Annotated in this window: 50 protein-coding genes, 1 tRNA gene and 3 pseudogenes; 31 read left to right on the forward strand and 23 right to left on the reverse strand. The window is 42.3% G+C overall.

From position 1 onward, the window contains the following. Positions 1–251 (reverse strand): IS630 transposase-related protein (locus tag BLV54_RS04975; RefSeq protein ID WP_090567858.1); only part of this gene is annotated, 251 nt, incomplete at its 3' end. 173 nt (positions 252–424) lie between these two features. Here BLV54_RS04975 and BLV54_RS16375 point away from each other — a divergent pair. Both BLV54_RS16375 and BLV54_RS16380 read left to right on the forward strand, forming a co-directional pair. Continuing rightward, a complete protein-coding gene (locus BLV54_RS16375; RefSeq protein WP_218132314.1) occupies positions 425–682 on the forward strand; it encodes a hypothetical protein in 258 nt (85 codons plus the stop codon). Beyond that, entirely contained in the window at positions 679–1047 is a 369-nt protein-coding gene (locus BLV54_RS16380) for a DDE-type integrase/transposase/recombinase (protein WP_218132315.1), read from the forward strand. Before BLV54_RS16375 ends, BLV54_RS16380 begins: the two co-directional genes overlap by 4 nt. A 419-nt stretch (positions 1048–1466) precedes the next feature. Here the strand turns inward: BLV54_RS16380 and BLV54_RS17185 are convergent, their stop codons facing one another. From BLV54_RS17185 to BLV54_RS04995, 5 genes and pseudogenes are all read right to left on the reverse strand, one after another. Continuing rightward, positions 1467–1700, reverse strand: coding sequence for a phage integrase central domain-containing protein (locus tag BLV54_RS17185; protein ID WP_371113272.1), 234 nt, complete (start codon positions 1698–1700; stop codon positions 1467–1469). A 28-nt stretch (positions 1701–1728) separates the two neighbouring features. Next, positions 1729–1821: pseudogene (locus BLV54_RS17190) on the reverse strand (hypothetical protein); the annotation flags it as partial. Between the two features lie 34 nt (positions 1822–1855). Next, on the reverse strand, positions 1856–2173 hold the full coding sequence (locus tag BLV54_RS04985) for an Arm DNA-binding domain-containing protein (protein ID WP_090568644.1): 318 nt from the start codon (positions 2171–2173) through the stop codon (positions 1856–1858). 135 nt (positions 2174–2308) lie between these two features. Continuing rightward, positions 2309–2401 (reverse strand) — tRNA-Ser (locus BLV54_RS04990). A 64-nt stretch (positions 2402–2465) separates the two neighbouring features. Then, positions 2466–3695, reverse strand: a complete 1230-nt coding sequence (locus BLV54_RS04995; protein WP_090568647.1) for an aspartate kinase — start codon at positions 3693–3695, stop codon at positions 2466–2468. A 186-nt stretch (positions 3696–3881) separates the two neighbouring features. On the opposite strand from BLV54_RS04995, the gene BLV54_RS05000 reads away from it, so the two are divergent. From BLV54_RS05000 to BLV54_RS05020, 5 genes are all read left to right on the forward strand, one after another. Further along, a complete protein-coding gene (locus BLV54_RS05000; RefSeq protein ID WP_090568650.1) occupies positions 3882–4322 on the forward strand; it encodes a MarR family transcriptional regulator in 441 nt (146 codons plus the stop codon). Positions 4323–4482: 160 nt separating this feature from the next. Then, positions 4483–5094, forward strand: a complete 612-nt coding sequence (locus tag BLV54_RS05005) for a ubiquinone biosynthesis accessory factor UbiJ (protein WP_090568653.1) — start codon at positions 4483–4485, stop codon at positions 5092–5094. Between the two features lie 94 nt (positions 5095–5188). After that, positions 5189–6715 carry a ubiquinone biosynthesis regulatory protein kinase UbiB gene (gene ubiB / locus BLV54_RS05010; protein WP_090568656.1) on the forward strand — a complete coding sequence of 509 codons (1527 nt, stop codon included), beginning with the start codon at positions 5189–5191 and terminating at the stop codon, positions 6713–6715. A 246-nt stretch (positions 6716–6961) separates the two neighbouring features. After that, a complete protein-coding gene (locus BLV54_RS05015; RefSeq protein ID WP_090568660.1) occupies positions 6962–7270 on the forward strand; it encodes a (2Fe-2S) ferredoxin domain-containing protein in 309 nt (102 codons plus the stop codon). 35 nt (positions 7271–7305) lie between these two features. Beyond that, positions 7306–7938 carry an alpha/beta hydrolase gene (locus tag BLV54_RS05020; RefSeq protein WP_339389437.1) on the forward strand — a complete coding sequence of 211 codons (633 nt, stop codon included), beginning with the start codon at positions 7306–7308 and terminating at the stop codon, positions 7936–7938. A gap of 19 nt (positions 7939–7957) precedes the next feature. Here the strand turns inward: BLV54_RS05020 and BLV54_RS05025 are convergent, their stop codons facing one another. Next, on the reverse strand, positions 7958–8860 hold the full coding sequence (locus BLV54_RS05025) for a LysR family transcriptional regulator (protein WP_090568664.1): 903 nt from the start codon (positions 8858–8860) through the stop codon (positions 7958–7960). A 213-nt stretch (positions 8861–9073) separates the two neighbouring features. Here BLV54_RS05025 and BLV54_RS05030 point away from each other — a divergent pair, with 213 nt between their 5' ends. The 5 genes from BLV54_RS05030 (at position 9074) to BLV54_RS05050 (ending at position 14565) form a co-directional block, all read left to right on the forward strand. Then, positions 9074–10495 carry a form I ribulose bisphosphate carboxylase large subunit gene (locus BLV54_RS05030; RefSeq protein WP_090568666.1) on the forward strand — a complete coding sequence of 474 codons (1422 nt, stop codon included), beginning with the start codon at positions 9074–9076 and terminating at the stop codon, positions 10493–10495. A gap of 67 nt (positions 10496–10562) precedes the next feature. Next, positions 10563–10919 (forward strand): ribulose bisphosphate carboxylase small subunit, encoded by a 357-nt coding sequence (locus BLV54_RS05035; protein WP_090568669.1) that lies wholly within the window; start codon positions 10563–10565, stop codon positions 10917–10919. 122 nt (positions 10920–11041) lie between these two features. Then, on the forward strand, positions 11042–11845 hold the full coding sequence (locus tag BLV54_RS05040) for a CbbQ/NirQ/NorQ/GpvN family protein (RefSeq protein WP_090568672.1): 804 nt from the start codon (positions 11042–11044) through the stop codon (positions 11843–11845). Positions 11846–11888: 43 nt separating this feature from the next. Next, positions 11889–14216: a nitric oxide reductase activation protein NorD gene (locus tag BLV54_RS05045; protein ID WP_090568675.1), complete on the forward strand. Its 2328-nt coding sequence runs from the start codon at positions 11889–11891 to the stop codon at positions 14214–14216. A gap of 46 nt (positions 14217–14262) precedes the next feature. After that, positions 14263–14565: a hypothetical protein gene (locus BLV54_RS05050; protein WP_090568678.1), complete on the forward strand. Its 303-nt coding sequence runs from the start codon at positions 14263–14265 to the stop codon at positions 14563–14565. A 62-nt stretch (positions 14566–14627) separates the two neighbouring features. Here BLV54_RS05050 and BLV54_RS05055 read toward each other — a convergent pair whose 3' ends face one another. Continuing rightward, positions 14628–15035 carry a hypothetical protein gene (locus BLV54_RS05055; RefSeq protein ID WP_090568681.1) on the reverse strand — a complete coding sequence of 136 codons (408 nt, stop codon included), beginning with the start codon at positions 15033–15035 and terminating at the stop codon, positions 14628–14630. 51 nt (positions 15036–15086) lie between these two features. Between BLV54_RS05055 and BLV54_RS05060 the strand changes: the two genes are divergently transcribed. From BLV54_RS05060 to BLV54_RS05075, 5 genes are all read left to right on the forward strand, one after another. Beyond that, positions 15087–16892 (forward strand): ABCB family ABC transporter ATP-binding protein/permease, encoded by a 1806-nt coding sequence (locus tag BLV54_RS05060; RefSeq protein ID WP_090568684.1) that lies wholly within the window; start codon positions 15087–15089, stop codon positions 16890–16892. A 481-nt stretch (positions 16893–17373) separates the two neighbouring features. Then, complete coding sequence (locus BLV54_RS05065; RefSeq protein WP_143032421.1) at positions 17374–18339, forward strand: cadmium-containing carbonic anhydrase; 966 nt, start codon at positions 17374–17376, stop codon at positions 18337–18339. Positions 18340–20256: 1917 nt separating this feature from the next. Next, the gene (locus tag BLV54_RS16690) at positions 20257–20379 is read left to right on the forward strand and encodes a hypothetical protein (RefSeq protein ID WP_256329143.1); all 123 of its coding nucleotides are present in this window, start codon (positions 20257–20259) and stop codon (positions 20377–20379) included. Positions 20380–20486: 107 nt separating this feature from the next. Continuing rightward, entirely contained in the window at positions 20487–20705 is a 219-nt protein-coding gene (locus BLV54_RS16385) for a hypothetical protein (protein ID WP_218132316.1), read from the forward strand. Continuing rightward, entirely contained in the window at positions 20702–21025 is a 324-nt protein-coding gene (locus BLV54_RS05075; protein ID WP_218132317.1) for a transposase, read from the forward strand. Before BLV54_RS16385 ends, BLV54_RS05075 begins: the two co-directional genes overlap by 4 nt. Before the next feature lie 407 nt (positions 21026–21432). On the opposite strand, the gene BLV54_RS05080 is transcribed toward BLV54_RS05075, so the two are convergent. Beyond that, positions 21433–21762, reverse strand: coding sequence for a DUF190 domain-containing protein (locus BLV54_RS05080; RefSeq protein ID WP_176969679.1), 330 nt, complete (start codon positions 21760–21762; stop codon positions 21433–21435). 93 nt (positions 21763–21855) lie between these two features. Beyond that, complete coding sequence (locus BLV54_RS05085; protein ID WP_090568696.1) at positions 21856–22881, reverse strand: sodium-dependent bicarbonate transport family permease; 1026 nt, start codon at positions 22879–22881, stop codon at positions 21856–21858. 939 nt (positions 22882–23820) lie between these two features. Between BLV54_RS05085 and tnpA the strand changes: the two are divergent. Continuing rightward, a pseudogene (gene tnpA, locus BLV54_RS05090) lies at positions 23821–24205 on the forward strand (IS200/IS605 family transposase). A 141-nt stretch (positions 24206–24346) separates the two neighbouring features. Here tnpA and BLV54_RS05095 read toward each other — a convergent pair. Genes BLV54_RS05095 through hemE form a run of 3 tightly spaced genes read right to left on the reverse strand, consistent with a single transcriptional unit; the run spans position 24347 to position 27418 of the window. After that, positions 24347–25645, reverse strand: coding sequence for a sensor histidine kinase (locus BLV54_RS05095; RefSeq protein WP_090568699.1), 1299 nt, complete (start codon positions 25643–25645; stop codon positions 24347–24349). Next, positions 25632–26315, reverse strand: a complete 684-nt coding sequence (locus BLV54_RS05100; RefSeq protein ID WP_090568702.1) for a response regulator transcription factor — start codon at positions 26313–26315, stop codon at positions 25632–25634. Before BLV54_RS05100 ends, BLV54_RS05095 begins: the two co-directional genes overlap by 14 nt. Positions 26316–26350: 35 nt before the next feature. Next, on the reverse strand, positions 26351–27418 hold the full coding sequence (gene hemE / locus BLV54_RS05105; protein WP_090568705.1) for a uroporphyrinogen decarboxylase: 1068 nt from the start codon (positions 27416–27418) through the stop codon (positions 26351–26353). A 396-nt stretch (positions 27419–27814) separates the two neighbouring features. Here hemE and rpsF point away from each other — a divergent pair, with 396 nt between their 5' ends. The 5 genes from rpsF to dnaB all read left to right on the forward strand — a co-directional run bounded on the left by rpsF (position 27815) and on the right by dnaB (position 31089). Further along, on the forward strand, positions 27815–28243 hold the full coding sequence (gene rpsF, locus BLV54_RS05110; RefSeq protein WP_090568708.1) for a 30S ribosomal protein S6: 429 nt from the start codon (positions 27815–27817) through the stop codon (positions 28241–28243). Between the two features lie 14 nt (positions 28244–28257). After that, positions 28258–28554, forward strand: a complete 297-nt coding sequence (gene priB / locus BLV54_RS05115; protein ID WP_090568711.1) for a primosomal replication protein N — start codon at positions 28258–28260, stop codon at positions 28552–28554. A gap of 34 nt (positions 28555–28588) precedes the next feature. Then, a complete protein-coding gene (gene rpsR / locus BLV54_RS05120; protein WP_090568714.1) occupies positions 28589–28867 on the forward strand; it encodes a 30S ribosomal protein S18 in 279 nt (92 codons plus the stop codon). An 18-nt stretch (positions 28868–28885) separates the two neighbouring features. Next, positions 28886–29341: a 50S ribosomal protein L9 gene (gene rplI, locus BLV54_RS05125; protein WP_090568717.1), complete on the forward strand. Its 456-nt coding sequence runs from the start codon at positions 28886–28888 to the stop codon at positions 29339–29341. A gap of 356 nt (positions 29342–29697) precedes the next feature. Further along, on the forward strand, positions 29698–31089 hold the full coding sequence (dnaB, locus tag BLV54_RS05135; protein ID WP_090568723.1) for a replicative DNA helicase: 1392 nt from the start codon (positions 29698–29700) through the stop codon (positions 31087–31089). A 51-nt stretch (positions 31090–31140) separates the two neighbouring features. Here dnaB and BLV54_RS05140 read toward each other — a convergent pair whose 3' ends face one another. Together BLV54_RS05140 and BLV54_RS05145 are read right to left on the reverse strand one after the other, a co-directional pair. Further along, complete coding sequence (locus BLV54_RS05140) at positions 31141–32652, reverse strand: YifB family Mg chelatase-like AAA ATPase (RefSeq protein WP_090568726.1); 1512 nt, start codon at positions 32650–32652, stop codon at positions 31141–31143. 113 nt (positions 32653–32765) lie between these two features. Beyond that, positions 32766–33047, reverse strand: a complete 282-nt coding sequence (locus tag BLV54_RS05145; protein WP_090568729.1) for an accessory factor UbiK family protein — start codon at positions 33045–33047, stop codon at positions 32766–32768. Between the two features lie 178 nt (positions 33048–33225). Between BLV54_RS05145 and BLV54_RS05150 the strand changes: the two genes are divergently transcribed. The 3 genes from BLV54_RS05150 (at position 33226) to BLV54_RS15970 (ending at position 35966) form a co-directional block, all read left to right on the forward strand. Further along, positions 33226–34236: an aminoglycoside phosphotransferase family protein gene (locus tag BLV54_RS05150; protein WP_090568732.1), complete on the forward strand. Its 1011-nt coding sequence runs from the start codon at positions 33226–33228 to the stop codon at positions 34234–34236. A 4-nt stretch (positions 34237–34240) separates the two neighbouring features. After that, positions 34241–34951, forward strand: coding sequence for an N-acetylmuramate alpha-1-phosphate uridylyltransferase MurU (gene murU, locus BLV54_RS05155; RefSeq protein ID WP_256329147.1), 711 nt, complete (start codon positions 34241–34243; stop codon positions 34949–34951). A 586-nt stretch (positions 34952–35537) separates the two neighbouring features. Continuing rightward, positions 35538–35966 (forward strand): YajG family lipoprotein, encoded by a 429-nt coding sequence (locus tag BLV54_RS15970; protein WP_176969678.1) that lies wholly within the window; start codon positions 35538–35540, stop codon positions 35964–35966. A gap of 6 nt (positions 35967–35972) precedes the next feature. Here BLV54_RS15970 and BLV54_RS16695 read toward each other — a convergent pair. Both BLV54_RS16695 and BLV54_RS05165 read right to left on the reverse strand, forming a co-directional pair. Beyond that, positions 35973–36846 (reverse strand): annotated as a pseudogene (locus tag BLV54_RS16695) (integrase core domain-containing protein); the annotation flags it as partial. 365 nt (positions 36847–37211) lie between these two features. Next, positions 37212–37412, reverse strand: coding sequence for a hypothetical protein (locus BLV54_RS05165; protein WP_090568735.1), 201 nt, complete (start codon positions 37410–37412; stop codon positions 37212–37214). A gap of 152 nt (positions 37413–37564) precedes the next feature. On the opposite strand from BLV54_RS05165, the gene BLV54_RS05170 reads away from it, so the two are divergent. The 3 genes from BLV54_RS05170 (at position 37565) to BLV54_RS05180 (ending at position 39787) form a co-directional block, all read left to right on the forward strand. Further along, on the forward strand, positions 37565–38359 hold the full coding sequence (locus BLV54_RS05170; RefSeq protein ID WP_090568737.1) for a TrmH family RNA methyltransferase: 795 nt from the start codon (positions 37565–37567) through the stop codon (positions 38357–38359). Between the two features lie 66 nt (positions 38360–38425). Then, positions 38426–39292 carry a DNA-3-methyladenine glycosylase family protein gene (locus tag BLV54_RS05175; RefSeq protein WP_176969680.1) on the forward strand — a complete coding sequence of 289 codons (867 nt, stop codon included), beginning with the start codon at positions 38426–38428 and terminating at the stop codon, positions 39290–39292. A gap of 3 nt (positions 39293–39295) precedes the next feature. Continuing rightward, positions 39296–39787 (forward strand): methylated-DNA--[protein]-cysteine S-methyltransferase, encoded by a 492-nt coding sequence (locus BLV54_RS05180; protein WP_090568742.1) that lies wholly within the window; start codon positions 39296–39298, stop codon positions 39785–39787. 119 nt (positions 39788–39906) lie between these two features. Here the strand turns inward: BLV54_RS05180 and aroC are convergent, their stop codons facing one another. Continuing rightward, positions 39907–41079, reverse strand: a complete 1173-nt coding sequence (gene aroC / locus BLV54_RS05185) for a chorismate synthase (RefSeq protein WP_090568745.1) — start codon at positions 41077–41079, stop codon at positions 39907–39909. A gap of 197 nt (positions 41080–41276) precedes the next feature. Here aroC and hemF point away from each other — a divergent pair, with 197 nt between their 5' ends. Next, entirely contained in the window at positions 41277–42179 is a 903-nt protein-coding gene (gene hemF / locus BLV54_RS05190; RefSeq protein WP_090568748.1) for an oxygen-dependent coproporphyrinogen oxidase, read from the forward strand. A gap of 96 nt (positions 42180–42275) precedes the next feature. Here the strand turns inward: hemF and rsmA are convergent, their stop codons facing one another. Genes rsmA through BLV54_RS05210 form a run of 4 tightly spaced genes read right to left on the reverse strand, consistent with a single transcriptional unit; the run spans position 42276 to position 47775 of the window. Further along, entirely contained in the window at positions 42276–43052 is a 777-nt protein-coding gene (rsmA, locus tag BLV54_RS05195) for a 16S rRNA (adenine(1518)-N(6)/adenine(1519)-N(6))-dimethyltransferase RsmA (protein WP_176969681.1), read from the reverse strand. Positions 43053–43104: 52 nt separating this feature from the next. Further along, the gene (gene pdxA, locus BLV54_RS05200) at positions 43105–44103 is read right to left on the reverse strand and encodes a 4-hydroxythreonine-4-phosphate dehydrogenase PdxA (RefSeq protein ID WP_090568754.1); all 999 of its coding nucleotides are present in this window, start codon (positions 44101–44103) and stop codon (positions 43105–43107) included. A gap of 13 nt (positions 44104–44116) precedes the next feature. Beyond that, entirely contained in the window at positions 44117–45484 is a 1368-nt protein-coding gene (locus BLV54_RS05205; RefSeq protein ID WP_090568757.1) for a peptidylprolyl isomerase, read from the reverse strand. Between the two features lie 32 nt (positions 45485–45516). After that, positions 45517–47775 carry an LPS-assembly protein LptD gene (locus BLV54_RS05210; protein ID WP_090568759.1) on the reverse strand — a complete coding sequence of 753 codons (2259 nt, stop codon included), beginning with the start codon at positions 47773–47775 and terminating at the stop codon, positions 45517–45519. A 194-nt stretch (positions 47776–47969) separates the two neighbouring features. Here BLV54_RS05210 and BLV54_RS05215 point away from each other — a divergent pair, with 194 nt between their 5' ends. After that, positions 47970–49925, forward strand: coding sequence for a DNA repair helicase YoaA (locus tag BLV54_RS05215; RefSeq protein WP_090568762.1), 1956 nt, complete (start codon positions 47970–47972; stop codon positions 49923–49925). Between the two features lie 74 nt (positions 49926–49999). On the opposite strand, the gene BLV54_RS05220 is transcribed toward BLV54_RS05215, so the two are convergent. Beyond that, positions 50000–50485: an SRPBCC family protein gene (locus tag BLV54_RS05220; RefSeq protein ID WP_176969682.1), complete on the reverse strand. Its 486-nt coding sequence runs from the start codon at positions 50483–50485 to the stop codon at positions 50000–50002. Positions 50486–50656 lie beyond the last annotated feature (171 nt).

The raw sequence follows: 50656 nt of genomic DNA on the forward strand, positions 1-50656 counted from the left end.
TTCTGCGCCACGCCCAAACGTTTTGCTCGCTCGTACTGACAGGCATCGGGATAATCGAGAATATCCTGCCGCAATACATCAAGATCAATCTTGCGTTTGCGAAACCCTTGAGGTTTGCGATCAACATGCTTGATCCAGCGAACAACGCTTGCTATACCCACATCAAACCGCGCTGCCACCTCGGCTATCGTAAGTCCTTCTTTCTCTCGAACAGATAAGACTTTACGGCGAAAATCCAATGAATATGCCATCCTTGCATTATAATCAAAATTATCTGGTTATGCTATAAAAGTGGAAATGGCGCGCTGAATGACCTGCAATACTGGTGAGAGCAGATGCGGATGGGCAGCGAATAGAACTCGTAGTGGAATCGGCAGTGTAAGAATTTCTAGCGTTGTTTACAGTATTCTGAAGAATACTGTAAATGAACATGTGCAAATATATAAGACTCACGCCACTTGATCGCCAAGAGCTGTGGAAGCTTTACCAAACTCGCTGCTGGAAAGTGCCCCAACTTGCCGAATGCTTTCGGGTCTCAAGGCCTACGATCTGCACTGTTCTCAAACGGGCAAGGCTCAAGGAGCTTATTCCCCGCGACAGTACCAATCAACGTTTTAAAAGAATCCAATACGGCCTCAAACGCTTAGCCAAGGTCGAGCAGTCCTCATCCAGGAACACTTGAAACGCGAAGCAAAGCGTTATAACAAGTCTTATCCCGGCGAACTCGTTCATTTCGATACTAAACGCCTACCTTTGCTCAAAGGCCAATCACCTACCCAACCCAGGGAATACCTGTTTGTCGCGGTTGACGACTTCTCCCGAGAACTCTATGCAGCCATCTTGCCTGATAAAACCCAGAAAACTGTCATCGCCCAATGCCCTTGCCAGATCGATTACGCTTATTCTGATAATGGCAAAGAATATAAAGGTACTGTGACAGTCATGCTTTCGCTAAGACTTGCAAAGCGCACGGCATCGGCCAGAAATTCACTCAAGTCAATCGACCCCAAACCAACGGTAAAACTGAACGTGTTATCCACACTCTAATGCAAATGTGGCATGACAAGACCAACTTTAAAGACTGCACCGACCGGTAAATTCAACTCGGCCGCTTTATTAACTTTTATAACACTGTCAAACCACACAAGAGTTTGAATAACTCAACTCCTTATGAAATACTCCACCAGTATTTCAATCAACCTCTCTGTAAATAACCCTGAGATTTCTTACAAAACATTAAACCTAAATTCCTCAGTTGAAGACTCCTAAATCGCTCAAGAACCCTATTGATTAAGGTTCTTTGAAAGATCCATGGCATTACCAATCAGATGAGATTTTAGTGAAATAATCAAAATCTGCTGAAAGTGTTGCCACACCTTGCTCTCAGCTTGTTTACTGTAACTGAGGAGCAGTTAACATTTTTGGCTGTGAACCGTTGATAGTACTAGATTGCAGCTATTTTCATTCTAAATTCCAACTGAGGAATTTAGGTTAAAATGCACGACTGGCGATACTTTCTTCGGAGCCGCAAATACATGATCTAAATAGCCCTCCCATCGTGCAGGGTTACTTTTATCAACCCCTTCGTGAAGAAAAGCGTAATCCAGTACGACTTCTATTCTCTGTCTTACCCTGGAGGCCGTTTCCGTCTTACCTTTCCAGATTGGATTGAGGACTGCTTTGACATCATCAACACCAATATGAGTTACTGATTGGGGCTGTAGTAGATTAGCTTAGTTGATAAGCTAATCTACTACAGCCCCTACTGATTTTATCTCCGATGAATGGAAATGCGTACTGCTCAAGTGTGTTTATCCATTGACTTGCATGCTTACTATTGCGCCAGCCTGCTTTTTTATGGCCTTATACACTCACGCGCGTATTCAGAAAAAGTCTTGCTAGGTTTTTCTATCCGCAATACTTCTTTAGGTGATTGTCCGTGGAAGATTGCACGACGCATGTCATTGGCTGTTTCACGTGCTTCTGCCAGGGTTCTATCATCTGTTGAGCCTAATCCAAGCTCGATTGGTCGACCATTTTGCTTATATCGGAATACCCAACTTCGAGAACCTGATTCCCTTACCCGTAACAGAAGATTACCACCATTTGAATGTGTGCCAGGTGGAAGTGAGTTAATTTGAACTGCTTTGAGTTTTTTGACTTCTCTTGCCATCTCGTCTTTCCATCCGTCTTTCCCTAAATGTAGGATGGTAGTATATTTTTTGAGACGATTTTGGACAAACTATTTACTAAGTAGCTTATTTTATCAACACTTTAACACTTCTTTGGATAGTGTTGGATTAAGTGTTGGCGGAGAGAGAGGGATTCGAACCCTCGATAAGCTTTTTGTGCCTATACTCCCTTAGCAGGGGAGCGCCTTCGACCACTCGGCCATCTCTCCTTAGAGCCGCAAGAATAGCGGGTTAAGAATGCCAGGTCAAATTTTTTATGACTTCTCGCAAATTTTATTGAGCTTGATCTAAATCAAAAGCCTTATGAAGAACCCTGACTGCAAGTTCCATATATTTTTCGTCCACTACGACTGATATCTTAATTTCTGAAGTTGTAATCATCTGAATATTGATTCCCTCTTCAGCCAAGACACGAAACATCTTACTAGCAATACCTGCATGCGAACGCATTCCCACACCCACTACTGAAACTTTGGCAATCTTATCACCACCAATGACATCTCGTGCACCAATATGAGGCAAAATCTTATCCCTCAATATGTTCATTGTATTGGTAAATTCATTACGATTGACAGTAAAGGAAAAATCAGTGGTTCCATCGTGGCTCACATTCTGAATAATCATATCCACGTCAATATTGGCATCAGCAACAGGACCAAGAATTTGGTAAGCAACACCTGGATGATCTGGCGCACCCAGTATAGTTATTTTTGCTTCATCGCGATTAAAAGCAATGCCTGAAATTACAGCCTGTTCCATATTATTATCTTCCTCAAAAGTGATCAGTGTACCTTCTCCATCTTCTTCAAAGCTAGAAAGCACTCTGAGCTTAACTTTGTATTTGCCGGCAAATTCAACTGAACGTATTTGTAATACCTTAGAACCGAGGCTTGCCATTTCGAGCATCTCTTCAAAGGTAATTGTTTTCAATCGCCTTGCTTCTGGTACGATTCGAGGGTCGGTTGTATAAATACCATTCACATCCGTGTATATCTGACATTCATCGGCCTTAAGCGCTGCCGCAAGCGCCACGCCAGTAGTATCCGACCCCCCTCGCCCTAACGTGGTAATATTATTAGCTTCATCGATGCCTTGAAAACCTGCAACCACCACAACGTATCCCGCTTTAAGATCAGCCCGAATTCTGTCTTCATCTATTTTTAGAATTCGGGCTTTGGTGTGCGCGCTATCAGTTAATATTCCAACTTGTCCACCTGTATAACTCTTAGCTTTAATATTAAGTTCCTTCAACGCCATCGCTAATAATGCAATGGTAACTTGTTCACCAGTAGAAACCATTACATCAAGCTCACGAGGATCAGGATGAGCTTGAATTTCTTTAGCTAATGAAATAAGGCGATTAGTTTCTCCACTCATAGCAGAAACAACCACAACTAATTCGTGACCCTGAGTAAAGTATTTAGCAACACGCCGGGCTACATTTTTGATACGCTCGGTACTACCAACCGATGTCCCACCATATTTTTGAACGAGAAGAGCCACTTAATTAACCAATTTTACTAGAAATGGAAACAATCAAAATTAACTTTGAGATTTTACACATTTCTTGGAAAGAACACTATCTTCTTACTATAAATTCAAATAAAAAAACACTTGCGAAATCGTTATGCTGGCTTGTAATATCCCAATAAAGCTCTTTATTGTCTCAATACAAACTGGTAACAAAGAATGGCCGATCAGAATTATATAATCAGACAGCAGGATAAAAATGCTGCGGTAAGCTTTATTGATAATCAAATAGCTAGTAATTCACATTGGTTAACTATGGACGATACCCAATGCCTAAGTGCTGAACTTGAGTATCAAAATGTCAGACATGACTCTATAGCTTTGAATGAGTGGTGTCAAAAATGGTTGAATGAAACCCAGTGGGTACAGTTAAAGAATGCGATTTCTATTGCAAGAGATCAGATTGAAAATCAAAAATATAGACCGCCACTTAAAAATATCGGCATAACGTATACAGCATGGCAAATTCTTTCTGAATTGGCAAAGCATGATGGCGTGACAGTTTCTGAAGTCATCATCAACAGACTGGGAAGTAACTGGTTAAATTTATATAATGGCGCAGAAACTGGTAACTATAGTAATAAATCAAATCAATCCTGATATAAATCCATAAATATGGTCTTTAACTACTTTAGATAAAATTGATTCGAAATTACGTTGTCACAATAAGTTTCACTATACGATAAGCAATCTTTTAGCTTAAGAAACAATCTCATTGCCTGCATAGTACAACCAATAAGTCATAATTATTCAATTATTTATGTTACCATCTATTGCCATTGCTGCATTTAATCATGTATTAGACGGAGAGTCATGGGCATGTAACCGTCTACAATCTTTCGCAGGCAAATCTACTTATCTTTCCATTTTCCCACTAATTGATTTGAATATCGTGATACAAACTGATGGGAAATTAGCAATAGCCTCTCCAGTTAATACCAGCACAGATACTACCCTTATTGTTGCTCCAAATTTGCTACCGCGTCTGATTTCTCGCGATGAAAGTGCTTTTGATGAAATCAAGATTATGGGAGATACCACATTTGCCAATGAATTATTATTCATTGGCAAAAATCTGCATTGGGATATCGAGCAAGATATAAGTTCCATTTTTGGCGATGTGCTTGCTCACCGTATGGTTAAAGCTGGACAAAATTTGATTCATTGGCAATCAGAAAGCATGCTTAATCTATCTCAAGTGCTGATCGAATATCTTACAGAAGAAAAATCTGTTTTATCCAACCATACTGATATTGATCGCTTAACTATTGAAGTAAATTTATTACAAGATCACGTAACACATCTGGAAAAACGAATTTATCGTTTAATCAATCTATTACCCTTCAAAGCAGAAAAAAACATTTCTTTATAAATAGGGAGTAATGAACTGACTTAGAATAGAGTGAATAATAATTATTAATTCTACCCTTCCTCTTATTTATATTCTTTGTCAGTCATAAGAATAAATGCGAATTTTTCGCCTCATAAAAATTATTCTAATCGGATTCTATTTTGGCTTAGATGACATTTTACTTAGCCATCCTCGTTTGCGATTATTGCGACCACTAACCAAATTAGTGCCATTCAGGGCGCGTCTCAAATTACCTCCTGCTATGCGTTTACGTCTGGCACTGGAAAAACTGGGACCCATTTTTATCAAATTTGGTCAAATGCTCTCCACTCGCCGGGATTTATTAGCGCAGGATTTTGCTGATGAACTAGCAAAACTCCAGGATCAAGTCCCTCCGTTTCCTTCCGATTTAGCCGTTGCTACGTTAGAAAAAGTTTATGAAAAACCAATCAATGAAGTATTTTTTAAATTTGAAAAACAACCCGTAGCCAGCGCATCAGTCGCTCAAGTTCATTTTGCAACTTTATATAATGGTACAGAAGTTGCCGTCAAAATTTTACGCCCAGATATCGCGCCTGTCATTGCGCATGATGTTGCATTAATGGAAACAGGCGCATGGTTACTTGAAGCGGTCTGGCCAGATGGTAAACGCTTAAAGTTACGTGAAGTGGTAACAGAATTTGCACGCCACTTGGAAGATGAACTCGATTTAATTCGTGAAGCAGCCAATTGCAGCCAATTGCGGCGCAATTTTTTAGATTCTTCCTTATTATTCGTTCCGGAAGTTTATTGGGACTATTGTCATTCAGAAGTCATGGTTATGGAACGTGTGCAGGGTATACCCATTAGCCATGTCAGCACACTTCGTGAGTATGACATTGATATTCCCCAACTTGCCCGTGTTGGCGTTGAAATTTTTTTTACACAAGTATTCCGGGATGGTTATTTTCATGCTGACATGCACCCTGGTAATATTTTTGTCGGATTGGATGGGCGCTACATTGCAGTAGATTTCGGCATTATGGGAACGCTCAGTGATGAGGATAAAAATTATCTGGCACAAAATTTTCTAGGCTTCTTTCGTCGTGACTACAGACGTGTAGCGCAAGCGCATATCGAAGCAGGCTGGGCACCAAGAACTACGCGTGTCGATGATTTTGAGGCTGCCATTCGCGCTGTTTGTGAACCGATTTTTGATAGACCATTAAAGGAAATCTACTTTGGACGTGTTCTGTTGCGATTGTTTCAGGTTTCACGCCAATTTAATGTAGAAATTCAACCTCAACTCGTATTGCTGCAAAAAACCCTGCTCAATATTGAAGGACTCGGGCGTGATCTTGATCCCGATCTCGATTTATGGAAAACAGCTAAACCATTCTTGGAAAGCTGGATGTCGGAGCAAGTTGGCTGGCGTGGTTTAATAGGCCATATTCAAAAAGAAGCACCTAACTGGGCGACGATGCTGCCAGAATTTCCACGCTTGTTACACTACCAGCTAGGCCAAGAACGTGTTCTAGTAATGGAAGACAGGCTTGCTGAACTGGTTGCACAAGAAAAAAAACAAAGTCGTTTACTTGCCTTAGTGGCGGTATTGCTTGCGGCACTCCTTGCCACCCTAGTATTCACACAGATCTATCTCTAAAGTAGAAAAATTAGATTTGCTAAAACCCATTTTTGGGTGATAAGGTTATGACGCTTTTTGAAACTTGCAATGTAGTTCAGCACTTTGCTAATTAATCATATTGCGATCGATAATGTTAGCTTACGTATCAACTCTGATAAATTTTTTATCCTGGCAAAGCAATCCTCAAAATACTTCAGGAACTGAATTACAAACAGAGATGGCTACTTAGTCAGTTATGGACCGAAATCAAATTGAGATAACTCGATGACTTATTATCAAAAACATGTTTTTTTCTGCGTCAATCAACGTAAAGCCGGCGAAGCCTGCTGTAACAACCACAACGCTCAAGCAATGCGTGATTATGCAAAAGACCGAATTAAAGCACTTGATCTTAGTGGGAAAGGGAAAATTCGCATTAACAACGCTGGCTGCCTTGATCGTTGTAACGAAGGACCTGTCATTGTGGTTTACCCAGAAGAAATTTGGTACACCTATGTTGACCAGGAAGATATTGATGAGATTATTGATGAGCATTTGATTAACGGCCGTATCGTTGAACGTCTGAGAATTTGAGCCTTACCACCTCAATTTTTATCAGATCAATAGATTTGAAAATACCGACTGAACATAAGTTATTTATTAAGGGTCCAGCTGGCAAACTGGAAACAATTGTCTTAGTTCCAGCTTCCAAACCTCGCGGAATTGCCATTATTGCTCATCCGCATCCGCTTTACCATGGCAATATGGATAATAAAATCGTATATATTCTCTCCAAAGCATTGATTGAATCTGGTTATATCACAGTTAAATTCAATTTTAGAGGGGCAGGTGCGAGTGAAGGAAATCATGCCGAAGGTATCGGAGAAGTGGAAGATGTGCTGGCAATTACTCAAGCTATTCGTCATCAATATGACATTGTCCCCTATCAATTACCATTATTACTCGCCGGCTTTTCCTTCGGTGGGGCCATACAAGCCTACGCTGCACAACAACTTAACCCCCAAAAATTAGTGCTCATTGCACCTTCTGTTGACCGACTGAATGCACCAGCTGTAATCAATCATGCAGATAGCGTACTCATCGTACATGGCGACCAGGATGATATTGTTCCCCTCCGTTCTGTTCTTGATTGGGCCACACCGCAAATAATTCCAGTTGTCGTCATTCCAGGGGCTGAGCATTTCTTTCATGGAAAACTCTCTATCCTTAAACAAGTAATCTTAAATGCCTGTCAAATTTAGTTTATTCCTCGTAATTCTTTCAGGACATTAGACCTGATGCTTCTTTCAGCAAGAAATCTTTGAATGTCTTCGCCACATTAGAAAAACGCTTATTTTTCCGATGTACGATATACCAATGACGCATAATTGGAAATCCTTGTACATCCAACACCTTAAGTCGATTTACCTCCAACTCCAATTCGATTGTATGCTGTGACATGATACCCAACCCCATACCCGCTTGAACAGCCTGTTTAATTGCTTCAGTGGTATCCGCCTCCATCCCTCTATTGATTTTGATCTTTTGTTCAGCAAAAAATCGCTCCATCGCACTGCGTGTTCCAGATCCTGGTTCGCGCACCAAAAAAATTTCCTGTTCAAGGCGTTTTACAGGAATTTGCTGGATATCACATAAAGGATGATTAGGCGGTGCAATGATCACCAGAGGGTTTTCCATAAAAGATTCAGACGCAATATCCAGTCCCTCAGGGGGTTGTCCCATAATTGCCAAATCAGTCAAATTATCCGCTAATTGTTTAAGTACAATCTCTCGATTGGAAACATGCAAGCTGACGGTCACGTCCTGATAGCGCTGACAAAATTTAGCCAGTAAATGAGGAGCAAAATAATTGGCCGTACTAACCACTGAAATATTCAATTTACCTCGTTCCAATCCTTTCAACTCATCCAGGGCAAGCTCCATATCCGCCAATTGTTGTGCGATGGCCCGACTGTACTGATAAAGCTCCTGCCCGGCTTCGGTCAGATATATCCGCTTACCCATTTGCTCAAACAAAGGAAGTGCTACAGTATCTTCAAGTTGCTTGATCTGGATCGAAACAGCAGGTTGTGTCAGAAAAAGCTCCTCAGCAGCCCGAGAAAAACTAAGATGACGTGCAACAGATTCAAACACTTTCAATTGACGCAGGGTAATATGCAACATAGACTTAATTAAGATGGTTAAGAATGAATATTATTTATATATATAAATAAAATCTTATCATAACTATCAGAATTATTAATTTGTTCTTATGATTAATCGTATATATAGTGTCTACTGAATTACAAATAGTCCTTTTTAATAACATTTCGTCCTGCTTTTTTCTCTAGTTTGAAGAAATCATAGGCAGGGCTTTCAATAACAGGAGATTGCAAGATGGCTGTTAAAACCTATAGCGCCGGCGTTAAAGAGTACCGGCAAACCTACTGGGAACCCAATTACAACGTCCAAGATACCGACATCCTGGCTTGCTTCAAGATCACTCCTCAACCAGGTGTTGACCGTGAAGAAGCGGCTGCTGCAGTTGCTGCCGAATCCTCCACTGGAACCTGGACGACGGTATGGACTGATCTGTTGACCGATTTGGATTACTACAAAGGACGCGCCTACCATATCGAAGATGTGCCTGGCGATGATACTTGTTTTTATGCATTTATTGCCTATCCGATTGACTTATTTGAAGAAGGCTCAGTCGTTAACGTATTTACCTCGCTAGTCGGTAACGTATTTGGCTTCAAAGCTATCCGTGCGTTACGTCTTGAGGATGTCCGCTTCCCCATCGCCTTTGTAAAAACCTGTGGTGGCCCACCCTATGGTATTCAAGCTGAACGTGACAAGCTCAATAAATATGGTCGTGCGTTATTGGGTTGCACTATCAAACCCAAATTAGGTCTCTCTGCTAAAAACTATGGCCGTGCTGTTTATGAGTGCCTGCGTGGCGGCTTGGATCTCACCAAAGACGACGAAAATATTAACAGCCAGCCTTTCATGCGTTGGCGCCAACGTTTTGAGTTCGTGATGGAGGCAATTCATAAAGCAGAACGCGAAACCGGTGAACGTAAGGGTCATTACCTGAATGTAACGGCACCTACTCCGGAAGAAATGTACAAACGTGCCGAATTTGCCAAGGAATTGGGCGCACCTATCATTATGCACGACTATCTGACAGGTGGTTTCACTGCGAACACAGGTCTGGCTAACTGGTGCCGGGATAATGGCCTGCTGCTGCACATCCATCGCGCTATGCACGCCGTACTGGATCGCAACCCGCATCATGGCATTCATTTCCGCGTATTGGCTAAAGCTCTGCGTCTATCCGGTGGTGATCATCTGCACTCCGGAACCGTGGTTGGTAAACTGGAAGGTGATCGTGAAGCGACCTTGGGTTGGATTGATATCATGCGCGAATCCTTTATCAAAGAAGATCGTAACCGCGGAATTTTCTTCGATCAAGATTGGGGTTCCATGCCTGGTGTATTCCCTGTTGCATCAGGTGGTATCCATGTTTGGCACATGCCAGCACTCGTTGCAATCTTTGGTGACGATGCTTGCTTACAATTTGGCGGTGGAACATTAGGGCATCCATGGGGTAACGCAGCGGGCGCTGCAGCAAACCGTGTCGCACTGGAAGCCTGCGTAGAAGCCCGCAACGAAGGCATACCTATCGAGAAAGAAGGCAAAACTATTCTGACCAATGCTGCCAAACACAGCCCAGAACTTAAGATCGCCATGGAAACATGGAAAGAGATCAAATTTGAATTTGATACCGTCGACAAACTGGACGTAGCACATAAATAAGTAACCTACTTGTTTCTCTGAGTCATGATGATTCAGAGAAACTTTTACTGATCATCTGGAGTTAAGAATGTCTGAAATGATTGATTATAAGAGCCGTCTGAGCGATCCAGCCAGTCGGAAATTTGAAACATTTTCCTATTTGCCATCGCTGAGTGAGGAGCAAATCAGAAAGCAAGTTGAGTTTATTGTAAAAAAAGGTTGGAATCCTGCGATCGAGCATACTGAACCTGAGTATCTCATGAGTAATTACTGGTATATGTGGAAATTACCTATGTTCGGCGAAACTGATGTAGACCGTATTCTCGCAGAAGCTGAAGCATGTCATAAAGCGAATCCAAATAATCATATTCGCTTGATTGGCTATGACAATTTTTCCCAAAGTCAAGGTACATCGATGGTCATTTACCGCGGCAAGACTGTTTAATCGTACAGCACGGGATAACCATCCTTCACACCCCCCGTTGCTAGAAAGTAGCGGGGGTTTTATTTTGCACAAAATTATCAAAAATATGAGTTACGCTTTACACGTTAATGCTGGAGAACGAAATGAGTGACGCTATCGAGCAATACATGATCAAAAATGAACCTTATTATCATCCTGTTGCTGATGAAGTAGCGCTGTATGAAGCAGCTTACTCGGCCAGGATACCGATGATGCTTAAAGGACCAACTGGTTGTGGCAAAACCCGTTTTGTCGAATTTATGGCATGGAAACTCAAGAAACCCCTTATTACAGTCGCCTGTAACGAAGATATGACTGCTTCTGACTTAGTGGGAAGATTCCTGCTGGATGCCCAGGGCACACGCTGGCAAGATGGGCCTCTGACAATTGCTGCCCGTCATGGTGCAATCTGTTATCTGGATGAAGTCGTAGAGGCAAGACAAGATACCACGGTTGTGATTCATCCGATGACTGACAGTCGCCGAATACTGCCGCTGGAAAAAAAGGGCGAACTGATCCATGCGCACCCTGATTTTCAGCTGGTTATTTCCTACAACCCTGGTTATCAGAGTCTGATGAAAGACTTGAAGCAATCCACCAAGCAGCGTTTTGGTGCATTGGACTTTAATTACCCAGATCACGACACTGAAACGGAGATTGTGTCACATGAATCTGGTATTGATAAAACCATAGCCACCAAATTGGTATCGATCGCAGAACGTGCCCGCAACTTAAAAGGTCATGGATTAGACGAAGGGATTTCTACCCGCATGCTGATCTATGCAGGTAACTTGATTGCCAAAGGTGTAGATGCACACGCTGCATGTCGAGTGGCACTCGTTCGCCCCATCACGGATGATCCTGATATGCGCGATGCACTTGATGCAGCCGTAGCTACCTTTTTCTAAGTAGAAATTTATTTTCTTTAGACTCATTTTTACAAGATACGGTATGAGCGTTAATCTGACTGACTACAAAGAGTTACTGGAATCATTGCCACCCGAATCCATGTCATTGCTTGAAAATACCTGGCATGATGCGACCAGAATCCTCTCGCCCCGAGGATTAGATAACTACTTGAAAGGTGCGGCTGCTCTGCAAGGGCTCGGACGCGGACGTGCGTTAATAGATACGTGGATCGATGAAGCGCCGCAAGTTGCCAAGGAAGTTGGAGAAGATGTTATTAGTGATCTCGCAACCACTGCTTTGATGCTTGCATCGAAAACTTCTGGAGCCGTGATTGAACTGATTCTTGCAACAGCCGCTACTGCTGCCAAGAGACTCGGTGACGCAGATTTATTTCGTCAATACCTTCAGTTTCTCAACACACTTATTGCCCAAGCACCACGTGGTGTCCGCCCATTGCTGGATAAACTCGATATTTTGCTGGGTCAATTGACACTCGGTGGCCTACGCCGATGGGCTTTGTGGGGTGCACATGCTCATCGTACCAACTATGAGGAACAAATCCAATATTTCAGTATAAATTCCAAGGAATCGCAAGCGGTTCTCCAAAAAGAAAGAAAAGGCACGCTATTTGTCGATATCCAGCGTCGCATCAATATTTACTTACGTGCCTTATGGGCACGTGATTTCTTTATGCGCCCTACCTCAGGAGACTATGAAACTCGTCAAGGTTATCGACCCTATATTGAAAATTATTTCATTCATCTACCTGATGCCTATGATGCCCATGGTGAGATTGCAGCAAGCGAAGTTTACCGCGCGGCAGCCGCACATGCAGCAGCACATTTGGTAGAAACGAAATTCCCTATTTCTGCTGAAGCCTTGAATCCATTACAAATGGCGGTTATCTCAGTTATTGAAGATGCCAGAGTAGAAGCACTCTCAATCCGGCGTTTCCCAGGTTTGCGCCAGATTTGGTCAAGTTTGCACGATGCAACGCCTGACATGAAAGCCACGATCGGCGATTATCTCAATCGCCTGGCACGTGCACTGCTTGATCAGACTTATGAGGATAATGATGACTGGATTATTGAAGGCCGATCTTTATTTGCGCAAGCCCAAGACCGTCTGGGAAATAATCAGATTTCCTGGGAGATCGGTGTACAGCTCGCTCATAAGATCATGGACAAAAAAATCGCGTTCAATCCCCGTACTGATATCTTGACAGCACCCTATCTGGATGACAATCGCTATTTCTGGGAATTTGAGGAATTTAATTTTGAACACTCACAGATTGCTGGTTATGATGAGATCAAGCAAATACGTAAATACGTCAGTGTCATGGAGCTGGCCAATGAGGTAGAAGTCGAAACGGCTGGCGATGATGCCCAAGAAATCTGGGTGATGGGAACAGAATTCTTTCCTTACGAAGATAGCGGCGTTTCCTATAATGAATTGGAAGGTAAAGAGCCTGTCTCTCCTCCTTATCATTACTCAGAGTGGGATTATCAAATCCAGCTAGAACGCCCTACATGGGTCACTGTTCAGGAGAAACGTGCTAAGTTAGGCGATATCCAGGTGATCGATAGCATTGCTGCACAATATAAACGTGAGATTTCGCGCATGAAATTTTTGCTTGATGCCATGCAACCCCAAGGTGTGCAACGTATCCGCAAGCTGGAGGATGGAGATGAAATCGATATTAATGCGGCGATCCATTCTACGATTGATATTCGTATGGGTCTACAACCTGATCCACGCATCATGATGCGCTCTGTCCGCAAAATACGCGATATCTCAGTGCTCGTACTGCTTGATTTGTCTGAGTCCACTAACGATAAGGTTTCTGGTCAGGATTTCTCTGTACTTGATTTAACTCGTCAAGCAACTGTATTGCTCGCCAATGCCATCAATAAAATTGGTGACCCCTTTGCGATTCATGGGTTTTGTTCGGATGGCCGGCATGATGTTGAGTATTATCGTTACAAGGATTTCAACCAGCAATATGATGAAATCCCCAAAGCTAAGCTAGCTGGCATGACAGGACAACTGTCGACCCGTATGGGCGCGGCTATTCGGCATGCAAGTCATTATTTGAAATCACAACGATCCAGCAAAAAGCTATTACTGGTCATTACCGATGGCGAACCTGCTGATATTGATGTGCGCGATCCTCAGTACCTCCGTTATGATACTAAGAAAGCTGTGGAAGAAGCTGGCCGATCAGGAATAATCACTTATTGCATGAGCCTTGACCCACGCGCAGACCAGTATGTTTCACGTATTTTTGGTGCACGTAATTATATGGTAGTTGACCACGTAGAAAGATTACCAGAAAAGTTACCGTTACTTTATGCTGGATTAACTCGTTAAATGTTTTCATTTGGAAAATACCACACATACACTTTTTATGAGTACGATGAAGGAACAGTTTTACGCGGGAATCAATGAGGACACAAATGGTGGTCTAACGCATCTCGGCCGTATGGTCATTGATGCCTGGGTTTTTGGCATTTTGCCAGAATCAGAAATGTGTGCAGGCTGGAGTCATTCGCAAATGCAGAATTTGTATGAAAAAGTTCATGCCGCATGGGAGCCTTATGCTCATCTACCTAGTCGCTTACCAGCCGATTTACAGCAACGGCATGCAAGGCTTTATGCACAAATTATCGATATTGCGAAAAATAAGGGGTGGAATGCAGAATTGGATGAGGATGACTGAGCGCTTGTAAAAAAGGAGTTTTTACAAGCGCTCAACACATGTATGTGGTGAGCATCTTGTCATTAACTCTGGGCTGCAGGGAATTTAATCACTCGCGCTGGCGTTTTTGGTATCTGCTTATCGGCGAGTAATCGTAATGCTTTTGGAAATTCCTTCTGAAGCCTTAGCATAATATCTGCTTGGTTCTCTCCATAATAAACTGCTTCATATGCAACTGGCTCACTGAGTCTTGTCCGTTCTTGCGGTTGGAAATTTTGCCATGCAATGTCAATCCAGCACTTACGTTCGCCATCGATAAAAATGAATTCTTCTTTATCCAGGATAGCCAAGTACTGGATAGACCGGATGGGTACAAATAGATAATTATCAGCACAACGGGAAAGTAACTGGCGCGCCAGGTTATAAGTGCTAGCAGGAAGAAAATGAGGTTCCCGTTTGATCTCAGGGTCGCGATAACAAGTGATCTCCATTTAGTAATTCTCCTTCTATAATTTTCGAGATTTTAAAAAAACCTTTAACTCATGCGCGCCACACGCTTGAATAAACCACCTTCCAACCGTAGTGATTGGAAAACAATCCGTTCCCTCTTGCCTTATTTATGGGAATTCAAAGGCAGAGTCATTGCTGCCTTAATATTACTGCTCCTGGCTAAACTTGCCAATGTCAGTGTGCCCTTAGTGCTCAAAGAAATTATTGATGCGCTTGATCAGCCGAAAGCCCTGGTGGTATTGCCTGCATTTCTCTTGATCGCTTATGGTATTTTACGCTTCTGCAGCACAGTATTTGGTGAGCTGCGCGATGCGGTATTTGCCAAAGTCACCCAACGCGCAATCCGGCGCGTGGCCATCCAGGTTTTTGGTCATTTACACTCATTATCGTTACGATTTCATCTGGCAAGACAAACTGGCGGAGTATCGCGTGATATCGAGCGTGGTTCACGCGGGATATCATTCTTACTGAACTTCATGCTGTTCAATATTCTACCAACTCTGCTGGAAATTGGATTGGTTATGCTAATTCTAATTAACCAATATGATATCTGGTTTTTCATCATTACATTGATCACGCTGCTTGCCTATATTGCCCTGACACTCATCATCACCGAGTGGCGCATGATTTTCCGCCGTACCATGAACGACATGGATTCCAAGGCCAATACCCGCGCGATAGACAGTTTATTAAATTATGAAACAGTTAAATATTTTGGAAATGAAGCATGGGAAACAAGACGATATGATGAACATCTGCAGCAATGGGAAAAAGCGGCTGTTCGCAATCAAACCTCTCTGGCAGCACTTAATACCGGGCAAAGCGCCATTATTGCCATCGGTATCACCTTACTGATACTACTGGCAGCAGACAAGGTCGTCATGGGAGAGATGTCTTTGGGTGATCTGGTGCTGGTTAATACTTTCCTGCTCCAGCTTTATATGCCCTTACATTTCCTGGGCTTCGTTTATCGTGAAATCAAGCACTCACTGGCAGACATGGAAAAAATGTTCAACTTACTGGATGAGCATCAAGAAATAGCAGATCAATCAGAAGCCATTAAACTCCTGACAGATAGTGCGAGTATTACTTTTGAGCATGTGAACTTCAGTTATGAAACTAATCGCCAAATTTTATTTGATGTCAATTTCACCATTCCTGCTGGAAATATCGTTGCAGCGGTAGGACATAGCGGTTCAGGCAAATCGACGCTAGCACGTTTACTTTTCCGCTTTTATGATGTCACTGACGGCAAGATACGTATCAACGACCATGACATACGCGAGGTCACACAAGAAAGCCTCAGAGCATTGATTGGCATCGTGCCGCAGGATACCGTATTGTTTAACGACAGCATCTATTACAACATTGCCTATGGGCGACCCGATGCCACGCATGAAGAAATCCTTGCCGCGGCTAAATCAGCGCATATTCATGATTTTATTGAAAGTCTGCCTGACAAATATGAAACGCAAGTGGGAGAGAGAGGACTTAAACTCTCTGGTGGCGAAAAACAGCGTATTGCCATTGCGCGCGCAATTCTTAAGAAACCAGCGATTCTTATTTTTGATGAAGCAACCTCAGCGCTAGATTCAAAAACCGAGAAAAATATACAAAAAGCATTGAAGCAATTAGCCAAGAATCGTACTACGCTCGTAATTGCGCATCGTCTTTCCACTATTATTGATGCTGATCAGATTTTAGTCATGGACAAAGGTCACATAGTTGAGCGTGGAACCCATCAGCAGCTTCTTGCGATAAATGGTATTTATGCACATATGTGGGAACTTCAGCAGCAAGAAGAACTTGTGCTACCGCACGAGCAGAAAGATAAATAACTCGTTTATCTGATATAAGAATAGAAACCAAAAATCACTTCTCGCTTTAGCCCACCCTTAATTAATGCTTCCATCATCTGTAAATTTCTCAAAATATTTTTTGATGACAATCGTACTGGGTATTTTATCTTTCTAGTTGAGAACAATGTAATTAACAATGCCATGTATTGCCATTGCAATCAATAACCCTTCAAATATACCTAATTGAAAAACCAAGAACGCGCAGAGCAACGCAAGAATTAAAGCATATTGACCATGATGAGCTATATACATACGATTTGCAATCATTTTTCCCACCGGTAAAGATCATAATGATCGCCAGTGAGAACTTTGGCAAATATTCTAAATAAATAAGGTAATCCCCCGGTATAGCCGGGGGATTACCTTATTTATTTAATTCTTTTTCCATTTGATATTTCACACAGGATAATTATCAAGTAATATTGTTGAAAGATAGCTAACCACAAAAGAAGGTAAGAGCATGTTTAAAAAATTAAGAAGTATGTTAAGATTTTTAGGCAGTGATTCTAAGCTAGACAGTGATTCTAAGACAGGTTTAATAAAACAAAGAAATAATATTACTCTTATGACACAATTCAAGACATTAGGTAACTTTAATTTAGGAATGGGGAAGATCGGTCCGGGTAATCGGGTTGATATTGATCAAAAAATATTAAATGAGATGTATGAACGTGTTGCAACGGGTGAATTCAATATTTCAGTAAATGGTAATTTACCAGAAATCTGTGTAGATGGCCGCACAGATAAAAATGGCAGCCGTAAAAGAGCTCCATCTGCTGCAGGCGGTACACTTAGCATGGTTTATGGGGTTGATCTTGGAGATTCTGAGTCCTTTGGTAAAAAAACAGAACTAGAACTTACTGCTGAGGTAATGGACATCCTTAAGAATAAGAAGCAACCAACGGGCGTTCATGGCGATGATCACAGTAATTGTGGTTGTGGAGCGTGCGCAAAAGCTCCCGATATCTATCATCATATCGTTAAGCAAATCGATTCTATTGCGGCTTTTACCAGTAATTATGGTATTTCTATCAGTGATACCGAGAAAGCATACGTCACTGAGAAAGCCACGAAACGCCTGAATCAGTCAGGTTTTTTTGCTGAAGATCGTTCTGCAGTTCTCCAAACTGCACAAAGCCATGGTGCTGATTACGAAGAACTAGTTGACGCTCATAATGAGCTTGGTATCGCACTAAACACAAAAGCTGGCACAACTGTTGATCGAGCCGCAATTCGTCGTATATTTGGTCAACAATATGATTTATTTGTTGTCGACGCATGGACATTTGACAATGCTGCTCGGGAACTCAAGCCGGAATACAACAATCACGATATTGCACGAATTTCTAAAGCGATTGCAATACAAAATGTTGCAACAGCTTCAGTCTTGGGGCATTCTTCTTTACCCATAATTCCAATTAAGTAGGAATTATGTGAATTACTCCATTAATTAGAAATCAGCAAAATAAACAATCGCCGCCGCAAGCGGCGATATCAGATTTGAGGAAGCTCGTATCCTTATATAACTTCTATCATTTCTACTCCACTGTATCATCATAAACACAGCAAAGATTTCTTATTTGATCAACAAATCGAGTACTACAGCAAAATCAATTTGTAGATATAATTCAATTCCTATGTATATATTCGCAGAGGATAGTATTTTACGTTTTAAGATATTAAGAGTAAATCCAAGAGGAATTGAAATTATAAAATTCTTCTACTTATCCTTAAGCACATGAGTCTTTTATTTATAATCTTATATCTTTTATAGTTACTACCCTTTCGTCTAAAGAACGAGAGATTTATTGTTTTCCCTTTAGGAGACTTTAAATTATTTCTAACTTAGATATGTAATTTCTAGTTACTGATTAGTTTAGAAAGAAATTCACATCCATTACATTCCATACGGTGTGACTCATCTGACTCAGTATGCAGGTCAATATCTCGACTATTGTTTACGTTGGCTCACGAGACCTGGGATCAGATCAAAGCAATGATCGCTAATATTCGTAAAGATCTTGAATAAATTCTGGCAAATGCGCCTCGGTTACCAAAAGTGGAACGAAGGTCTACCTTGGTACGCTATATCATCAACAAAATTATCACTACCAGATCAGAAAATCTCCCAGTTCCCGATTCGCCAACCTTTCACTTGGTTTTCAGTCCGAGTTACAGGAGGAGCCAGTGCTAAAATAGGAATTTAGGCAAATAGGAACTCCCCACCTTCCTAGGTGGGGAAATTAATCTAATTGACACTACAAAGTAATGTCATAAAATCTTTGAATGTTAGTATTTTTTAGCTAATTGTAGCCAAAGTTAACCATCCATGAAAGGTTAACATTCCAATAAGAATTATAGACATAACTAAAGAATTAGAATTAATTTTGGATTGCTTCTTTTTCATAATAACTTCCTTTTTTAATTAAGAATTCATAAATTTAAATTATTAAAAATTATTAAAAATATAATAAAAATAATACTTTATATTATATATTCACAATTTGTTTATATAATATTTATATATTCCTAACAAATTTTTCACAATTTTTTCACAAATTTTTATTTTTGTAAATATTTAATTATCTTTATTGAAATTAAAAATGAAAATTTTAGATCTTAGGAAGTTAAGCATTTATTAAAGTACGCTAACTTACTGAAATCAATATTAAAAATAGATTCTATTTTTGTTTTTAAATTTTTAAAAATTGCATTCGACAATTGCCTGTCAGCAACATGTCGGAAAAGGCGGGTTAATTCATGATCCTAGATTCCTCAGTTGGAATTTAGAATGAAAATAGCTGTAATCTAATACTATCAACGGTTCATAGCCAAAAATGTTAACTGCTCCTCAGTTACAGTAAACAAGCTGAGAGCAAGGTGTGGCAACACTTTCAGCAGATTTTGATTATTTCACTAAAATCTTATCTGATTGGTAATGCCATGGATCTTTCAAAGAACCTTAATCAATAGGGTTCTTGAGCGATTTAGGAGTCTTCAACTGAGGAATTTAGGATGATGGATTTGCACGGCTGTTTTGGGATTTTCTTTGCGCCAAGGAGCATGCTGTCACAACATATCGACTGCTTGATCATTTAAACAACTGAGCAGTTGCACCAGACCGTAACTCAGCATAGTAATATGCACTGCTCCCGAACCCAGCGATGTAAGGTTCGGAGTATATTGCCACGCGTCTCTCATACTCCAAGTTTGCTTCAGATGATTGAATATGGATTCAATCGACCAATGCTGTCTATAATTTTCAACCGCTTGCTCCACTGTCAATGTGACATATCAAAACAAGACAAGACAAGACAAGACAATTATGATTATGATAGAAGGCATGGCATATTCATTGGATTTTCGCCGTAAGGTTCTGTCAGTTTGGAAGAAAGAAGGACTTGCAATAGCAGAGGTAACGACCCGATTTGATGTTGCTGTGGCAAAGCGCAAGATCGATCTCTAGGGGCGCAAGGATGTTCTTGATTACCCCGATGATGCTTACCAGTACGAACAAGCAAAGCGTCTGGGCGTTACGCAAAATGTGATTTTCCTGTCCTCAGGAAATTGCGCGTGACCTATAAAAAAACACTGCGGCACCCTAGGGCGAACGAAGGCGCACAGCTTCCCTTCCAGGAGAAAATCAAGGCGCATGAAACAGTCGGCCACACGATTGTTTACATTGATGAAAGTGGATTTGCCCATAATGTACCGCGCGCGCATGGATATGCTCACATGGAGCAAAGATACTACGGCGTTCTGGACTGGCATGCCAAAGAGCGGACAAAGTGATCAGTGCGCTGATCGGAGAGTTCTTTCATACCATCAGATTGTTCAGGACGTGCATCAATGCCGATGTTTTCTACGCGTGGAGTTTGCAAGACCTGTTGCCCAAACTTTCTCCGGCTTGCGTTATCGTGATGGACAATGCTGTTTTCCACAAGCGACAGGATATTCAGGATATCATCGCCAAAGCCGAGCACGTGCTCGAATATTTGCCCGCTTGCTCCCCGGACCTCAACCTCATAGAACACAAATGGGCTCAACCAAAAGCCCTGCGCAGAAAATTTCAATGCTCCATCGAGAACCTCTTCAATGAGAATATTTTTTGAATCATTCCTAACTGGTTGGGCTATAATACATCGTGGCAACCATTTTCGACAATTTACTCCACGTCAAAGTTCATGCTGAGCCTATGTGAGTGATACAAAAAGCGTTTGAAAAGTGCTGGAAAGCGTAACTGGTAAATACCCTTGATTCAAAGTATTCTCAGGGGATGTCGACTATCGAGATATAGCAGTAGATTTTGTAGTTAATGAACTAGGCCTGGTTTTGCAAATTTCGTAAAAAATTGAAGGATAATACGCTGTTTTGCCGAAGCAGTGGGAACAAAAAACCTAGTAAAGCAATCTAGATTATTATTAAATGATCTGAACAATAAACACAAATTCAAATATATCGATAAAGAAAGCGCCAATCAAAAAGTAGATACGGCGCTTTCTTCAATATCTTTTTTTATCTAGTAAGAAATCGTTGGCCCTTTAACCCAATCACAGTCAGAAATTAAGCAAATTCCACCTATTTCTTTCATTCTCCCAGATATAGTTTTAACTAATTTCTCGGCTTGATCTTCAGTGCAAGCAATAATTATTAGAATATTTTTTTCATGAAGAAATATTTCCTCCGATTGTCGCTTTCCACGACTTCCAAAACCTCCAACCTCCCTTAAATATGTGTAGCCTCGAATATCAAGTGATCTGCATATCTTTTGAATTTCATCAAAATCTTCGTCGTCAATAATTATTTCCACTCTTTTTAATGGTACTATGGCATCTCTTTCCAAAATCATAACTTCTCCTTTCATTTATAAATGAACAGCATCTGGAATTGATACTTACAATTAACTATATATTGCCATCCTTATATTACTTAATTAAACCGATCAATAATTATGAGCTAACCATTGAGCGCTCGCATAATATAAGGGTATACCAGCTAACACATTAAATGGAAAAGTTAATCCAAGAGACATGGTTAGATAAAAAGATGGATTAGCTTCGGGAACAGCCAAACGCATTGCAGGCGGAACTGCAATATAAGAACAACTAGCCGCTAGAACTGTCACTAGTGTGACACCACCGATTGAATATTGAAGCCAGAAATGCCCCATTAATATCCCTGCACTTGCTCCAATAAGAGGCATCACAATACCGAAAATTACCAAGAAAATTCCAACATCTTTAAATTCAGATATTCTTTTCCCTGCCTCCATGCCCATATCAAGCAAGAACAAGCACAATGCACCCATAAAAATTTTATCAAAGAATGGCTCAATTTTAGTCATATTTGGCTCATTGATTATCGAACCGATTGCCATGGATCCAAAAAGTAACAAAATACTACCATTGGTAAAGGATTCTATAACCAAATGCTTGAGCATTCCTTTTTGATCCCCATGACCTCCACCCCCAGCTACAGCGGTGCCTCCAATACCACCCTGCTGAGCTGCAAGAACACGCCTTGAATAGCCAGCTAATATTAGGCCAATAATAATAGCGGGAGATTCCATGATAGCTAACATAATCACGGGATAAGCTTCATATTCCACATTAATCCCATTTAAAAATGCTACGGCTGTCATATAGGTACCCGCACTTACCGAACCATAATGCGCTGCAATGGCCGCAGCATTCATTGGATCAATTCTTCCAATAAACCTCATAATGATGTAAGCAACAATTGGTAATCCAAAGCCTAATATTAACGCTGCCATAACGGCAGGAATGGCGCTACTCATCGATGTTTCGGTCAATGCTTTACCACCATGCAGACCAATTCCTACTAATAAGTAAATCACAATCATTTTGTGCATATCGGGCGGAAACTTCAAATCCGATTTGATAATGCACGCAAACATACCAAGCGCAAAAAATAATACTGCTGGGACTAAAATGCTGGATATTGACATAATAAATATCTACCTTTCATATTGTCATTATTAAATCTCAGAGATCATTTCGTAAATCTGAAAATCCTCCAAACCAAATAAAATCAAATTCTTTCTACAAGTGATATTTCTCCGCTGCTCCGCTGATTCTCCATTGAATCCAAAGCTGCTAATCTGAGACTTTAAATTCATCTTACCCATTCATCCCCCCCCATCCCAATATATCGTATTGATTTAACCTCTTTTTCTTTACAATCAAAAGATTGTAAATTGAGGGCTATCAAAAAATACCTCTCCTAAGTAGAGCTTCATAAATGAACCGAAAGCTGGCCTGAGGATTATGCAAAGACTAAGATCAGCTCCTGCTCATAACCAGAGTTGAATAATCAATTGCTAAAGACAAATTAACATAGGAAATGTGAATATTTTGTGAGATTCAAATTGATTATTTCATCAAATTGTGTGAGAGCATTCCAATAGCAGAACGGAGAAATAATTCAGGGGTATTTAAGCGACGGGCGATCTCCTGTGCAAAATAGAGGTACGGGGGATTTCCACTACTAACCAGTAGGCTGTCCGCATTTAGAACAGCGTCAAGGAGTCGTTCGTGTAACTGAACCTAAGTCACAGGGACCTTTGCTAGCCACAAAATCCAGTGTCAACTCCGTGCGATCTCGAACAACGAGTATTAAGAAAGCGATGCCGCAAGCGAAAGCTCGTATTGCGGTGCACACACTAGTTGCTACTGCAGTTTGGCGAACTATTTCAGATCCGATAGAGATCGTATGATCCACAATGCAGACATGTCGAACATTGCATCACTAGCGATAGAATAGTTTTATATGCCTGATCTTGATCGGCAAACTGCCCCAATTCCTTACAAAGCCTGGCACAATGCAGGTGAATCATGTGTTTGAATGATCTAATCAATCCCTCAAATTTTTTGACTTCCAAGATTTCATGCCGGCGACATATCGTTATGTCATGTTTGCTGAGACTGTAGATGGGATGTTGCGGGATGTTGTTTAGAGCTTGAGCGGCGCTACTAGATGAAATTTATGGAGATCGGAATCGACAAGGATCATGCTCGTTTTCTGGTGAAGCCGACTCCTGCATGTAGCGTAACGAAACTAGTAATGCTGATAAAAAGCATCACGGCGCGAGAGATATTTCGCTTGGGTCCTCATATGAAGAAACAGTTGTGGGGCGGAAAATTCTGGACAGATGGTTATTTCGCCAGCACAGTCAGCCACTATGGAGATGAAAATAAGTAAGGAACTATGTGAAAAACAAGGAGCAGAGTATCAACAAACTAGACGAAGACAAGCAATCAACCCTCTTCTGATACCCCATTGCTTGCGGCGGGGTTATTTATTTTAACTCCAGCAAGACTGGGGAACTACCTTAGTTATTTAAAATAGTGTGATTTTCAAATTTCTAACAAAGTTAGTAGATTTTTCATCGGCCTGCTAAACCATCAAGTAAATCAAGGAAAAGTGATATGGAAAACCGCGCCGTGTCCTGGAGAGCTCTCTACATCAATCTTCCAACCATAATAATCACAAATCCGTTTAACAATTACCAATCCAATTCCTAATCCCTGCGTTTTTTTAGACCCACGAAAAAAACGCTCATAGAGAAAGGGCATAAAAGCTGGTTCAATTCCAATACCTGAATCAGCGATGGATAAACGCTTATCGCTATAACTTATGCGAATAAACCCTTGCTCAGTATACTGAACAGCATTTCGTAGCATATTAACAAGCGATGTGTACAATGCCTGTCTGTTTAAGATTAATACTTCCCCCGATTTAATAGCTACATCCAGGAAAATATTTTTCTGATACATTTCTTCACAAAATGGTTCAACTGCATCAAAAACACACTCGGCAATTGCTACAGGTTCCATTGTTCCCAAAGCTTGCTCACGCGCCAAGAATAACAATGCTTGAACTTGCTCACCCATTCGATTTGATACTGCCTCGATATTTTTTATTCGAGCATAAGTTTTGCTGGATAAATTTTGCTCAGCAAGCAATAATTCACAACTGGTCAAAATTGTTGTAATGGGAGTACGAAGTTCATGACTGATGTTGGCCGTAAATTCCTGCTCACGCTGGAGCATTCGCATGATGCGATATTGATAATCTTCTAAGGTACGGGCAAGTTGAGCCACTTCTTCATCTTGGCCAGGCTGACTCAGTGATACGCAATGCAAATTATTCGTAACCAAGCTTTGTCCACTTTGATTAGCTGGTAACAAACGCTTTACTCGCTCCGCCAAATCGGTCACCTGCTTTACAAGCAAGCCCGCAAGCAAATACCCAATAAAGAAGGCAATCATGACAACGCCGATGAGCGATAAAATAACCAGCAACCTAAATTCGCGCTGCCGCTGCTCATGAAATCCAATTTTGTAAGCAACGAGAAATTTTGTTCCATCAACATATTTCACAAGAACACGTGTTTCTTCATCATGATAAAAAATCTTATGTAATCCATGATCAAGATCGCGCAAGTGGCGTGGTAATTCCGATTCTTCTTTACTGTTACGTATCACGTAACTTTTAAGACTGGATCCTACTTGCGGCGTAAAATTTGTAAGCTGACGAAAATGAAAAATTACATGATTCATTTCAGCCTCTATAATTTGCTGGATATGCGCTTCTTCAATGTCATCAGCAGCAAAATAGAGACTTATAGCGAGTGTACCAACAATGATGGTACTGAAAATTGCAAGGGCAAGCGTTACACGCAGACGAATGCCATATTTAATTTTTATCACTTGAAGTTAGACAGTAACCAAGACCATGAACAGTTTCAATCGGATCATATCCACCAGCTTTCAATAAAGCTCGTCTCAATACATGCATATGACTTCGCAATGTATCACTAGTTTCCAATTCTTCTTCCCAAGCTTCAAGTTCCAATTCTTTACGACTAAATACCCGTCCAGGCTCACTCATTAATAATGCAAGCAATCGAATACATTTTGGTGGCAGCTTAACTTCATTATTTACAAAACGAACCGTTAACGTCTTTGGATCGAAACTAAGATCACCAACACTCAGTTTTCTTACTGCGACTTTACCTTTGTACCGCTTATGCATTGCGATTAAACGTGCTTCTACTTCTTTTAGCGCAAAGGGTTTTATTATGTAATCATCAGCGCCACTTTCAAAACCTATTAATTTATCATCCAGCGTATCACGTGCAGTCAACATTAATATTGGAATATCAATCTGACATTCCTGGCGAAGCTTTCGACACAACGTCAAACCATCCAGATAAGGTAGCTTGAGATCAAGAAGAATAGCATCGAAAGGTTGCGTACTTGCCAGACGAAATCCAGTGGCGCCATCAAGCGCAGCATCGACACTATGACCCCGCGCTTCAAGAAAATCATAAAGATTTGCAGCTATTGCTTGATCATCTTCGATAATGAGGATACGCATAGACTGAAAATATTGGTTGTTTTAGGAAAAATGAACTAATCAGTATGATACTTCCGACTAAGTGTATGAACCGCATTAACAAGAGTCAATGTATTTTCGGGAGGAGTAAACTGAGAAATCCCATGGCCAAGATTAAACACATGCCCCGGACCATGACTATAACTTGCCAAAACTTTTTCAACTTCCGCCGTAATTGTATCCGATGAAGCAAATAATATTGCGGGATCAAGATTACCCTGCAATGCAACCTGATCATTAACGCGACGCCGTGCTTCACCAATATCTATCGTCCAATCAAGCCCAATTGCATCGCATTGACTACTGACCATTTTTTCCAACCACAATCCTCCACCCTTCGTGAAGATAATATTGGGGATGCGCGCACCTTCGTGTTCACGCCTCAATCCCGCAATAATTTGTGTCATATACTGTAAAGAAAATTCTAGATAAGCGGCATGCGATAACACTCCCCCCCATGTATCAAAAATCATGACAGCCTGCGCACCTGCCTCAATTTGCGCGTTGAGATAGGTTGTGACAGCCTGCGCATTTACATCAAGGATGTGATGTAATAAATCAGGACGCTGATACAACATAGTCTTGACTTGACGAAAATCGGTACCGCCACACCCTTCTATCATATAACATGCAAGTGTGAAAGGACTGCCGGAAAAACCAATGAGCGGAACCTGGTCATTTAATGCTTTGCGAATTTGTGAAACGGCGTCGATGACATAACGCAAATGCACATCTGGATCAGGCACAGCAAGAGAACGTATTTCCCATTCTTCACGCAAAGGACGTTCAAATCGTGGTCCCTCCCCTTCAGCAAAATATAACCCCAATCCCATTGCATCAGGTATGGTAAGGATGTCGGAAAATAAAATCGCAGCATCTAGAGGAAAACGTGCTAGTGGCTGCATGGTCACTTCTGTCGCAAAATCAGGATTCTTGCATAAGGATAGAAAATCGCCTGCACGAGCACGCGTTTGGTTATATTCAGGCAAATAACGTCCAGCCTGTCGCATGAGCCATACAGGCGTGTATTCAGTAGGTTGGCGTAGCAATGCTCGAATCAAAGTATCATTTCTTAGTTTTGTCATTGAATGATCTATCTTATTCTTAACGATAATAATGGTTAATAGGGAAAATTCAATTTTTAAGTAGAAATTTTTTTCAATTAATTTTTAATTCCCAAATTAACTGTGTATATTACCAGTGATTGGCTTTTGGTTTGTATGTTTGTATATTTCATATAAGAAATCCTAGAGAAATCACTGGGTAAATTCAATTTTCCCGCTGCCTCGTGTGGTAAGAATCAAGAAAACAAACTGCGTTTATTTAATCCCGGTGTGGGATATAAAGATTTTGATGTTTCTCAATTCATTCAGTAAAATACGTGGTGCCATAGTGTTATTGTTATGTTATGGCAATACTTTTTAAACCTTGCTTCACCGTAGATATGCAAATTAACGGGAAGTTTTACCCATAAGGATATTATGAGACATTACGAAATTGTTTTTATCGTCCACCCAGATCAAAGTGAGCAGGTACCTGCGATGATTAAACGCTACCGCGGGATTGTGACAGCCAGAGATGGAAAGATTCATCGTGTAGAAGACTGGGGGCGCCGTCAACTTGCCTATCTTATTCAGAAAGTTCACAAAGCGCATTATGTCCTAATGAATATTGAATGTAACCAAGAAACGCTGGATGAACTTGAACATTCTTTCAAATTCAATGATGCTGTGCTTCGACATCTTACAATCAAAATGAACCAGGCTGTCACCACCCCATCTATTATGATGCAAGAAGATAAAGCCAAATCATCGACGACTAGCGAGGACCCAGAGGATAATCCGGAGACCGTACAAAGCACAGAAATCGAGGTGGAGGATATATCTGAAAAAACCAGTGCTGAGGCCTAAAAACAGGTAAATTATTGAATTGTAATCAGACTGTCATTTGCGGAAAAATTGTAAGAATTGATCCGTTGCGTTATACCCCTGTGGGGAAAGCAGTTATAGAGTTCGAGATAAGCCATGCTTCAAAGCAGATCGAGGCAAGCATTCAGCGTCAGGTAGCTTGCGAGGTTTTTGCCGTAGCGTTAGCTGATATGGCTAAAAAAATTTGCGATATAGAAATCGGTAGCTTCGTTAAGCTAACCGGATTTCTTGCAAAAAGAAACAAAATCAGCTCTCAGTTAGCATTACATGTAACGCAGATCGATATCTTATAAATATTTAGACATTTTAGGAAACAGGAAAATCACGATGAGATTTACAAGAAATAGAGATAGTAATTTGAAAAATAAAGAAAAAATGGCGAACCGCCCTTTGTTTAAACGCAAAAAGTTTTGCCGCTTTACAGTAGAAGGTATCAAAACGATTGACTATAAAGACATCAACATATTAAAAGACTTTATTAGCGAGAATGGCAAAATCATCCCGGCTCGTATCACTGGAACCAAATCATATTATCAGCGTCAGTTGAATACAGCGATAGAGCGCGCACGTTTGCTTGCGCTGTTGCCCTACACTGATCGGCATTAAGAACTGAGGAGAAATATCATGCAAGTAATACTGATGGAGAAAATTGCAAGCCTCGGACAATTGGGCGACATAGTCAACGTTAAAAGAGGATATGCGCGCAATTATCTGATACCGCAAGGTAAGGCCAAGTGGGCCACTGAAAGTGCGATCGCAGATTTTAAAGCAAGACGCGCTGAGTTAGAGAAAAAACAGGCAGAAGCTATGGCAAATGCTCAGGCGTTAGCAGCAAAACTGGATGGATTGCTTGTACAAATAACTCAAAAAAGTGGAGTAGATGGTAAATTGTTTGGCTCAGTTACCAATGCAAATATCGCCGAGGCACTCAAGGAGCAAGGTTTCTCTATTGACAAATCGGTGATTCGTATGCCAGAAGGTCAGATCAAACAAGTAGGTGATTATCCACTTACCATCGCGTTGCATAGTGATGTATCGGCCCATATTACCGTATCAGTTTTAGGTGAAGCAACAACCTAACCCGAATATTTCACCCGGTCGACCTGGAACATGATGCAAAAACTGATGAACAAGGGCTTCCGGATGAATTTACTCAAATCCAATTTGTGCCATTGACCTTTACGAGCGCAGCGGGTGATTTGGGGTATCTTTCCGCTCCCGCTTCGCGCCAGTAGTCGCAGATATTGGCTTGACGCGGGATACATAAATCTGCTCGTAAAATCGCCTTACCATCGTCCCGCGTCCTAGTGAAGTATCCCAGGTCAGCGCTTTTAATTGTTTTATGAAAAAGGACTGGCAATGGACCTATTTTCTTATTCCCGACATTCAATGATAAAATCTGTTACTTTAGTGTTTGCAGATTCTGTCAGATTCCTATGATTCAATCCCCCCCTAGCATTACTCATAATGAATTAGAGATTTACAAGACTCCACCTCATTCAGTTGAAGCAGAGCAATCAGTATTAGGTGGTTTAATGCTGGATAATCACGCATGGGACAAAATAGCAGATATTATCACTCATACTGATTTTTATCGGCAGGATCATCAGCTCATCTATCATCATATCTGCAACCTCATAGAGCAAAATAAACCTGCTGATGTTATTACCGTCGCGGAATCCCTTGAAAATTCGGCTGAATTACAGAATGTTGGTGGGTTGACTTATATAGGCTCAATAGTACAGAGCACACCAACAGCCGCTAATATTCGCCGTTACGCTGAGATTGTAAGGGAACGTGCCATCATGCGTAAGCTTGCGCAGATCAGTACACAAATTGCTGACTCGGCCTACAATCCGGCAGGACGTTCTGCATCAAATCTATTGGATGAAGCAGAAAGCAAGATATTTGAAATTGCTGAAATTGGCGCACGTGGCAAACAGGGCTTTATCGATATCCAACCTCTCTTAAAGCAGGTGGTAGAGCGCATTGAAATGCTATACAGCCGCGATAATCCGAGTGATGTTACAGGCGTTGCATCTGGCTTTCATGATTTGGATCAGAAAACCTCGGGTTTTCAGCCTGGAGACCTTATTATCGTCGCAGGCAGACCTTCGATGGGCAAAACGGCCTTTTCTCTTAATATTGCAGAGCATGTGGCATTAGAGCTTAATAAACCAGCAGCTGTATTTAGTATGGAAATGGGTGGCGCACAACTCGCTATGCGTATGCTAGGCTCAATAGGAAGGCTTGATCAGCACAAGGTTCGTACTGGACGCCTGGAAGATGAAGATTGGCCAAAGCTTACCCATGCACTGGGTAAACTGAATGATGCACCTATCTTTATTGATGAAAGCGCTGCATTGAATGCTCTGGAGCTTAGAGCCCGCGCACGGCGGCTTTATCGTCAGCATGGAGAACTAGGGTTAATTGTTATCGATTATCTGCAGCTCATGTCTTCACATTCTCCAGGAGAAAATCGCGCTACCGAAATTTCCGAGATCTCACGATCCCTTAAAGCCTTGGCGAAAGAGTTGCAAGTTCCTGTTATAGCATTATCACAGCTTAATCGCAGCCTGGAACAGCGACCCAATCCGCACAAACGCCCAGTTATGTCTGATTTGCGTGAATCTGGCGCCATAGAACAGGATGCGGATGTCATTCTGTTCATTTATCGTGATGAAGTATACAATCCAGATACCCCGGACAAAGGAATCGCTGAGATCATTATTGGAAAACAGCGCAATGGCCCAATTGGAAAAATCAATCTAACCTTTCTTGGTGAATATACACGTTTTGAAAATTGTGCTCGACCTGAGTATTATTAATCAAATAATCAGCTGTTTCGTATTTTTATCAGCAAGAAAAATATTTTTCTGTTAATTCCGATCCAATCGTCGATATTGTATCGCTTCTGCGATATGCCCACTGTTAATCTGCTCACTATCTGCTAAATCTGCGATAGTACGCGCCAACTTCAAGATACGATGATATGCCCGTGCAGAAATGTTCAAACGGGACAATGCATTCTCCAGTAAATGTTTACCCTGCTCATCCAGCTTGCAATATTGATCTATTTCATGCACCCTCAAACCAGCATTGGTACCATTCTGCCGCACTAGTTGATATTGGCGGGCAGCCTCGACACGCGCTCTTATTATACGACTTGATTCACCTACCCTTTGCTGCAGCAAATCCTCTTGCGGTACAGAGGGTACTTCAATCTGCATATCGATACGATCAAGCAAAGGGCCAGAGATTTTTCCACGATAACGCGCTATCTGATCAGGTGTGCAGCGGCATTTCCCCCCATAATGTCCTAGATAACCACAAGGACATGGATTCATTGCAGCGATTAACTGGAACCTTGCAGGAAAATTGGCCTGCCGTGTCGCCCGTGAAATAGTGATTTGGCCCGACTCGAGTGGCTCACGTAGCACCTCTAAGACTCTACGATCAAATTCTGGCAACTCATCGAGAAATAACACCCCGTGCATTGCCAGGGAGATTTCTCCTGGGCGAGGAATACTGCCACCCCCTACCATGGCTACCGCAGAGGCGGTATGATGAGGCGAGCGGAAAGGACGATGTTTCCAGTTTGCAATATCGAAGTGACCGCTGGCAAGCGACTGCATGGCAGCAGACTCAAGCGCTTCTTGCTCCGTCATAGTGGGAAGAATATCCGGAAGACGTTCAGCCAGCATCGACTTTCCTGTGCCGGGCGGCCCAATCATCAATATACTATGACCACCAGCTGCAGCGATCTCCAGGGCACGCTTAGCATGCACCTGACCTTTTACTTCAGTCAGATCTGGATGATAATTTGAATTATCCTTACTGATATTTGTTTCAGAAGGTGTTGTGTGCAGCTGCAATAACTCATGTCCGGTTAAATGCGCACAGATCTGAAGTAGTGATGTTGCAGGATAAACGCGTGCTTCCCTAACCAGAGAAGCTTCCGCAGCATTATGTTGTGGCAGGACAAAACTACGCCCTGATCGTGACGCACCATAGGTCATAGCTAATGCACCATGGATAGGGCGCAATTCCCCGCTTAAAGAAAGTTCACCTACCCATTCATACTGATCGAGTTTATCAGTAGGTATTTGGCCCGTTGCTGCGAGAATACCTACTGCAATAGGTAAATCAAATCGACCACTTTCCTTGGGCAAATCTGCCGGTGCAAGATTGACCGTAATCCGCTGCGCTGGGAATTTGAATTGCCCATTTTGCAGCGCAGCGCGCACCCTGTCTTTACTTTCCTTTACTTCTGTTTCAGGTAATCCGACAATCGTGAAGCTGGGTAAACCATTGGATAAATGGGTTTCCACAGTAACCAGTGGTGCTTCGATACCTGATAGTGCGCGACTATAAAGGATAGCCAGTGACATGAAGAATAAGGAATGCGATAAAAATACCGTCTGTTATCAGAGAATTAATAGGCGCATGACAAGACAGCTAAACAACCAGAAATCTATCTGCCAAGAAATCTTTACTTTAATTGTTAACCTTCATAATTTGTATTGCTTGTAGTGGTATCTGACGTAGTTGTCTTAAGTTGATTCTCCAAGGCAGCAACTTTTTCTTCTAGCTCAGTCAATTTTGCGCGTGTCCGCTTAAGCACTTCTTGTTGCACATCAAACTCTTCACGCGTCACCACATCCAAACGAGAAAGCATACTCGTCAACATGGCGCGCATATTCCTTTCAATATCCTTGGCCGGACTTTGAGCTATAATTTCACTAATCTTGGTGCCGATCTCGTCCAGAACATTTTTGTTAACCATTTTTCTCTCCATTTACATTGGCTGATTACTGAGTAACCACTATATAAGCTTAGTTACGACATTTACAAGATAAAATCGCATACTTCAAACAAATAGGCAACCTGAAAACGAGTGCTAAAAGTTATCACAAATAAAATCGTGTACGGTGATCGCTATCTTTTTCATACAATATTGATTCATGACTCTCGATCGTTTACAACTCCTGGAAACTTGGATAAAAGTAGAGTTTCCCGGTAAATCTTTCAAACTCTCCCCCGCTTCTGCTGATGCAAGCTTCCGTCGTTATTTTCGTATCGTAATGGAGCAGCAATCCATAATTGCTATGGATGCGCCACCACAGCTGGAAAACTGTACGCCATTTCTGCATGCAGCTAAAGTATTTGCTACAGCCAACGTCCATGTACCTGCCATATTTGCCCAGAACCTGACACAAGGTTTTTTGTTACTTTCAGACCTTGGGAATACAACTTACTTGCAAGCACTGGCAACAAATCCAACTACTGCAGATAAGCTTTATGGCGATGCGATCGATGCGCTAATTAGAATTCAACTAATCAGTCAAGCAAATATATTTCCTGAATACGATGCAACACTACTCAGAAGAGAATTAGATTTATTTCCAGAGTGGTACGTTGCCCGACATTTACAAGTAATACTCAATCAAAAGCAAGTCAATGATATGACTGCTATTTTTTCACGCATTCTTAAAAATAATCTTGCTCAGCCCAAGGTATTTGTTCATCGTGATTATCACTCCCGCAACTTGATGATGACTACACCCAATCCTGGTATTCTTGATTTTCAAGATGCAGTCTATGGTCCTATTACTTATGACTTGGTTTCTTTGTTTAAAGATGCCTATATCCATTGGGAAGAAGAGCGCATATTAGACTGGGTCATTCATTACTGGGAAAAAGCACGCAAGGCAGGTCTCCCTGTTACGACTGATTTTTCTGATTTTTACCGAGATTTTGAATGGATGGGCGCTCAACGTCATCTCAAAATATTGGGTATTTTTGCACGACTGTATTATCGAGATCATAAAGAAGCCTATCTCAAAGATATGCCATTAGTCATGACCTATTTACGCAAGACATGTGAACGCTATCGGGAGCTTCATCCATTGCTTACACTATTAGATCAGCTTGAGGGCATACAACCTAATACAAAAATTAGTTATACCTTCTAATAGAATGCCAGGTCATTCCTTTAAAGCCATGATTCTTGCAGCAGGGCGAGGTGAGCGCATGCGCCCCCTTACCGATACATTACCCAAACCGTTGCTTCGCGCCGGGAAACAAATGTTGATCGAGTATCATCTGCAAAATCTGGCACAGGCTGGTTTTAGGGATATCGTCATCAATCATGCTTATTTGGGCCACATGATTGAAGCAGCCTTAGGCGATGGTCAGCGCTATGACATCAATATTACCTACTCAAAAGAAACTACTATACTGGAAACAGCTGGTGGAATCGCGAATGCGCTACCGCTATTAACCAATTACTCAGCAAACCAATCCTTCCTGGTCGTCAATGCCGATATCTTTTGCCAAATAGACTACTCTGCCTTATTACCGGCATTACAACGATTGCAAGGAAATCCTGATGGCGATCTCGCCCATTTGGTTTTGGTCGATAACCCTCCCCATCATCCCAATGGCGATTTTTTTCTGGAGCAAGGACGCCTCACAGCAATGGGGCATCACCAACTCACTTTTAGCGGGATTGGTGCTTACCATCCCTACCTCTTTAACCTGGTCGCTCCTGGAATCGCTACCAAGCTTTCGCCTCTATTACGTCAGGCAATCTCTTCAAATAAAGTTGGAGGGGAATATTACCAAGGGATGTGGATGGATATCGGCACACCAGAACGACTACAATTGCTTACTGCACAATTTTTATGAAAGTACTCTGCTATTAAATTCCACTATGGCCATTCACTTATATCAAGCCACCAATTAAAGATATTAAGTAACGAGTAATTACTTCCTTTAGCCAGACAAGATGTGTAATTGTTATATCGCTTTATAAGTACACTAGAGCTATCACACTCAGCCTAATTTGCCCTCCTCATATACTTAAAAATTTTTACTCCATTATTTAATCTATCAAACTATTTCAATTAACTATTTAATTGCAGCCACATAAGCACCAATTTATTTCATATTTAAATACTTATCTTTTATTTTTTCTAGACATATTATTTATGCTGAAGAAAGAATAAGCTATTTAAATTGATTAATTCCATTAATGATAATAATGGTTAATTCATTAAAAACCATAATATTATTGATGCTAGTCTCAATAATAGTGATCATCTCTAAGCAAAAACTGTCATCCAATTGAAACGAATTAAACATATAAATATGTTTCCTGAAAAGAACATATTTATAAGATAGCTGTTTTTGATATCACAATGAAAAACTCAATAGAAATTTTAAATGAATGAAAGGAGAAAAATTTAACTTATTGTTTAATGGAGGTACTACGATGAAAACAAAGATTTCTTTGACTACTTTGCTGATGGTTAGTTTTTTATCTGCTTGCGCGCAAATGAATCCCGTTTCATCTATGCAGAGTAATGAAATTGGCAATGGTAATCTAAACGCAATTGATCGCAGCAATCACGATGCGTTAGCACAGCATTATGAAAATACTGCAAAAGAGTTACAAGTAAAATTGCAGGAACAGCAGAAACTACTTAAGGAATATGAAGACCATAATTATTATTATGGAAGAAAAGGTCAAAATCTCAACTCACAAACTTCAGCGAAAGTTCGCCATTTGGAGAAATTGATAAAAGAGAATCTGGACGAAGCTGCTATTCACCGGAAAATGGCAAGAGACCAGGAAAAGCGCAACTATACTGATGTGGATAAAAGAGATTTTAGATTCACAAAAGAAGATAAAGTATACTAGCTCGACTTTTGCCAGTGCTTTAGTATTCAACAAGATTTGCCAAAGGGCCTCGTTATAGCAATACTTTCCTGAATGAGCTCGCTCCTGATTATAAAACGTCATCCAGCGATCGACATCTTGGGGAGCTTGTCCAAGCTATAAGATAGCTTGCGACAAAACATGACATCGTACCACCCATTCTTTTTCATGGTTTTATGGAAACGCCCACAAATACCGTTGGTTTGTGGGCTATAGGCCCTAGTTTCGGAATATTCAATATATTCCAACTTTAAATAAAGCTGGCAGGTATGAGTCTACTTTTTACCGCAATAAAGCAAGGAATGACTCAGTCATTGAACAGATTAGCAGCAATCAATGCATTTTTTTCAGTATAAAGTTTGGCAATGGCTGCCGGCTATAGGCAACTTGGGTACCGAGATAGCCAGGATGTTGCGTCTCAATTTTACTCTCTGCTTGCCGTTTTACTTTGGCTATTTCTAGTGCCTGGAGCTGGGATTCCGCTAGAACATGGGTCATCTTGGCTTCCAATGCTTAACAAACGTTCCCTGAAGCATTCCAGATCATGACGTAACCAGATTGAGCGTACGCCACTGCCTGAGACTAAAATCCCTTGGTGTTTTAATTCATTCGCAACCCGATGCTGTCCATCGGCAAGATACTCATACGCCATATTAACGACCGCTTGCTCTTCTCGACCAGTTTCTTACGACTGATCTCATGCAGCGCAAGCTCCCTACCTTCATCATAAAGCTTCTTAAAACGATTAGTAACTATTCCAGCCATAGTCCATCACATTACAGACTGCTTGCACATTGCCTAACTACTTGGCTAACTCCAGCAACCCTAGCTTCGGTTTAGTTATCTCTGATGATTCATTCATTTCCGACATTCCATTATCTTCATGATTAAAAATAATAAAATGTCAGATTAAATCTAATTTTTTACAGATAAAGCGAAATTCCAGCTAAATTAGCATCAATCTAACAATTGATTTAATAAAACAGGCTACCTAACAGTGTTTGACCGTAGCTTGTTTTATAGTGCACCACTAAATTCCTTACCTTCTTAGCAAAACTTTTTCCATCTCTAACTAAATAAATTAAGCTAGCAGGCATGCCATAATGGTATGCCATAATGGTCTTTTTCATTGGATTCATCTCTATTTTTCAAATCAACTGCAAGCCTTAATCTGAAATCGACTGATTTTATATCGAACAGTGTAGAGAGTAATGCAAGAAATAAAATTTAATTTTTCATTACTCGTTTCGTCATCGTAACCAATCTTGTTAGGCCAAATATTTCGCCAGAGCACACGATAAAGGCAAGCAGATTTACGAGCAGACAGATTTGCATAGCCTGCATCAAACCAACATCCGCGACTATTGGTGCGAAATGAGGAAGAAAAGATGCTGGAACTCTCCAGCCAAGATCCTGTTGGATTTTCATAAATCTATCCAGAGGCACTGCTTCATCAGCTTTAGCACTATGTTCCTGCTGGCCTGGTGAAAAATCCAGGTTAGCTCGATGTATTATGCTTGAACAGATATATGAGAAAATAGCGGATAAGAAAATTTCAGTATTCCGGAAATTCGCGCCATATGTATCCCATTACTTCCCGCGAGCACGCGCTCTTCAAGCAACTGGTTAAGCTGGAAAAATCGTCACGGCTACGACGATTAAAAGGTTTGACGTTACTCGATGGAGTCCATCTCATTCAGGTTTATCATGCTAGAGAACAAATACCGCTAAAGTTGATCGTGAGTGAATCAGGATATGACCATGCTGAAATCAAACATTTGATACGCGAATTGAGTAGACAAGCTGGAATCGATACCATAATGTTCAGCGATGCTTTGTTCAAGCAAGTATCCCCTGTCAGAACACCAACCGGTATCCTGGCGCTTATTGCTATTCCCACATGCGAGTCTAATGCAATCGACGACAGTCAGGTATTTTGTGCATTACTGGAAGCCATACAGGATCCCGGCAATCTGGGCTCGATGCTTCGTTCGGCTGCAGCCGCTGGTGTGAATGATGTTTATTTGTCCAACGATTGTGCAGATGCTTGGTCGCCCAAAACACTGCGAGCAGCAATGGGAGGGCATTTCTCGCTAACTATACACGAGCAGTCTAATTTGGTGCAGGTGGCCCAGCAATTTCACGGCAAAGTCATCGCTACGACTTTACAGGCGACCCAGCATCTTTATCAAACCGATCTCAAAGGCCCGGTTGCATTTTTATTTGGCAATGAAGGAGCAGGACTATCGCAAGAAATACTGCGAGCAGTCAGCGAGCGGGTTACAATTCCCATGCCAGGCAATACGGAATCGCTCAATGCTGCTGCCGCAGCCGCCATTTGTTTCTTCGAGAAAGTCAGGCAGCAATATTATTAATGTTTGATTGCCTCATCTAAACTTTAGCTAATGTGTCTTACGTCAATTCGCAGCAGGAAGGAGGAAATGATAGTTTTATACCTAAGCTACCATCCGCCATTGGCTTGGAAGGCTCTAGTCAGTTTTCTTTGTAGTCGGAGCAACTTTCGCGTAGAACGATTAAGCGGTGATCGCTATCTGCGAACGATTAAGCTCAACAATGATACCGGCTGGATTACTGCAAGGCAGGATGCGGTCCACCACCAGATAGATGTGGAAGTATCCCCATCCCTACTACCCTGTTTAACTCAGCTACAGACTCGTTTACGCATTTTATTTGACTTGGATGCGAACCCAGTAGTTATTGAAGCTCATCTCAAACACGACAAAATATTGAAGCAACTTATTACTCATAGCCCTGGTTTGCGCGTTCCTCGCACCCTGGATACCTTTGAGCTGAGCTTACGGGCGATACTAGGGCAGCAAGTCACCGTCAAGGCGGCCACTACCCTGTTCGGGCGTTTTGTTGCAACTTTTGGTAAACCAGTCGATACGCCATTTCCTGAACTGGATCGCACTGGACCAGTAGCTAGCGCGATTGCTAATGCAAGGCTGCAAACAATTATCGATCTTGGCTTAACACAACGCCGCGCCTCAACTATTCACCAGCTCGCGCAGAAAGTAGCCGAGGGAACACTGGGGCTGGAGCATGGTGATCCGGCTCAGATAATCGAACAGTTGCGTGAATTGTCGGGAATCGGCCCCTGGACTGCCCAATACATCGCTATGCGCGCTTTAGGAGATTCCAATGCAATTCCAGCGTCAGACTTAGGGCTAATACGCGCTTTACAAGTGGAAAAGCCAGGGGAAGTTCTATATCGTACAGAAAAATGGCAACCTTGGCGCGCCTACGGCGCAATCCATTTGTGGCATCATTTAAGTGCAGGAGGTTAAACAATGAATTATTACACGATCATGGAAAGTCCTGTCGATCCGCTCTTACTCATGAGTGATGGCGAACACCTTACTGGTTTATATATGGATGTGCAAAACTACCTGCCGTCCATGAAAGAAAACTGGATTTATGAACCAACTCCCTTTGCAGAAGCCATCTCCCAATTAAAGAGCTATTTTGCAGGAGAGCTGTGTCAATTTGATCTCCCGCTAAAAGCATCCGGGACAGCTTTCCAGGAAACTGTTTGGCAATTGCTGACGACCATTCCTTATGGCGAAACTGTCAGCTATAAAAGTATTGCCGAGCGCATTCACACACCCAAAGCAGTGCGTGCAGTAGGTTTGGCAAACGGCAAGAACCCTATTTCTATTATCATACCTTGTCATCGTGTCATCGGCGCTAACGGCAAGCTAGTCGGCTACGGTGGCGGCCTGCACCGTAAGCAGTGGCTATTAGCCCATGAAGCAAAACAAGGTGAGCTACTGCCAAGATAAAACTGGCCCCGCCATTGTGATGAAATTAATCAGCCACCAGCAAAACTACAGAGCAGATAAACCAGAGAGGGCATGCTAACAGCTTCGCACGTTGGCAATTAATATCAGATCAAACTTGCTCACACTTCATAAGGCTCAGGATCTTCGGCTAAGGGTGATTCTGGTCCTATTGAAGTAGTTGTCATAGCGCTACTGCTTACCGCTCCTGGAATTCTGGGCGTATTGCAAACCACATCGGCATTTTGTGCACGATGACGCAAGGCGTGATCCATCAGTACCAAGGCCAGCATGGCTTCAACGATAGGAGTAGCACGTATGCCGACACAAGGATCATGCCTGCCATGTGTTTCGACAATTACCGGCCTGCCTGCCTTATCGATAGAGCGTCTCTCCAGACGTATGCTAGATGTCGGTTTAATTGCCACATTGACAGTAATTGGCTGCCCCGTGGAAATACCGCCTAGAATACCGCCAGCGTTATTGCTCAGAAATCCCTCGGGTGCCATCTCGTCCGAATGCTCGGTTCCTTTCTGACTGACACTAGCAAATCCTGCACCAATCTCTACACCTTTGACGGCATTGATACTCATCATTGCATAAGCAATTTCTGCATCGAGACGATCATAAACGGGCTCCCCCCAGCCAACGGGCACTCCCTTAGCGATGACGCTGATTTTTGCGCCCACCGAGTCACCAGATTTTCGCAGACGATCCATAAAATCCTCGAGCTCCGGCACGATACTGTTATCTGCCGCAAAGAATGGGTTCTGATTCACATCATTCCATTGTTTAAAAGGGATGATGATAGGCCCCAACTGCGCCATATAGCCACGAATGATGACGCCATAGGTTTCATGCAACCATTTCTTGGCGATTGCAGCCGCTGCAACCCGAACTGCAGTCTCGCGTGCAGATGCGCGCCCGCCCCCACGGTAATCACGAATACCGTATTTCTGCCAATAGGTGTAATCCGCATGGCCGGGGCGAAATACATCCATGATTTTGCTGTAATCCTTGCTGCGCTGATCCTCGTTACGAATCAGCAAAGCAATCGGTGTGCCGGTTGTTTTACCTTCAAACACACCCGAAAGAATTTCTACCCGATCAGCTTCTCGCCGTTGTGTAACGTGGCGCGAAGTGCCAGGTTTGCGCCGATCCAATTCTTGTTGTATAAATTCTTCTGATAAAGCCAATCCTGGTGGACATCCATCTACTACACAACCAATCGCCGGGCCATGCGACTCACCAAACGACGTGACACAAAAAAGTTTTCCTAGCGTATTCCCAGACATTCTCTTTTTCTCGTTAAATCGGTGGTCCAAGTCTAACATATGCTGGTGTGGATTTTTACTGTTGCTCACCGGCGAATACTTTTATACAGATACTTGTGACTGAATTTCTTTCTTAGCCGTGCACCTCTAGGTAGAATGATACTTACGAATAAAAGTTATTATCTAATTGATGTTATTGAGTTGAAAGAGGAGCAATCATGAATACAGCGGAAGTCAAAGCGTTTCTCACTAATTTACAAAAAAGAATCGTTGCAGGATTAGAACAGTTAGATGGCAGACCTTTCCTGCACGACGCCTGGGAACGTCCCGAGGGAGGCGGTGGATTAAGCTGCGTGATTGAAGAAGGTAATATATTTGAGCGAGGCGGGGTCAATTTTTCTTATGTCCATGGCAATGGCTTACCTGCATCAGCCACTGCCGCGCGGCCTGAATTAGCTGGCCGTTCATTTGAAGCTACCGGAGTGTCACTGGTCTTGCATCCACGCAACCCCTATGCTCCCACCATACATATGAATGTACGATTTTTTGAAGCTAAAAAAGAAGGATCAGAACCCGTTTGGTGGTTTGGTGGTGGCATGGATTTAACACCGTATTATGGCTTTGAAGAAGATGCCATTCATTTTCACCAAACCTGTAAAAATGCACTTCAGCCTTTCGGTGATGCATATTATCCTCGCTTCAAAAAATGGTGCGACGAGTATTTCTACTTAAAACATCGCAAAGAACCACGCGGCATTGGTGGTATTTTTTTTGATGATTTGAATCAACCTGATTTCACCACCTGCTTTACTCTAATACAGAGCGTTGGAGATCATTTTTTATCCGCCTATGTTCCGATCCTGGAAAAACGCCTCAATACACCGTATGGTGAGCGTGAGCGTGATTTTCAGGCCTATCGTCGCGGACGCTATGTCGAATTCAATCTAGTTTGGGATCGAGGAACGTTATTTGGATTACAAACAGGCGGACGCACTGAATCGATCCTAATGTCTTTGCCTCCAATCGTCAAATGGCGCTATAACTGGGCTCCTCCAGCAGGAAGTACAGAAACCGCACTCTATACTGATTTCTTGATTGGCAAAGATTGGGTTAAATTTTAGGAAAAATTCTGGTTGAACACTTTGTTGATATCGTGTTTAGTTTTCCTCTCGCGATCCAACACAAATGTGAACTTTTAGATTATAAGCAAGACAATGTTAAGAAAGGCCAGCCAGATAACTCACGATCATTGCATATTGTGCTACCGACAAATTCTCTGCCCGTAAACCGGAATCCAAGGATAAAGCATCAAAATCTTCAGGCTTAAGATAATCACGCAAAGTATTGCGCAATGTTTTGCGCCGTTGTGAGAAGGCAGCCGATACGATTTGGGCAAATAATGGCTCTTGGTCAGCAGGGACAATGGGTTGCGTCAATGGACGCATGCGCACAATAGCTGATTGTACTTTCGGGACAGGACGAAACGATTCTGCCGGAATCATCAGGATTTGTTCCATTTCAAAATGATTCTGCAGCATGACAGATAAACGCCCATAATCTGGAGTAGAGGGAATAGCTACCATGCGCTCGACTACTTCTTTTTGCAACATAAAATGCATATCGACAATATAAGAACAGAATTGACTGAGATGGAACAAAAGGGGGGTAGAGATATTGTAGGGTAAGTTGCCGACGATGCGTAAGCGGTTACCCAATTGAGAAAAATCAAACTTCAATGCATCTACTGAATGGATAGTTAATTTCTCTTCAGTAAATTCCTGACTTAGATGCTTGACGATATCCCGATCAATTTCTATGGCATAAAGATGGTCCACAATTTGCAGTAATGGCCGCGTCAATGCACCTAATCCAGGGCCAATCTCAACAAGTCGATCTCCCCCCCTGGATGGTCGGATGGCGTGAATGATTTCAGCAATGATCTCGGGGTCGATCAGAAAATTCTGACCAAAACGCTTGCGCGGAATATGCTTCACAATCTAATAAAAATACGTAAGCTTAGGCTGGTAGTAACTGTGTTATGGAATTTCAGGGTTGTTGCCGAGCACACTGCTTTTGAGCCAGCATGATTGCCATTTCTATGGCGGCTCGTAAACTACCCGGATCAGCTCGCCCCGTTCCAGCCAAATCAAGGGCAGTGCCATGGTCCACCGACGTTCGTATGATAGGTAGCCCCAGAGTGATATTAACTCCCGTGCCGAAGCTTGCGTACTTAAGCACAGGCAATCCTTGATCATGATACATGGCAAGAATGCAATCATAATCCTTCAGTCGTGCTGGATTGAATAACGTATCGGCTGGCAAAGGCCCAAGCAAGTTCATGCCTTCAGCACGAAGTTTGGTCAACACTGGAATGATGATGTCGATTTCTTCACGGCCCATATGTCCTGATTCGCCTGCATGAGGGTTGAGCCCAGCAACTGCAATGCATGGGTTATTGATAAAAAAACGATTAACCAGATCATGATGGATGATGCGTAGTTTCTGCTCCAGCTCTTCAGGCGTAATTGCCGCAGCGACTTCTTTCAAGGGCAAGTGCGTGGTCGCAAGTGTTACCCGCATGTTACCACCCACCAACATCATAACTACCTGACTTTGCGTCATTTCTGCCAGGTATTCGGTATGCCCTGTAAAAGGTATGCCCGCCTCGCTGATAATCCCTTTGTGAACCGGTGCTGTCACCATGGCATCAAACATTCCATTTTGACACCCTTCTACAGCATATTGCAGCGTTTTGAGTACATAGCTTGCGTTCGCTGGATCCAGTCTACCAGAGGAAACAGATACGTTTACCGGTACATGTATGATTTGGAGGCTACCAGGTTTATGCTCACTGAAATGAGCAGAGGGTCTTTCGATTAATTCCAAAGGAAGCTGTAACAATGCTGCGCGCTGCTGCAGCATGTCACGATCAGCAATGACCACGAGCTGACAAGACAAAGCTTCCTGCGCGATTTGAATACACAAATCGGGGCCAATGCCAGCTGGTTCACCTGCCGTCAATGCAAGTATGGGCATTGTTTTCATCGAATGGCTACTGCTAAATATCTTCGGCTCGATATTCGACATAAGCCTGATCGCGTAGCTGCTGTAACCACTCCTGCATCACCATTTCTGCTTTTCTTCCATGGATCGCTTTGCGTGCAGTTTGGCGTTGCTGCTCATTACTGACATCTTGTGATCGACGCTCAATTACCTGAATTAAATGCCAGCCAAACTGGGATTTTACAGGGGAGCTGATCTGACCAGGTAAAAGCGCATTCATAGCCTGGTCAAATTCAGGAACGGTATCGCCAGGAGAAAGCCAACCTAGATCTCCGCCCTTTGAGGCACTGGTATCTTCAGAATGAGCTTTCGCCATTTCTGCAAAATTAGCGCCATTATCGATGCGGTCTTTGATCTGCATTATCATGCGATGCGCATCATCTTCTGATACCAGCTCGCTGATTTTGACAAGGATATGACGGACATTCGTTTGATCGATGATAACCACTGGGGTTTCCTGCGGACGTCGACCCAATAACTTAAGAATATGAAAACCAACAGGACTCTGAATGATGGGCGTCACTTGACCAGGTTGCATGCTCACCAGCATTTCTGCAAAAGAGGGCCCCATCTGCATGATAGGTCGCCATCCAAGGTCTCCTCCCTGCATGGCATTGGGTGCATCGGAGAATTCTGCTGAGACTTGCGCAAATTCAGCACCTTCCAGCAATTTTCTCATGGCAGTCTCTGCGCGCTGACGCTTTGCTTCAATCTGTGTTGAATCCATTTGTTCCAAGATCTGGATCAGAATATGTGCAACATGATATTCATCGTTACCGATCGATGAGGTTTTCTGAGTACGCAGAAAATTATCTATCTCTCCTTCTGTTACATTAACACGACTGTTTACCTCGCGTTCTTTTAGTCGGGTCATAAGGATTTCATTATGTATCTCATCGCGGAATTGGCTTAAACCAATACCATCCTGTTCAAGTGCAGCATAGAATTCCCCCATCGATAATTTATTTTCCTTGGCGATATTGCGCATCGTTTTGTCAAGTTCACTATCACTAACGGATATACCCAGTTCTTTCGCACGTTGCAACTGGGCTCTCGTAAGGATGAGACGTTCCAATAACTGTTTCTCCAATACATCAAAAGGTGGAAGTTGTATTCTTTGTTTCTGCAACTGCCTGATAGTATTTTGTATCACATCATTGAGCTCAGTGCGTGTAATGACTTCTTCATTAACGACAGCAACAATATGATCGATTGGAATCATCTGAGTGAGGGCAGCAGTTTGTTGTGCCGCAGTTTTCCCAGTTATTGCCATGATGGTTAGTATCAACATAATCTGACAAGCAAAACCTGTCTTGTTAATAAGATGATCAGCGATCCTGCATATACTTTTCACAATTCCCATTTATTCCGATTATTGGTAAGTATTAATCTAATTTAGTACTGCTCGCTTGTTTGTGCATAGCCTGGAATACCCTGCCGTAGTACCCGTAATGGATTATTCCCTATTCGCATCAGGCCATTTAATTCGAGTTGGACAAAAAATGCCGTAGAAGTTCTCTCCGTTGAGGCAACAAACCGGTTTAGCACCATACGTAACGTCCAGCAACATGCATTGTATTCTATTCCTACCAGTCCAGCTAAAAGCTTATCATCCTTCAACGAGTAGTTGACGCTTGCCATCCCCTGCCAGTTTTTCAGGAATGGCCATTGAGTTGATGCATCGACTTGCTCCAGACCCGCCCCTGGTACTGGAAATAATAAACTGCTGCTCTGTATCGCTCCTGGGACCCCTCGAGTATAGCGATAGCCTAGATTGATTATTTTTCCAGGCTCTGGGTGATAGCTCACGCCGGTACGAATTTTTTCTGTGCGAAATTCACTTTCATCGAGCTGAACACTGGTGTCAGTCGTAATCACCGGTGTAATTCTTCCTGAAATAGCTGCAATAAAATCTGATTTATTACTTGTTGTTTGTTGCGTACTGAGTACTACGTCGCGTTCATGAAAACGTACTCGCTGACCTACCGCAAGCCGCAATCGCTCATTACCAGTTGAGGATTCTATTAGACGTGAGGTCAATGCCAATGTAATCTCATTGGCATCATTGATCCGGTCATGACCGCTGAACCGGTTTTCAGTAAAAATCTGCGCAAAACTGAAATCCATCTCCGCCGATTCAAAATTGGGGAAGATACGGTCATCCTGATTGCGAAATGGGACATAGAGGTAATAAATGCGTGGCTCGAGCGTTTGCACAAAATTCTCATTTCTGAATTTGGTATCCCGCTCAAATACCACCCCGGAATCGAGGCTGAATAGCGGTACAGTACGAACAAGATTGGTACCTGCATTGTCACTTACAGGCTCATTTAAATCGTAACGAGTGTGATGCAAACTCACTTTGGGTTTGACATAACCAGATGCCGTTTGCAAAGGCATGCTAACACTGGGAAAAAGTACTAAGCGCTGCCCATCGGCCAGGTTTATTCGTTGCCCATTGGGTAAGCGTTGGGCTTCGAAAAAAAAGTTCGTCCAGATACTCGTAAAATCAAAATCCAATCCATAAACATCACGTTGTGATGCTGTCAAGGTGAACTGAGGCAAACGCTTGTAGGGCGGGGTAATGATGTTTCCAGGGTCTTGAAGCGTTTGGAAGCTCTGAACAAGCGCGTTAAAGCTTATCACATTATTAAGGCCAAGACTAGTAGTATATGTAGTAGTCGCCTGCTGTAAAAGGTTGGTTCTGGAAGTGAGGTTTATGTTAGTGCCGAGATCACGAAAAAAATCACGATCAGAAACGAGACTATAGTCGACATTACCCGACCAGCCACTACCCAGATATTGAGCATGTTTCAAGAAAACACCATAACGAGTTTTATTGGTGATCAGATCATCAGGCAATATATCGAGAAGCGCCTGCCCTCCCAGCGTTTCACCCATATAGCGAAACTCATTTTCGAACATTATGCCGCGCTTACTCATAGCACGTGGCGAAATCGTTGCATCGTAATTAGGCGCGATGTTCCAGTAAAAAGGCAAGGAAACTTCCGCACCGCTTCGCGCCGTATTACCCATAACGGGTGCAAGAAAGCCTGTTTTTCGTTTGCCACTAAAGGAAAAATTCATCCACGGCAAATAAAGAAAGGGGACATCCTTGAATGCAACACTGACATGGCGTGCAGTACCTATTTCTTTCTCTTGATCAATTTCCAAATCTTCCGCTCGGATGAACCAATCATTGTTTTCGATTGGGCAAGTGGTATAACTACCCTTTTTTAGCCGGTAATGATCTTCTCCTTCAAACAAAAATAAACTCCCGTTCCCACGCCCGCCTCCTTCTTTTAAATAATAACTCGGCTGACTCATCTCTCCAATTAAGCTTTCAAGATTCAGCCTGAGATTAATTCCTTCCAGTACATCGTTCTCTCGTTCAAGCCGTACTTTACTTTCAACCACCGTATCTTTTGTAGCAGGAAAATATTTCATATGCTCGGCTGAGATAACTTGATCGCCGCGCTGCAATTTAGCCTTTCCTATGGCTTCTATTTCTTGACGAGGGTAACCTTTCATTAGGTCAGCTTCGATAAATACCGGTAGATTCTTTTTTGAGTCATCCAACTGTTCGGCTGCAATCACGACAGATGAACTGAGTACAATGAAAGAAACGAGAATTTGAATAAAATAATTGTTCATTACACGTGTAGTCACCCTGAAAATCTTTTTTCAGGCGATGCTTGCTATAGTCAGGTTTTCAGCCTATCCACATCATGGGGATGATATAAAGGTGAGATTAAGATTATCATTTCACATCATGAGCATTAAGTGAAAGTTCTCAATTTGGTTTCATCAAGTAAAAGAGTATTATTTTAGCTGACAAAATTTTTTTCATGTCCGATCTTGCTACTATTTTTTCTGAGAATGGCCTGCTATCCCATACCATACCAGGATACCGGGTTCGTACTCAGCAATTGCAAATGGCGCAAGCCATTGAAAATACGATTGAACATCATGGTGTGCTGGTAGCAGAAGCCGGTACCGGTACCGGAAAAACATTTGCTTATCTGGTACCCGCCTTATTGATGGGCGGCAAAGTGATCATCTCCACCGGCACTAAAACATTGCAAGATCAACTGTTTAATCGGGATATTCCTACTGTTCGTGCAGCACTGAAAGTCCCTGTCACTGTTGCGCTGCTGAAAGGTCGAGCTAATTATATCTGCCATTACCATCTGGAAAGAACATTACAATCTGATCACCTTAGTTTCGCATCACGTGAGGAAGTCAAATATCTAGGACTGATCGAACGCTATGCCAAGACGAGCCATCATGGTGATAAAAGCGGGCTCAGCAAAGTTCCAGAGAATGCGGCCATATGGCAGCATGTGACTTCCACACGAGATAACTGCCTCGGTTCAGAATGTCCGAGTTACAAGCAATGCTTTGTTATGGAAGCACGCAAACGCGCGCTCTCAGCTGATATTGTCGTGGTCAATCATCATTTGTTCTTTGCTGATGTGATGTTGCGCGATGAAGGGCTATCAGAGCTATTACCTGCCTGCAATACGGTCATCTTTGATGAAGCACATCAATTACCAGAAGTTGCCAGTCTATTTTTTGGTGAATCGGTCAGTACCAGTCAATTGTTGGAGCTTGCGCGAGACACCGAAATTGAGGCCTTGCTCAATGCCAAAGACTTTACTCCTCTCCCTGAAGCAGTGGTTGCCATGGAAAAGGCAACCCGTGATTTACGTTTAGCCATAGCTGGAGAAAACACACGCCTGCCGTCTGCTGCAGTGATGCAAAATACTGACTTCAAGGATACGCTCGCTATTCTACAGGAAAAACTCACGCTACTTGTCAGTTTGCTTGAGAATCAAGGAGTTCGCTCACAAGGGTTAGAAAACTGTTGGCGCCGGGCTGCTGCTATTCTTGCCAGTATCAAACGCTGGTGCGAGCAGATTGAAAACGAAGGCTATGTCCGCTGGGTGGAAACGTTCAATCATGCCTTGCAGCTCAATGCTACACCATTGTCTATCGCTGAAATATTCAATAAACAATTAAACGCTTCGCCACGTGCGTGGATATTTACTTCGGCAACTTTGGCAGTCAAAAATGATTTTTCCCATTACCATCAGGCGATGGGGTTAGCAACGGCTCAGTCAATCTGCTGGAGCAGTCCATTTAATTTTTCGAATCAGGCTCTGCTCTATGTTCCTGTTCAACTCCCTAATCCCAATGACCGCAACTATACCGAATGCGTCGTCAAGGCTGCATTGCCAGTACTGCGAGCAAGTCGTGGTCGTGCCTTCTTTTTATGTACCAGCTTGCGCGCGATGCAGCAGGTTTATGAGTTATTACAGGCAACATTCGAGTGGGAGCAGCTTGATTTTCCGCTATTGCTGCAAGGCCAGGGATCACGCACCACGATGTTAAACCGCTTCCGTGAGTTAGGAAATGCCATTCTCATCGGCAGTCAATCTTTCTGGGAAGGGGTCGATGTACGGGGTGAAGCGCTCTCAGTGGTGATCATCGACAAGTTACCATTTGCCTCACCGGACGATCCGGTACTCTCAGCACGCATCGAAAAAATCAATAAAGAAGGTCGCAATGCCTTTATGGAATATCAACTGCCTCGCGCCGTCATCAACTTGAAACAAGGTGCCGGACGCCTCATTCGGGATGAGAATGATCGCGGTGTATTGATGATCTGTGACCCACGTCTGATCACTCAATCCTATGGCAAGCGCATCTGGCAGAGCCTGCCACCCATGAAACGTACCCGCAATTTAGCTGACGTAGAAACTTTTTTTGCTGAAAAGACTGCTCAGGGGAATCCTGAGTAAGTCGCCGAGCAGGATGAAGTGCAAGACAGGCGAAGTGCTAAGAATTTAGTGTGAACCAGCAACACCGTTTACACTCAGTTTGTCGAAGTATGAACAGACTCTAGTCTAGCACTCAATAAGCGCGCTAACCCCTCTGCACCTTGCCGCATTACCTGGTGATGATTCCATCTAAACAAAGGCCGCGCAAGCGGGGCTATGAGATTCATCCACAACTTATTAATACGCACCTGCCACTCATAGCACACTACAGTCACACCATTTTCATGAAAAAAATTCCACCGTCCAATTCCCATTACTTCACCGCTGACCTGTCCCTCTATTAACGCAAACGGCACAACGTGCGTTATGAGCATATCGAAAGTAAGCCGATAAGGAATTCGCCCTCTCCAGATAAAACGATGCATACTCCCTACCCCATTCGCATCGCCAATAACAAGTTTTTCCACTTTTTTACAGCCCCGCCACCATGTAGGCCAATCAAGGCAATGGGTAATAGCGTCGCACACCTCAGCTAAAGGAGCACTGATACGCCATTCCGTGACAAATTGGAATTCTGTCACGATTACTTTATTGATCGAAAAAAACAAAGAAAAATTTTAGACTTAACTGATATTTCGTCATCTTATTCCATTTCTAACGTGAGTTCGACATAAGAATCACAACCCTACAAGTGGAAGAGCTTGAGTGAATCTGATATTAAGTGAAGGTTTCTTCTCGCGGAACGTGTAAGC

The sequence above is a fragment of the Nitrosomonas sp. Nm33 genome (assembly GCF_900107265.1).
Classification (GTDB): Bacteria; Pseudomonadota; Gammaproteobacteria; order Burkholderiales; family Nitrosomonadaceae; genus Nitrosomonas.

What these genes read in the sequence shown, in the direction of transcription:
- BLV54_RS05055 (WP_090568681.1), bottom strand. Translation starts at nt 15,035, where the DNA reads ATGGAGATCACTTGTTATCGCGACCCTGAGATCAAACGGGAACCTCAT.
- BLV54_RS05140 (WP_090568726.1), bottom strand. Translation starts at nt 32,652, where the DNA reads ATGTCACTGGCTATCCTTTATAGTCGCGCACTATCAGGTATCGAAGCA.
- BLV54_RS05170 (WP_090568737.1), top strand. Translation starts at nt 37,565, where the DNA reads ATGTATCCCATTACTTCCCGCGAGCACGCGCTCTTCAAGCAACTGGTT.
- BLV54_RS05180 (WP_090568742.1), top strand. Translation starts at nt 39,296, where the DNA reads ATGAATTATTACACGATCATGGAAAGTCCTGTCGATCCGCTCTTACTC.
- dnaB (WP_090568723.1), top strand. Translation starts at nt 29,698, where the DNA reads ATGATTCAATCCCCCCCTAGCATTACTCATAATGAATTAGAGATTTAC.
- rplI (WP_090568717.1), top strand. Translation starts at nt 28,886, where the DNA reads ATGCAAGTAATACTGATGGAGAAAATTGCAAGCCTCGGACAATTGGGC.
- BLV54_RS05060 (WP_090568684.1), top strand. Translation starts at nt 15,087, where the DNA reads ATGCGCGCCACACGCTTGAATAAACCACCTTCCAACCGTAGTGATTGG.
- BLV54_RS05085 (WP_090568696.1), bottom strand. Translation starts at nt 22,881, where the DNA reads ATGTCAATATCCAGCATTTTAGTCCCAGCAGTATTATTTTTTGCGCTT.
- BLV54_RS05035 (WP_090568669.1), top strand. Translation starts at nt 10,563, where the DNA reads ATGTCTGAAATGATTGATTATAAGAGCCGTCTGAGCGATCCAGCCAGT.
- BLV54_RS15970 (WP_176969678.1), top strand. Translation starts at nt 35,538, where the DNA reads ATGAAAACAAAGATTTCTTTGACTACTTTGCTGATGGTTAGTTTTTTA.
- murU (WP_256329147.1), top strand. Translation starts at nt 34,241, where the DNA reads ATGCCAGGTCATTCCTTTAAAGCCATGATTCTTGCAGCAGGGCGAGGT.
- BLV54_RS05175 (WP_176969680.1), top strand. Translation starts at nt 38,426, where the DNA reads ATGATAGTTTTATACCTAAGCTACCATCCGCCATTGGCTTGGAAGGCT.
- BLV54_RS05080 (WP_176969679.1), bottom strand. Translation starts at nt 21,762, where the DNA reads ATGATTTTGGAAAGAGATGCCATAGTACCATTAAAAAGAGTGGAAATA.
- BLV54_RS05205 (WP_090568757.1), bottom strand. Translation starts at nt 45,484, where the DNA reads ATGGGAATTGTGAAAAGTATATGCAGGATCGCTGATCATCTTATTAAC.
- BLV54_RS05210 (WP_090568759.1), bottom strand. Translation starts at nt 47,775, where the DNA reads ATGAACAATTATTTTATTCAAATTCTCGTTTCTTTCATTGTACTCAGT.
- BLV54_RS05050 (WP_090568678.1), top strand. Translation starts at nt 14,263, where the DNA reads ATGAAGGAACAGTTTTACGCGGGAATCAATGAGGACACAAATGGTGGT.
- pdxA (WP_090568754.1), bottom strand. Translation starts at nt 44,103, where the DNA reads ATGAAAACAATGCCCATACTTGCATTGACGGCAGGTGAACCAGCTGGC.
- BLV54_RS04985 (WP_090568644.1), bottom strand. Translation starts at nt 2,173, where the DNA reads ATGGCAAGAGAAGTCAAAAAACTCAAAGCAGTTCAAATTAACTCACTT.
- BLV54_RS05005 (WP_090568653.1), top strand. Translation starts at nt 4,483, where the DNA reads ATGTTACCATCTATTGCCATTGCTGCATTTAATCATGTATTAGACGGA.
- BLV54_RS05215 (WP_090568762.1), top strand. Translation starts at nt 47,970, where the DNA reads ATGTCCGATCTTGCTACTATTTTTTCTGAGAATGGCCTGCTATCCCAT.
- rpsF (WP_090568708.1), top strand. Translation starts at nt 27,815, where the DNA reads ATGAGACATTACGAAATTGTTTTTATCGTCCACCCAGATCAAAGTGAG.
- BLV54_RS05015 (WP_090568660.1), top strand. Translation starts at nt 6,962, where the DNA reads ATGACTTATTATCAAAAACATGTTTTTTTCTGCGTCAATCAACGTAAA.
- ubiB (WP_090568656.1), top strand. Translation starts at nt 5,189, where the DNA reads ATGCGAATTTTTCGCCTCATAAAAATTATTCTAATCGGATTCTATTTT.
- hemE (WP_090568705.1), bottom strand. Translation starts at nt 27,418, where the DNA reads ATGACAAAACTAAGAAATGATACTTTGATTCGAGCATTGCTACGCCAA.
- BLV54_RS05150 (WP_090568732.1), top strand. Translation starts at nt 33,226, where the DNA reads ATGACTCTCGATCGTTTACAACTCCTGGAAACTTGGATAAAAGTAGAG.
- rpsR (WP_090568714.1), top strand. Translation starts at nt 28,589, where the DNA reads ATGAGATTTACAAGAAATAGAGATAGTAATTTGAAAAATAAAGAAAAA.
- BLV54_RS05030 (WP_090568666.1), top strand. Translation starts at nt 9,074, where the DNA reads ATGGCTGTTAAAACCTATAGCGCCGGCGTTAAAGAGTACCGGCAAACC.
- BLV54_RS05145 (WP_090568729.1), bottom strand. Translation starts at nt 33,047, where the DNA reads ATGGTTAACAAAAATGTTCTGGACGAGATCGGCACCAAGATTAGTGAA.
- BLV54_RS16690 (WP_256329143.1), top strand. Translation starts at nt 20,257, where the DNA reads ATGGCATATTCATTGGATTTTCGCCGTAAGGTTCTGTCAGTTTGGAAG.
- BLV54_RS05025 (WP_090568664.1), bottom strand. Translation starts at nt 8,860, where the DNA reads ATGTTGCATATTACCCTGCGTCAATTGAAAGTGTTTGAATCTGTTGCA.
- BLV54_RS16375 (WP_218132314.1), top strand. Translation starts at nt 425, where the DNA reads ATGAACATGTGCAAATATATAAGACTCACGCCACTTGATCGCCAAGAG.
- BLV54_RS05100 (WP_090568702.1), bottom strand. Translation starts at nt 26,315, where the DNA reads ATGCGTATCCTCATTATCGAAGATGATCAAGCAATAGCTGCAAATCTT.
- BLV54_RS05165 (WP_090568735.1), bottom strand. Translation starts at nt 37,412, where the DNA reads ATGAAAATCCAACAGGATCTTGGCTGGAGAGTTCCAGCATCTTTTCTT.
- BLV54_RS05040 (WP_090568672.1), top strand. Translation starts at nt 11,042, where the DNA reads ATGAGTGACGCTATCGAGCAATACATGATCAAAAATGAACCTTATTAT.
- BLV54_RS05065 (WP_143032421.1), top strand. Translation starts at nt 17,374, where the DNA reads ATGTTTAAAAAATTAAGAAGTATGTTAAGATTTTTAGGCAGTGATTCT.
- hemF (WP_090568748.1), top strand. Translation starts at nt 41,277, where the DNA reads ATGAATACAGCGGAAGTCAAAGCGTTTCTCACTAATTTACAAAAAAGA.
- BLV54_RS05000 (WP_090568650.1), top strand. Translation starts at nt 3,882, where the DNA reads ATGGCCGATCAGAATTATATAATCAGACAGCAGGATAAAAATGCTGCG.
- aroC (WP_090568745.1), bottom strand. Translation starts at nt 41,079, where the DNA reads ATGTCTGGGAATACGCTAGGAAAACTTTTTTGTGTCACGTCGTTTGGT.
- BLV54_RS05045 (WP_090568675.1), top strand. Translation starts at nt 11,889, where the DNA reads ATGAGCGTTAATCTGACTGACTACAAAGAGTTACTGGAATCATTGCCA.